This is a genomic window from Streptomyces sp. NPDC028314, assembly GCF_055565795.1.
Window position 1 is genome coordinate 1 of record NZ_JBVHTP010000018.1, and the last position, 55316, is coordinate 55316.

The 55316-nt window shown below is 73.4% G+C and carries 51 protein-coding genes and 1 pseudogene (1 of these 52 running past the window's edge); 22 read left to right on the forward strand and 30 right to left on the reverse strand.

Features of this window, described 5'->3' with window-relative positions; all coding sequences use genetic code 11:
• Window positions 1-293: 293 nt before the first annotated feature.
• Window positions 294-1349, reverse strand: a complete 1056-nt coding sequence (locus ACZ4TG_RS32605) for an NUDIX hydrolase (protein WP_468169965.1) — start codon at window positions 1347-1349, stop codon at window positions 294-296.
• A gap of 210 nt (window positions 1350-1559) precedes the next feature.
• Here ACZ4TG_RS32605 and ACZ4TG_RS32610 point away from each other — a divergent pair, with 210 nt between their 5' ends.
• On the forward strand, window positions 1560-2546 hold the full coding sequence (locus tag ACZ4TG_RS32610) for a LacI family DNA-binding transcriptional regulator (protein WP_468169968.1): 987 nt from the start codon (window positions 1560-1562) through the stop codon (window positions 2544-2546).
• A 134-nt stretch (window positions 2547-2680) separates the two neighbouring features.
• Here the strand turns inward: ACZ4TG_RS32610 and ACZ4TG_RS32615 are convergent, their stop codons facing one another.
• The 5 genes from ACZ4TG_RS32615 to ACZ4TG_RS32635 form a co-directional block, all read right to left on the reverse strand.
• Complete coding sequence (locus ACZ4TG_RS32615) at window positions 2681-3979, reverse strand: DUF6986 family protein (protein WP_468169971.1); 1299 nt, start codon at window positions 3977-3979, stop codon at window positions 2681-2683.
• Window positions 3980-4149: 170 nt separating this feature from the next.
• A complete protein-coding gene (locus ACZ4TG_RS32620) occupies window positions 4150-5112 on the reverse strand; it encodes an electron transfer flavoprotein subunit alpha/FixB family protein (RefSeq protein ID WP_468169974.1) in 963 nt (320 codons plus the stop codon).
• Between the two features lie 66 nt (window positions 5113-5178).
• Window positions 5179-5964: an electron transfer flavoprotein subunit beta/FixA family protein gene (locus ACZ4TG_RS32625; protein WP_468169977.1), complete on the reverse strand. Its 786-nt coding sequence runs from the start codon at window positions 5962-5964 to the stop codon at window positions 5179-5181.
• Window positions 5965-6166: 202 nt separating this feature from the next.
• Complete coding sequence (locus tag ACZ4TG_RS32630) at window positions 6167-6703, reverse strand: flavin reductase family protein (RefSeq protein ID WP_468169980.1); 537 nt, start codon at window positions 6701-6703, stop codon at window positions 6167-6169.
• Window positions 6704-7004: 301 nt separating this feature from the next.
• Entirely contained in the window at window positions 7005-7343 is a 339-nt protein-coding gene (locus tag ACZ4TG_RS32635) for a thioredoxin family protein (protein ID WP_468170351.1), read from the reverse strand.
• A 210-nt stretch (window positions 7344-7553) separates the two neighbouring features.
• On the opposite strand from ACZ4TG_RS32635, the gene ACZ4TG_RS32640 reads away from it, so the two are divergent.
• Window positions 7554-8276 (forward strand): lysophospholipid acyltransferase family protein, encoded by a 723-nt coding sequence (locus ACZ4TG_RS32640; RefSeq protein WP_468169983.1) that lies wholly within the window; start codon window positions 7554-7556, stop codon window positions 8274-8276.
• A 232-nt stretch (window positions 8277-8508) separates the two neighbouring features.
• Here the strand turns inward: ACZ4TG_RS32640 and ACZ4TG_RS32645 are convergent, their stop codons facing one another.
• Window positions 8509-9060: a CGNR zinc finger domain-containing protein gene (locus ACZ4TG_RS32645; protein WP_468169986.1), complete on the reverse strand. Its 552-nt coding sequence runs from the start codon at window positions 9058-9060 to the stop codon at window positions 8509-8511.
• 81 nt (window positions 9061-9141) lie between these two features.
• Here ACZ4TG_RS32645 and ACZ4TG_RS32650 point away from each other — a divergent pair, with 81 nt between their 5' ends.
• Entirely contained in the window at window positions 9142-10395 is a 1254-nt protein-coding gene (locus tag ACZ4TG_RS32650) for an MFS transporter (RefSeq protein WP_468169989.1), read from the forward strand.
• Here ACZ4TG_RS32650 and ACZ4TG_RS32655 read toward each other — a convergent pair.
• The 5 genes from ACZ4TG_RS32655 to ACZ4TG_RS32675 all read right to left on the reverse strand — a co-directional run bounded on the left by ACZ4TG_RS32655 (window position 10331) and on the right by ACZ4TG_RS32675 (window position 15653).
• Window positions 10331-10933 carry a transglutaminase-like domain-containing protein gene (locus tag ACZ4TG_RS32655; protein ID WP_468169992.1) on the reverse strand — a complete coding sequence of 201 codons (603 nt, stop codon included), beginning with the start codon at window positions 10931-10933 and terminating at the stop codon, window positions 10331-10333. The two genes, ACZ4TG_RS32650 and ACZ4TG_RS32655, sit on opposite strands and share 65 nt — an antisense overlap.
• 60 nt (window positions 10934-10993) lie before the next feature.
• Window positions 10994-12088: a threonine aldolase family protein gene (locus ACZ4TG_RS32660; protein WP_468169995.1), complete on the reverse strand. Its 1095-nt coding sequence runs from the start codon at window positions 12086-12088 to the stop codon at window positions 10994-10996.
• Window positions 12067-12831, reverse strand: a complete 765-nt coding sequence (locus ACZ4TG_RS32665; protein WP_468169998.1) for an SDR family NAD(P)-dependent oxidoreductase — start codon at window positions 12829-12831, stop codon at window positions 12067-12069. The genes ACZ4TG_RS32660 and ACZ4TG_RS32665 overlap by 22 nt, the downstream gene beginning before the upstream one ends.
• 26 nt (window positions 12832-12857) lie before the next feature.
• On the reverse strand, window positions 12858-14264 hold the full coding sequence (locus ACZ4TG_RS32670; RefSeq protein ID WP_468170001.1) for a DUF6421 family protein: 1407 nt from the start codon (window positions 14262-14264) through the stop codon (window positions 12858-12860).
• Between the two features lie 267 nt (window positions 14265-14531).
• Complete coding sequence (locus ACZ4TG_RS32675) at window positions 14532-15653, reverse strand: LLM class flavin-dependent oxidoreductase (RefSeq protein WP_468170004.1); 1122 nt, start codon at window positions 15651-15653, stop codon at window positions 14532-14534.
• A 49-nt stretch (window positions 15654-15702) separates the two neighbouring features.
• Between ACZ4TG_RS32675 and ACZ4TG_RS32680 the strand changes: the two genes are divergently transcribed.
• Window positions 15703-16353 (forward strand): helix-turn-helix transcriptional regulator, encoded by a 651-nt coding sequence (locus tag ACZ4TG_RS32680; RefSeq protein WP_468170007.1) that lies wholly within the window; start codon window positions 15703-15705, stop codon window positions 16351-16353.
• A gap of 178 nt (window positions 16354-16531) precedes the next feature.
• Entirely contained in the window at window positions 16532-17224 is a 693-nt protein-coding gene (locus ACZ4TG_RS32685; protein WP_468170010.1) for a glycerophosphodiester phosphodiesterase, read from the forward strand.
• A gap of 85 nt (window positions 17225-17309) precedes the next feature.
• Here ACZ4TG_RS32685 and ACZ4TG_RS32690 read toward each other — a convergent pair whose 3' ends face one another.
• Window positions 17310-17849 (reverse strand): GNAT family N-acetyltransferase, encoded by a 540-nt coding sequence (locus tag ACZ4TG_RS32690; protein WP_468170013.1) that lies wholly within the window; start codon window positions 17847-17849, stop codon window positions 17310-17312.
• A gap of 147 nt (window positions 17850-17996) precedes the next feature.
• On the opposite strand from ACZ4TG_RS32690, the gene ACZ4TG_RS32695 reads away from it, so the two are divergent.
• From ACZ4TG_RS32695 to ACZ4TG_RS32725, 7 genes are all read left to right on the forward strand, one after another.
• Entirely contained in the window at window positions 17997-18611 is a 615-nt protein-coding gene (locus ACZ4TG_RS32695) for a DUF5134 domain-containing protein (RefSeq protein WP_468170016.1), read from the forward strand.
• Window positions 18612-18703: 92 nt separating this feature from the next.
• Complete coding sequence (locus tag ACZ4TG_RS32700; RefSeq protein WP_468170019.1) at window positions 18704-19645, forward strand: M56 family metallopeptidase; 942 nt, start codon at window positions 18704-18706, stop codon at window positions 19643-19645.
• A gap of 210 nt (window positions 19646-19855) precedes the next feature.
• Window positions 19856-21064, forward strand: coding sequence for an enoyl-[acyl-carrier-protein] reductase FabV (gene fabV, locus ACZ4TG_RS32705; RefSeq protein ID WP_468170022.1), 1209 nt, complete (start codon window positions 19856-19858; stop codon window positions 21062-21064).
• Between the two features lie 64 nt (window positions 21065-21128).
• Entirely contained in the window at window positions 21129-21914 is a 786-nt protein-coding gene (locus tag ACZ4TG_RS32710) for a phosphatase PAP2 family protein (RefSeq protein ID WP_468170023.1), read from the forward strand.
• A gap of 70 nt (window positions 21915-21984) precedes the next feature.
• Complete coding sequence (locus ACZ4TG_RS32715) at window positions 21985-22401, forward strand: hypothetical protein (protein ID WP_468170026.1); 417 nt, start codon at window positions 21985-21987, stop codon at window positions 22399-22401.
• 130 nt (window positions 22402-22531) lie between these two features.
• Window positions 22532-23350 (forward strand): hypothetical protein, encoded by an 819-nt coding sequence (locus ACZ4TG_RS32720; protein ID WP_468170029.1) that lies wholly within the window; start codon window positions 22532-22534, stop codon window positions 23348-23350.
• A 136-nt stretch (window positions 23351-23486) separates the two neighbouring features.
• Window positions 23487-24128 (forward strand): TetR/AcrR family transcriptional regulator, encoded by a 642-nt coding sequence (locus tag ACZ4TG_RS32725; RefSeq protein ID WP_468170032.1) that lies wholly within the window; start codon window positions 23487-23489, stop codon window positions 24126-24128.
• Here ACZ4TG_RS32725 and ACZ4TG_RS32730 read toward each other — a convergent pair.
• Window positions 24125-25609 carry an LVIVD repeat-containing protein gene (locus tag ACZ4TG_RS32730; protein ID WP_468170035.1) on the reverse strand — a complete coding sequence of 495 codons (1485 nt, stop codon included), beginning with the start codon at window positions 25607-25609 and terminating at the stop codon, window positions 24125-24127. The two genes, ACZ4TG_RS32725 and ACZ4TG_RS32730, sit on opposite strands and share 4 nt — an antisense overlap.
• A gap of 76 nt (window positions 25610-25685) precedes the next feature.
• Here ACZ4TG_RS32730 and ACZ4TG_RS32735 point away from each other — a divergent pair, with 76 nt between their 5' ends.
• Window positions 25686-26348: a DUF305 domain-containing protein gene (locus ACZ4TG_RS32735; protein WP_468170038.1), complete on the forward strand. Its 663-nt coding sequence runs from the start codon at window positions 25686-25688 to the stop codon at window positions 26346-26348.
• A gap of 52 nt (window positions 26349-26400) precedes the next feature.
• Window positions 26401-27786 carry an FAD-dependent oxidoreductase gene (locus ACZ4TG_RS32740; protein ID WP_468170041.1) on the forward strand — a complete coding sequence of 462 codons (1386 nt, stop codon included), beginning with the start codon at window positions 26401-26403 and terminating at the stop codon, window positions 27784-27786.
• 124 nt (window positions 27787-27910) lie between these two features.
• Here the strand turns inward: ACZ4TG_RS32740 and ACZ4TG_RS32745 are convergent, their stop codons facing one another.
• Both ACZ4TG_RS32745 and ACZ4TG_RS32750 read right to left on the reverse strand, forming a co-directional pair.
• Complete coding sequence (locus tag ACZ4TG_RS32745; protein WP_468170043.1) at window positions 27911-28312, reverse strand: ArsR/SmtB family transcription factor; 402 nt, start codon at window positions 28310-28312, stop codon at window positions 27911-27913.
• Between the two features lie 132 nt (window positions 28313-28444).
• Window positions 28445-29545: an NADH:flavin oxidoreductase/NADH oxidase gene (locus ACZ4TG_RS32750; RefSeq protein ID WP_468170046.1), complete on the reverse strand. Its 1101-nt coding sequence runs from the start codon at window positions 29543-29545 to the stop codon at window positions 28445-28447.
• Window positions 29546-29802: 257 nt separating this feature from the next.
• On the opposite strand from ACZ4TG_RS32750, the gene ACZ4TG_RS32755 reads away from it, so the two are divergent.
• From ACZ4TG_RS32755 to ACZ4TG_RS32765, 3 genes are all read left to right on the forward strand, one after another.
• Window positions 29803-30891 carry a WD40/YVTN/BNR-like repeat-containing protein gene (locus tag ACZ4TG_RS32755; RefSeq protein WP_468170049.1) on the forward strand — a complete coding sequence of 363 codons (1089 nt, stop codon included), beginning with the start codon at window positions 29803-29805 and terminating at the stop codon, window positions 30889-30891.
• A gap of 27 nt (window positions 30892-30918) precedes the next feature.
• Window positions 30919-31605, forward strand: coding sequence for a uracil-DNA glycosylase (locus ACZ4TG_RS32760; protein ID WP_468170052.1), 687 nt, complete (start codon window positions 30919-30921; stop codon window positions 31603-31605).
• 123 nt (window positions 31606-31728) lie between these two features.
• Window positions 31729-32646, forward strand: a complete 918-nt coding sequence (locus ACZ4TG_RS32765; protein WP_468170055.1) for a sirohydrochlorin chelatase — start codon at window positions 31729-31731, stop codon at window positions 32644-32646.
• 122 nt (window positions 32647-32768) lie between these two features.
• Here ACZ4TG_RS32765 and ACZ4TG_RS32770 read toward each other — a convergent pair whose 3' ends face one another.
• The 3 genes from ACZ4TG_RS32770 to ACZ4TG_RS32780 form a co-directional block, all read right to left on the reverse strand.
• Window positions 32769-33836: a lactonase family protein gene (locus ACZ4TG_RS32770; protein WP_468170058.1), complete on the reverse strand. Its 1068-nt coding sequence runs from the start codon at window positions 33834-33836 to the stop codon at window positions 32769-32771.
• Window positions 33837-33891: 55 nt separating this feature from the next.
• Complete coding sequence (locus tag ACZ4TG_RS32775) at window positions 33892-35031, reverse strand: nitric oxide synthase oxygenase (protein WP_468170061.1); 1140 nt, start codon at window positions 35029-35031, stop codon at window positions 33892-33894.
• 229 nt (window positions 35032-35260) lie between these two features.
• Window positions 35261-35392 (reverse strand): hypothetical protein, encoded by a 132-nt coding sequence (locus ACZ4TG_RS32780; protein WP_468170378.1) that lies wholly within the window; start codon window positions 35390-35392, stop codon window positions 35261-35263.
• 70 nt (window positions 35393-35462) lie between these two features.
• Here ACZ4TG_RS32780 and ACZ4TG_RS32785 point away from each other — a divergent pair.
• Window positions 35463-35768 (forward strand): annotated as a pseudogene (locus tag ACZ4TG_RS32785) (cation:proton antiporter); the annotation flags it as partial.
• A gap of 17 nt (window positions 35769-35785) precedes the next feature.
• Here the strand turns inward: ACZ4TG_RS32785 and ACZ4TG_RS32790 are convergent.
• Together ACZ4TG_RS32790 and ACZ4TG_RS32795 are read right to left on the reverse strand one after the other, a co-directional pair.
• Complete coding sequence (locus ACZ4TG_RS32790; RefSeq protein WP_468170064.1) at window positions 35786-37288, reverse strand: FUSC family protein; 1503 nt, start codon at window positions 37286-37288, stop codon at window positions 35786-35788.
• Between the two features lie 297 nt (window positions 37289-37585).
• A complete protein-coding gene (locus tag ACZ4TG_RS32795) occupies window positions 37586-38056 on the reverse strand; it encodes an Lrp/AsnC family transcriptional regulator (protein WP_468170067.1) in 471 nt (156 codons plus the stop codon).
• Between the two features lie 129 nt (window positions 38057-38185).
• Here ACZ4TG_RS32795 and ACZ4TG_RS32800 point away from each other — a divergent pair, with 129 nt between their 5' ends.
• Window positions 38186-39184: a DMT family transporter gene (locus tag ACZ4TG_RS32800; protein WP_468170070.1), complete on the forward strand. Its 999-nt coding sequence runs from the start codon at window positions 38186-38188 to the stop codon at window positions 39182-39184.
• Window positions 39177-40385 (forward strand): amino acid aminotransferase, encoded by a 1209-nt coding sequence (locus ACZ4TG_RS32805; protein WP_468170073.1) that lies wholly within the window; start codon window positions 39177-39179, stop codon window positions 40383-40385. The genes ACZ4TG_RS32800 and ACZ4TG_RS32805 overlap by 8 nt, the downstream gene beginning before the upstream one ends.
• A gap of 92 nt (window positions 40386-40477) precedes the next feature.
• On the opposite strand, the gene ACZ4TG_RS32810 is transcribed toward ACZ4TG_RS32805, so the two are convergent.
• Entirely contained in the window at window positions 40478-41596 is a 1119-nt protein-coding gene (locus ACZ4TG_RS32810) for a PP2C family protein-serine/threonine phosphatase (RefSeq protein WP_468170076.1), read from the reverse strand.
• 130 nt (window positions 41597-41726) lie between these two features.
• On the reverse strand, window positions 41727-45218 hold the full coding sequence (locus ACZ4TG_RS32815) for a M28 family peptidase (protein ID WP_468170354.1): 3492 nt from the start codon (window positions 45216-45218) through the stop codon (window positions 41727-41729).
• 160 nt (window positions 45219-45378) lie between these two features.
• Here ACZ4TG_RS32815 and ACZ4TG_RS32820 point away from each other — a divergent pair, with 160 nt between their 5' ends.
• Window positions 45379-46338: a LysR family transcriptional regulator gene (locus tag ACZ4TG_RS32820; protein ID WP_468170079.1), complete on the forward strand. Its 960-nt coding sequence runs from the start codon at window positions 45379-45381 to the stop codon at window positions 46336-46338.
• Between the two features lie 23 nt (window positions 46339-46361).
• Here ACZ4TG_RS32820 and ACZ4TG_RS32825 read toward each other — a convergent pair whose 3' ends face one another.
• The 3 genes from ACZ4TG_RS32825 to ACZ4TG_RS32835 are packed head-to-tail and all read right to left on the reverse strand — an operon-like array spanning window position 46362 to window position 49966.
• Window positions 46362-48443 (reverse strand): FUSC family protein, encoded by a 2082-nt coding sequence (locus tag ACZ4TG_RS32825; RefSeq protein WP_468170082.1) that lies wholly within the window; start codon window positions 48441-48443, stop codon window positions 46362-46364.
• Window positions 48444-48503: 60 nt separating this feature from the next.
• Window positions 48504-49427: a 2-dehydropantoate 2-reductase gene (locus tag ACZ4TG_RS32830; protein WP_468170085.1), complete on the reverse strand. Its 924-nt coding sequence runs from the start codon at window positions 49425-49427 to the stop codon at window positions 48504-48506.
• A complete protein-coding gene (locus ACZ4TG_RS32835) occupies window positions 49424-49966 on the reverse strand; it encodes a winged helix-turn-helix transcriptional regulator (RefSeq protein WP_468170088.1) in 543 nt (180 codons plus the stop codon). The genes ACZ4TG_RS32830 and ACZ4TG_RS32835 overlap by 4 nt, the downstream gene beginning before the upstream one ends.
• A 146-nt stretch (window positions 49967-50112) precedes the next feature.
• Between ACZ4TG_RS32835 and ACZ4TG_RS32840 the strand changes: the two genes are divergently transcribed.
• Window positions 50113-50724 carry a pyridoxamine 5'-phosphate oxidase family protein gene (locus ACZ4TG_RS32840; RefSeq protein ID WP_468170091.1) on the forward strand — a complete coding sequence of 204 codons (612 nt, stop codon included), beginning with the start codon at window positions 50113-50115 and terminating at the stop codon, window positions 50722-50724.
• A 17-nt stretch (window positions 50725-50741) separates the two neighbouring features.
• Here ACZ4TG_RS32840 and ACZ4TG_RS32845 read toward each other — a convergent pair whose 3' ends face one another.
• From ACZ4TG_RS32845 to ACZ4TG_RS32860, 4 genes are all read right to left on the reverse strand, one after another.
• Window positions 50742-51170, reverse strand: coding sequence for a universal stress protein (locus ACZ4TG_RS32845; protein WP_468170094.1), 429 nt, complete (start codon window positions 51168-51170; stop codon window positions 50742-50744).
• Window positions 51171-51179: 9 nt separating this feature from the next.
• Window positions 51180-52703 (reverse strand): APC family permease, encoded by a 1524-nt coding sequence (locus ACZ4TG_RS32850; protein WP_468170097.1) that lies wholly within the window; start codon window positions 52701-52703, stop codon window positions 51180-51182.
• 81 nt (window positions 52704-52784) lie between these two features.
• On the reverse strand, window positions 52785-54314 hold the full coding sequence (locus ACZ4TG_RS32855; protein WP_468170100.1) for an FAD-binding oxidoreductase: 1530 nt from the start codon (window positions 54312-54314) through the stop codon (window positions 52785-52787).
• Window positions 54315-54360: 46 nt separating this feature from the next.
• Window positions 54361-55316: the 3' portion of an NAD(P)/FAD-dependent oxidoreductase gene (locus tag ACZ4TG_RS32860; protein ID WP_468170103.1), read on the reverse strand. Its footprint extends 262 nt past the window's final position; the window shows 956 of its 1218 coding nt (coding positions 263-1218); its start codon lies beyond the right edge, outside the window; it ends in the stop codon at window positions 54361-54363.

The window sequence follows — 55316 nt, forward strand, 5'->3', positions numbered from 1 at the left end:
AACGGGCGCCATAAATCATGCCCGCCCCGGACGACACCCCACCCCGGACCCGGCACCGACCCACCACCCCAGCCCCGCCGGCGCTTGAGGCGACCACACTGCCGAACAGCAGATCAGCCCCGGCCCCGCAGGGGCACCCCGAACCCCAACCGATGCCCGGCCAGGGCAACGGCAGCCGAGCTGCCAAACAGGCCCGGCCCGGCGCGGGGCAGCCCGAACCCCGTCACCGGCCCGGCCAGGGCAACGGCCGAGCTGCACACCAACCCGGGGTACCGGGGACACCCCGAACCCCGTCAAACGCCCGGCCAGGGCAACGGGCAACCCCCCTCCAGGTACACCGGCCTGCCCCACTCCCGCCCCCGCAGCGCCCACCGCAGCCGCTCGTACCGTTGCGGCGGCAGCAACGCCGCCGCCTCCTCCTCCGTCACGAACCGCCACGCCCTCAGCTCCGGCCCCGGCAGCCGCAGCGCCGCGGTCTCCGCCTCCGTCAGCCGGCCCCCGTCGAACAGCAGCCGCAGGCCCCCGTACGCCGGGGGGACCGGCCGCTCCCAGTCCATCACCAGCAGCCCCGCCAGCCGCCCCGGCTCCAGGTCCAGGCCCAGTTCCTCCGCGACCTCCCGCACCCCCGCGCACGCCGGCGCCTCGCCCGCCTCGACGACGCCCCCCGGGAACTCCCAACCCGCCTTGTACGTCGGGTCGACGAGCAGCACCCGGTCCCGGTCGTCGAAGAGCAGCACCCCCGACGCCAGCGTCTCCCGCGTCGGTTCCGGGGTCTGCACGATGTCGCAGATCTCCGCCGCGTCCGTCCGTACGGCCTCCGCGATGCGCTCGGCCGTCTCCCGGGGCGTCAGCCGCCCGTTGTCGATGACGTGCGCGTCGGCCGTCAGCCAGCCCAGCGCCTGCCGGTACGCCGGGATGTGGTCGTACGCCCACTGCCTGACCCGTACGTCCACCACCTCCGGCGCCCCCGGTTCCTCCCGGGTCGCTATCCGCTCCCGCAGGATCGTTTCCTCAGGGGCGAGCAGCACGTGCCTCACCGGAATCCGCCGCGCGGCGAGCCCGCCGAAGATCTCGTCCCGGTACTCCTGGCGCAACAGCGTCATCGGTACGACCAGCACCCCGCCCAGTTCGGCCAGCATGGCCGCCGCCGTGTCCACGACGAGCCGCCGCCAGCTCGGCAGGTCCTGGTAGTCGGAGACCTCCGCGAGCCGTTTGCGCGGCAGCAGCACGCGCAACGCGTCACCGATGAACTCCGGGTCGAACAAAGCACTATCCGGCAGGAGTCCGGCAAGTTCGCGGGCCGTGCTGGTCTTCCCGGCCCCGAATGTGCCGTTGATCCAGACAATCACGTCTACCCCTCTCCCGATGGCTCGCCTCGAAGCCCCCAGTGGCTTGCCCGCACCACCCTGCCACGGAAACCCGCTCCTGCGCCGAGTGCTTATCCTCAAGGTCAGAGCCCTGTCCGAGCCCGTGCCCGATCTGCCCTTTCCACTTCCGCCGGAGGTCCCGTGCCGCACTCCCGCCGTCCGTCAGAGCCGCGTTACGGCAACCGGCCGACCATGAAAGACGTGGCGGCCCAGGCCGGGGTGGGCCTGAAGACGGTCTCGCGGGTGGTCAACGGCGAGCCGGGGGTCACCCCGGACACCGAGAGGCGGGTCCAGGAGGCCATCGACGCGCTCGGTTTCCGCCGCAACGACAGTGCGCGCGTGCTCCGCAAGGGCCGTACCGCCACCGTGGGACTGGTTCTCGAGGATCTCGCGGACCCCTTCTACGGGCCGCTGAACCGCGCGGTCGAGGAGGTGGCGCGGGCCCACGGGGCCCTGCTCATCAACGGTTCCAGCGCCGAGGACCCGGAGCGGGAGCGGGAGTTGGCGCTGGCGCTGTGCGCCCGCCGGGTGGACGGGCTGATCGTGATCCCGGCCGGTGACGACCACCGCTACCTGGAGCCGGAGATCCGGGCCGGCGTGGCCACGGTGTTCGTGGACCGCCCGGCCGGCCGGATCGACGCGGACGTGGTCCTGTCGGACAGCTTCGGCGGCTCCCGGGACGGGGTGGCGCACCTGATCGCGGGCGGGCACCGCCGGATCGGCTTCATCGGCGACCACCCGCACATCCACACCGCGACGGAGCGACTGCGGGGCTACCGCGCGGCCATGGCGGCCGCGGGCCTCCCGGTGTCCGAGTCCTGGGTCTCCCTCGGTTCCACGGCTCCGGACCGAGTCCGCGCCGCGGCGCACCGGATGCTCGCGGACGCGGAGCCCGTCACCGCCCTCTTCGCGGGCAACAACCGTGTGACGGTCACGCTGGTGCGGATCCTGGCCGCGGGCGGCGCCCCGGTGGCCCTGGTCGGCTTCGACGACTTCGAGCTGGCCGACCTGCTGCGCCCCGGCGTGACGGTGGTCGCCCAGGACGCGGCGGCCCTGGGCCGGGTGGCCACGGACCGCCTGTTCCAGCGCCTGTCGGGCGCCGGCCTTCCCCCGGCCCGCATCGAGCTCCCGACCCGGCTGATCCCCCGCGGCTCGGGCGAGGTCCCGCCCGCGGCCTGAGGGTCGGCAGACCGGCCGGGGCGTCGTCGCCCGGTCCCGGGCACCCCGGGTCCCGGCGGCCGCCGGACGCGTGAGGCCCGGCCGGGGACGCCCCGGCCGGGCCTCACGCGTGGAGCAGGGTGAGCTGCTGGGGATCAGCCGGTCGCCGTCAGCGTCGCCGAGCGGCGCGGGATCGCGAAGGCGTCCAGCTCCGCGCGGGTCAGACCGGTCAGGGCGGTGACCTCCTCGGCGCCGACCGCGCCGCAGTCCAGGCCGCGGACCAGGTAGCCGGCCAGGGCCTTGGCGGTGGCGGGCTCGTCCATCACGTCGCCCTCGATCTTCGCGACGTACGCCTTCAGGCGGGCCGCCGCGGTTTCGAGGCCCTCGCGGTAGAAGGTGAACACCGCCGCGTAGCGGGTCGGGAGGTGCGCGGGGTGCATGTCCCAGCCCTGGTAGTACGCGCGGGCCAGGGCGCGGCGGGTGAGGCCGTAGTGCAGCTTCCAGGCCTCGTGGACGTGCTCGGTGGTGCCGATCGGCAGGACGTTGGTCGAGCCGTCGGAGACGCGTACGCCGGTGCCGGCGGCCGCGACCTGCATGATCGCCTTGGCGTGGTCGGCGGCGGGGTGGTCGCTCGACTGGTACGCGGCGGAGACCCCGACGCAGGCGCTGTAGTCGAAGGTGCCGTAGTGCAGGCCGGTGGCGCGTCCCTTGGAGGCCTCGATCATCCGGGCCACCGTGGCGGTGCCGTCGGAGGCGACGATGGACTGGCTGGTCTCGATCTGGATCTCGAAGCCGATCCGGCCCGGGCGCAGGCCGCGGGTGGTCTCGAAGGCCTCCAGCAGCTTGACGAAGGCGCTGACCTGCTCGGCGTAGGTGACCTTGGGGAGGGTCAGGACGAGGCCCTCGGGGAGGCCGCCGTGCTCCAGCAGGCCGGACAGGAAGATGTCCGTGGTGCGGATGCCGCGGTCGCGGACGTTGGACTCCATGCACTTCATGCGGATGCCCATGTACGGGGCGTTGGTGCCGTTGGCGAAGGCCTCCGAGACGAGGCGGGCGGCACGGGCCGCGGCCTGGTCCTCCTCCTCGTCGGAGCGGACGCCGAAGCCGTCCTCGAAGTCGACGCGCAGGTCCTCGATCGGTTCGCGCCGGAGCTTGGCGCGTACGCGGTCGTAGACGGGTACGGCCAGTTCGTCGGAGATGCCGAGTACCTTGGCGAAGGTGGCGGCGTCCGGGGCGTGCTCGTCGAGGGCCGCGAGGGCCTGGTCGCCCCAGGACCGGATGGTGTCCGCGGCGAAGACGTCACCGGGTACGTAGACGGTGTGGATGGGCTGGCGGGTGCCGGGGTCGCCCGGGTAGTGCCGCGCGAGTTCCGCGTCCACCGGCGCGAGGGAGGCGCTGATGCCCTCGCTGACCGCGCCTGCGAGGCTCGTCGCCACCTTCTCCTGCTGACCCATCGTGCACTCTCCTCTTTTCCGCTTCACGGAAGCTTAGATCCGCATAGCAGAATTTAGTCACGGGGTTCCGCTCAGTCAATGGTCCCTCGGCCGTGGTGGGCAAACGACTCGGGGCCGCGTGGTGACAAACACCACACGGCCCCGGGGCGCAGAGATACGCAGGTCAGGGACTAGCCCTTGCGCGCCTTGATCTCGCCGGTGAGCTGCGGGACGACCTCGAAGAGGTCGCCGACCACGCCGTAGTCGACCAGGTCGAAGATCGGGGCCTCGGCGTCCTTGTTGATGGCCACGATGGTCTTCGAGGTCTGCATGCCGGCCCGGTGCTGGATCGCGCCCGAGATGCCGGAGGCGATGTACAGCTGCGGGGAGACCGACTTGCCGGTCTGGCCGACCTGGTTGGAGTGCGGGTACCAGCCGGCGTCGACGGCGGCACGGGAGGCGCCGACCGCCGCACCGAGGGAGTCCGCGAGGTCCTCGATGATGTGGAAGTTCTCGGCACCGTTGACGCCGCGGCCGCCGGAGACCACGATCGCGGCCTCGGTCAGCTCGGGGCGGCCGGTCGACTCGCGCGGGGTGCGGGAGGTGACCTTGGTGCCGGTGGCCAGGGCGCCGAAGGTGACGGCGAGCGCCTCGACGGCGCCGGCGGCCGGGGCGGCCTCGACCGGGGCCGAGTTCGGCTTCACGGTGATGACCGGGGTGCCCTTGGAGACGCGGGACTTGGTGGTGAACGACGCGGCGAAGGCGGCCTGCGTCGCGACCGGGCCCTCGTCGCCGGCCTCCAGGTCGATGGCGTCGGTGATGATGCCGGAACCGATGCGGACCGCCAGGCGGGCGGCGATCTCCTTGCCCTCGGCGGAGGACGGGACGAGCACGGCGGCCGGGGAGACCGCCTCGTACGCGGCCTGGAGGGCGTCCACCTTCGGTACGACGAGGTACTCGGTGAACTCGGGGGCGTCGGCGGTGAGGACCTTGACGGCGCCGTGCTCGGCGAGCACGGCGGCGGTGGCCTCGGCGCCGGCGCCCAGGGCGACGGCGACGGGCTCGCCGATGCGGCGCGCGAGGGTCAGCAGTTCAAGGGTGGGCTTGCGGACGGCGCCGTCCACGTGGTCGACGTAGACGAGAACTTCAGCCATGGGGATGCTCCTGCGAATGCGAAGTAAGTCAGGGGGGCTGTGGGCTGCCGAGGGTGGCCGGAGCTCTTAGATGAACTTCTGGCCGGCCAGGAACTCGGCCAGCTGCTTGCCGCCCTCGCCCTCGTCCTTGACGATCGTGCCGGCGGTGCGGGCCGGGCGCTGCGCCGCGGAGTCGACCGCGGTCCAGGCACCCTCGAGGCCGACCTCTTCGGCCTCCAGGTCCAGGTCGGACAGGTCCCAGGCCTCGACCGGCTTCTTCTTGGCGGCCATGATGCCCTTGAAGGACGGGTAGCGGGCCTCGCCCGACTGGTCCGTGACCGAGACGAGCGCGGGGAGGGAGGCCTCCAGCTGCTCGCTGGCGGAGTCGCCGTCGCGGCGGCCCGTCACGGTGCCGTCCTCGACCTTGACCTCGGAGAGCAGGGTGACCTGCGGAACGCCCAGGCGCTCGGCCAGGATCGCCGGGAGGACACCCATGGTGCCGTCGGTCGACGCCATGCCGGTGATGACCAGGTCGTAGCCGGCCTTCTCGATCGCCTTGGCGAGCACCAGCGAGGTGCCCATGACGTCGCTGCCGTGCAGGTCGTCGTCCTCGACGTGGATGGCCTTGTCGGCGCCCATCGAGAGCGCCTTGCGCAGCGCGTCCTTGGCGTCCTCGGGACCCACGGTCAGGACGGTGATCTCCGCGTCGTCCGCTTCGTCGGCGATCTGCAGCGCCTGCTCGACGGCGTACTCGTCGAGCTCCGACAGCAGACCGTCGACGTCCTCGCGGTCCACGGTCAGGTCATCGGCGAAGTGCCGGTCGCCGGTGGCGTCGGGTACGTACTTCACACAGACAACGATCCTCAGGCTCACGCCGGCTCTCCTACCGCATCGTCTTTTTCTGATACCGCCTTGTGCAGGCAGCATAGGCGCCTTGTCGGGCGGATCCCGATCGGGGCGGCCCGCGCCCCGACAGGAATGTTACTCGTCAGTACACATCGGGTGTTCCCCGGTGGCAAGGCCGGTGAACTGTGATCTGTCCAACGCCGCCCGGAGCCGCCCCAACAGGGACGATTCAGTCCCTCAACGCGTTGAAGCGCCCCTGGTGGTACAGCAGCGGCCGGCCTTCCCCGTCCCGGCCCGCGAGCGGGTCCCCGGCCACCGCCTCGGCAATGATCACCCGGTGCGCGCCGGCGGGCACCCGTGCCACCACCCGGCACACCAGCCACGCCAGCACCCCGGAGAGCAGCGGCACGCCGTGCGGGCCCTCGGCCCAGTCCGTGCCCGGTCCGAAGCGGTCGGCTCCGCTGCGCGCGAACAGCCCCGCCAGATCCCGCTGGTGCTCGCCGAGTATGTGGACGCCCAGGTGCCCGGAGTCCCGTACGGCCGGCCAGCTGGAGGAGCCGGTGCCGATGGTGAAGGACAGCAGCGGCGGCTCGGCGGAGACCGAGTTGAGCGAGGTCGCGGTGAAGCCGGCCGGGCGGCCCGACTCGTCGGCGGCGGTGATCACGGCGACCCCGGCCGCGTGCTGCCGGAAGACGGAGCGCAGCAGGTCGGGTGAGCCGGGCAGACCGGGGGTGAACCGGGCGGACGCAGCCGTCGGGGCCGTCATGGGTGGCCTTCCTTCCGCCGCGGGAGTCGCGGGCACGGTCGGGGATCGGGGGACGGGGGCATTCAGCGATCCCAGCAGTGCGCGCTCGCGTTGCGGACGAGGTCCGCTCGGACCTGTCCGTAAAGCAGGAGTTCATACCGCATGTCGCCAGCCTGGCGATCTCCCGTGTACACAGTCAAGCGGGATCGGCGAGATGTCAGGCGCGTCACTGTGCGTGCGGGCGCGCGTACCGGCGCGCTCCCCCCGGGTCCCGCCGGGCGCCCGGCCGTACGGGTGATCGCGCGTCCGCTCGTACGGGCGGTCATACGGCGGCCCCCAGGGCGGCGATCACGTCCGCCTTGCGCGGCATCCCGGCCGCCCGCCGGACGATCCGCCCGGCCCCGTCCAGCACCAGCACGGTCGGGGTCTTCTCGATGCCCAGGGCGCGCACGAGGCCGAGGTTGCGCTCGGCGTCGATCTCGATGTGCGCCACCCCGTCCACCATGGCCGCGACCTCGGCGAGGATCCGCCGGGTGGCCCGGCAGGGCTGGCAGAAGGCACTGGAGAACTGGACCAGGCTCGCCCGCTCCCCCGGCTCCGCGCCCAGCTCGGCGGCGCTCAGCCCCGCCGCGTCCCCGCGCCCGCGCACCTCGGCACCCATCGACACCCCTGCTCTCCGTACGTTCGTACGCTGATCCGAGCGCCCCGCGGATGCGCCGCATTCCCGGCGTGACGAGAATCTCCCCGGGCACGGGCGTCTGGGCTGGCCAGCAGCCCTCGTTTGGGGCACGATCCCCATGGTCGCGTACCTACGCTTCCGTAACTTCCAGCCGGGAGCACCTCCCCAGGCAGAAAGCGGGGTCTCTCCGTCATGGCTGAGCTCGTCTACCCTCCCGTGATCGGCGCCGCGCACACACTGTTCCGCGCGCTGGACATCCGTATCGACCTCAAGGGCACCGAGAACATCCCGCGCACGGGCGGGGCGGTCCTGGTGTCCAACCACATCGGCTACCTCGACTTCATCTTCGCCGGCCTGACGGCGCGCCCGCAGAAGCGGCTGGTGCGCTTCATGGCCAAGGAGTCGGTGTTCCGGCACAAGGTGTCCGGTCCGCTGATGCGCGCGATGAAGCACATCCCCGTGGACCGCGCGCAGGGTGAGGCCGCCTACCAGCACGCGCTCGACTCGCTGCGCGCGGGCGAGATCATCGGGGTCTTCCCCGAGGCGACGATCTCCCAGTCCTTCACCCTCAAGACGTTCAAGTCGGGTGCGGCCCGGATGGCGCAGGAGGCCGGGGTCCCGCTGATCCCGGTGGCGCTGTGGGGCACCCAGCGGCTGTGGACCAAGGGCCGCCCCAAGGACCTCAAGCGCAGCCACATCCCGGTGACGATGCGCGTCGGCGAGCCGATGGAGGCGCCGAAGGACCAGTACGCCGGGGCGATCACGCGCCGGCTGCGCGAGCGGGTGCAGGAGCTGCTGGAGGCGGCGCAGCGGGCCTACCCGGCCAAGCCGAAGGGTCCCGAGGACTCCTGGTGGCTGCCGGCCCACCTGGGCGGTACCGCGCCGACGCCGGCGCAGGTCAAGGAAGCCGGCTGAGCCTTGCGCCCGCGCGGGTGCGGCCCGCCGGGGAGGCGGGGCCGCACCGGGCGGTCCGGGGTGGCCGGTCGGGGTGGACGGAGATGCCGACGGCCGCGTCCATCATGATCAGTCCCCAGTTCCCAGTTGCCGTTCCCAGTTCCCAGTTCCCAGTTGCCGTTGCTGTTGGGCCTGCCGTTGATCACCTCGGGCAGGTGGACCTCGCGCGGCATCCTGCCTACGCAGCGCCCCGCTAGCGCGCCTGTTTGCGGCGCCGGTGCGCGGCGACCCGGGAGCGCGTGGCGCAGGCGGTGGAGCAGTAGCGGCGGGCGCTGCCCGGGCCGGTGCCGAGGAAGAGCCGGCCGCAGCCCTTGGCGGGGCAGGCGCCCCAGGCGAGGCGCCCGTACTCGGTGAGCAGCTGCGCCAGCGCCAGGGCTCCGGAGGCGAGGAACCAGCCGCCCCAGCCCGCCCCGTCCGCCTCGTCCACGTGCAGGTGCCAGGAGTGGCCGTCGTGGCGGGTCAGCCGGGGCCGGGTGGCGTACTGCGCGAACAGCGCGTCGATGGCCGCGGCCGCCTGGTCCTCGTCGGTCTCGGCCAGCACCCGCGCCATCCGCCGGGCGGCGGCGCGCAGTTCGGCCGCGTCGGGCTCGCCGAAGGCCTCCTCCGCGAGGTCGCGGGGATGCTCCCCGTGCCGGGCGAGCAGCGCCGCCAGCGCCGCGCGCGGCAGCTCCGGATCGGCCCGGACGGCCTCCGCGACGTCGATCAGCCGCCGGGCCGCCGAGAAGCCCGTACCCGATTCGGCCATCGCCCTGTCCTTTCGCCCTACACCCGAATGACGTAACGTCTTGCTTCGCTATCACGTTACACACCCGGAGGGGGTTCGCGGATGCGCGGGTTCGGGCGGTACCTGGCTGCTGCGCTCGCCGCGCGGTTCGCCTCCGAGGGCATGGGCATGGCGGTGGTCCTGCTGGCCCTGGAGCGCACGGGGAGCGCGGCGCACGGAGCGTTCGTCCTGACGGCCTGGCTGGCGCCGCACGTGCTCGCCGCTCCGCTCGCCGGGGCCGCCGCCGCCCGGGCGCGCCGGCCGCGGCTCTTCCACGCGGGCGCGCTGGCCGGGTTCACGGCGGCCGTGGCGGCGCTGGCGCTGCTGCTGGGCCGGGCACCGGCGCCGGTGGTGCTCGCGGTGGCGGTGCTGGGCGGCACCTGCGGGCCGATGGTGACGGGCGGGCTGTCGAGTCTGGTCGCGGGGCTGGTGCCGGCCGGCCCGGGGCGGGACCGGGCGTACGGCTGGGACGCGTCGACCTACAACGCGGCCGCGGTCACCGCCCCGGCGGCGGTCAGCCTGGTCGCGGCGCTGGGCTCGGCGGCCCCCGCGATGGCGGTGCTGGCGGCGGCCGGCGCCCTGGCGGCGGCGTTGGCCGCGAGCCTCCCGTACGAGGCGCGGCCCGCGAGGGGCGGGGAGCCGGATCCCCTGCGCGGCGGGCCGCGGGCCGGGCTGGGCGGGGGCCTGGCCGCCCTGTGGCGGGTCCGGGAGCTGCGCGCCGTCACCTCGGCGACGACCCTGGCCTTCGTCGGCATCGGCTCGCTGACCACCACCTCGGTGCTGCTGGCCGCCGGCCTCGGCAGTCCTGGCGCGGGCGGGGTGCTGATGACGGCCTTCGCACTGGGGGCGCTGGGCGGCTCCCTGACGCTGGGCCGGATCACGTCGGTGGCGCCGGGCCGGCTGGCCCGCTGGGCGATGGCGGGGACGGGGGTGGCGCTGACGGCGGCCGCGTTCACCCCGTCCGTGCCCCTGACGGCGGTGGCGTTCGCGGTGGCGGGGGTGTGTGACGGGCCGCTGCTGACGGCGACCCTGCGGATCCGCTCGGCGTACGCCCCGGACGCGGTGCGGACCCAGGTGTTCACCCTGGGGGCGGGGCTCAAGCTGACGGCCGCGTCGGCGGGCGCCGCCCTCGTGGGGTTCGCGGCCGCCGCGCCGGCGTGGACGCTGGTGCTCGGGATCGCCGGGCTCCAGCTGGCCGCGGCGCTGCTGCACGTGCTGGTGGTGGCGGGTGGGCCGGGGGCGCCGGCGCCCGCTACAGGGCCGTCGGCAGCTTCCGCCACAGCTCCGGCCGGTCGGCGGAGTCCTGGAGGGCCTTGAGCGCGGCGGGGTGCGGGGCGGCGTACAGCTCGGGGTAGTCGACCTCGCCGAGCTCCGGGCGGACCGGGAAGGCCAGTCGCTCCCGGTCCAGGTCGAACCGGGCGTCCACGCCGGGCTTGTTGCCGCGCGGGTCCACGCGGGCCCAGTGCGCGGCTCCGGGGAGCCGGAGGGCGACGAGGCCGTGGACGGTCGGGTTGGAGCCGTCGTCGTCGGTGAGGCGCTGGTAGCACAGTGCGGCGGGGATGGACCGGGCGCGCAGCAGGGCGGCGAGGGCGTGGGACTTGGCGTAGCAGATGCCGTTGCGCGTGCTCAGCACGTCGGAGGCGCGCCAGGACACCCGCGGGTCCCCGGAGTCGGCGGAGTGCGGGATGGTGTCGCGGACGAACGTGAAGGCGGCCTCGGCGTACGCGTACGCGTCGCCGTCGGTGGCGGTCCGGAGCGCGTCGGCGGTCTCGCGGACCAGGGGGTGGCCGTGATCGATGACGTCGTCGGCGGCCAGATAGGCGGCAAGGTCAGGTTGCTCCTGGATCATTTCCATGATCCAGGAGCATACCTATGCATTACTATGCATGCCTATCGAGTTATGCGGGGAGCCGGCTCAGCGGGCCAGCTCCTCCTTCAGCGCCTGAAGGAAGGCGTCGACGTCCTCCTCCTGGGTGTCGAAGCTGCACATCCAGCGGACGTCGCCGGCGATCTCGTCCCAGAAGTAGAAGCGGAACCGCTCCTGCAGACGGCGCGAGACCTCGTGCGGCAGCCGTGCGAACACCGCGTTCGCCTGCACCGGGTAGAGGATCTCCACCCCGTCGGTCTCCCGCACGCCCGCCGCCAGCCGCTGCGCCATCGCGTTGGCGTGCCGGGCGTTGCGCAGCCACAGGTCCTTGGCCAGCAGGGCTTCCAGCTGCACCGACACGAAGCGCATCTTGGACGCCAGCTGCATCGACATCTTGCGGATGTGCTTCATCTGCCGCACGGCGTCCGGGTTCAGCACGACCACGGCCTCGCCGAACATCATGCCGTTCTTGGTGCCGCCGTACGACAGCACGTCCACGCCGGCCGTGTTGGTGAAGGCGCGCATCGGCACGTCGAGCGAGGCGGCGGCGTTGGCTATCCGGGCACCGTCGAGGTGCACCTTCATGCCCTTGCTGTGCGCGTGGTCGCAGATGGCCCGGACCTCGTCGACCGTGTAGACCGTGCCGAGCTCGGTGTTCTGGGTGATCGAGACGACCTGCGGCATCGCGCGGTGCTCGTCCTCCCAGCCCCAGGCCTGCCGGTCGATGAGCTCGGGGGTGAGCTTGCCGTCCGGCGTGGGAACGGTGAGCAGCTTGAGGCCCGCCATCCGCTCGGGGGCGCCGCCCTCGTCGACGTTGATGTGGGCCGTCTCGGCGCAGATCACCGCGCCCCAGCGGTCGGTCAGGGCCTGGAGGGCCGTGACGTTCGCGCCGGTGCCGTTGAAGACCGGGTACGCCTGGGCGTACGGGCCGAAGTGGCTGCGGAAGATCTTCTGCAGGTGTTCGGTGTACTCGTCGTCGCCGTAGGAGACCTGGTGGCCGCCGTTGGCCAGCGCGACGGCCTCCAGGATCTCCGGATGCACCCCCGCGTAGTTGTCGCTGGCGAATCCGCGCACCGCCGGGTCGTGGTGGCGGTACGCATCGGTCTTCCCGCTCGCGGTTCTCACGGTTGCGGAGTGAGCCACAGACGCTGTCCGTTCACATCGGGTGCGGACCGCTCCCAGACGCCGGCGATGGCCTCGGCCAGCTCCTTGACGTCGGTGAAGCCCGCGAACTTCGCAGTGGGACGCTCGGCGCGCATCGCGTCGTGCACCAGTGCCTTGATGACCAGGATCGCAGCCGCGGCGCTCGGGCCCTCCTCGCCCCCCGCCTTGCGGAAGGAGTCCGCCATGGCGAGCGTCCACGCTTCGGCGGCCGCCTTGCCCGCGTTGTACGCGGCGTTGTTGGCGACCGGCTTGTGCGCGCCGGACTGGCTGACCAGGACGTAGCGGCCGCGGTCGCTGCGGAGCAGGCCGTCGTGGAAGGCGAGCGAGGTGTGCTGGACGGTGCGGATCAGGAGCTTCTCCAGGAAGTCCCAGTCCGCCAGGTCGGTGTCGGTGAAAGTCTTGCTGCCGCGCCAGCCGCCGACGAGGTGGACGAGCCCGTCCACGCGGCCGAACTCCTTCTCGGTCCGCTCGGCCCAGGCCTTGGTGGCCTCCAGGTCGAGCAGGTCCACGGTGTCGCCGGTGACGCTGGCGCCGCCGTGGGCGTAGCGCGCCGCGTCCACGGCTTCGGCGAGCCGCGCCGGGTCGGCGTCGGACGCGATGACCACCGCGCCCGCCTCGGCGAGGCGGAGCAGGGTGGCACGGCCGGCGGGGCCGCCGGCCCCGGCCACCGCCACCACCGCGCCGTGCAGCTTTCCGTTGCCGGTGTTCCCGGAGCCGTTCATCTGTGCAGCCTCCTGTGGGCGAGAGCTCACGCGGCGGCCCGCTCGGCCGTCTCGGCGTTCAGGGCGGTGATGCCCTTCGTGGAGGCGATCACTGCCTTGAGCTTCTTGGCGAGGGCCTCATAGAACATGCTCAGCGGAAACTCGTCCGCAAGCACGTCGTCGACGAGCTTGCGCGGCGGCTGCGTCAGGTCGAGGGCGTCGGGGCCCTTGGCCCACTTGGAGCCCGGGTGGGGGGCGAGGTAGGTGGAGACGAGCTCGTAGGCCTTGAACCAGTGGACCAGCTTCGGGCGGTCGATGCCGGCCCGGTAGAGGTCCTCGATCTCGGCGCAGAGCTGGTTGGTGACCTGCGGGGCGCGCATCCAGTCGATCTTCAGCTTGTTGTCCGTCCAGCGCACGACGTCGTGCTTGTGGAGGTACGCGAAGAGCAGCTGGCCGCCGAGACCGTCGTAGTTGCGGTTGCGGTCACCGGAGACCGGGAAGCGGAACATCCGGTCGAAGAGGACGGCGTACTGCACGTCACGGCCGTGCTCGTTGCCCTCGGACTCCAGCTTCACGGCCTCCTTGAAGGCGGTGAGGTCGCAGCGCAGCTCCTCCAGGCCGTACATCCAGAACGGCTGGCGCTGCTTGATCATGAAGGGGTCGAACGGCAGGTCGCCGTGGCTGTGGGTGCGGTCGTGGACCATGTCCCACAGGACGAAGGCCTTCTCGCAGCGGTGCTGGTCCTCGACCATCGCGGCGATGTCCTCGGGCAGCTCGATGCCGAGGATGTCGACGGCCGCCTCGGTGACCTTGCGGTAGCGCGCGGCCTCGCGGTCGCAGAAGATGCCGCCCCAGGTGAAGCGCTCGGGTGCCTCGCGCACGGCGATGGTCTCCGGGAAGAGCACCGCGGAGTGGGTGTCGTAGCCCGGGGTGAAGTCCTCGAGGGTGATGCCGAGGAAGAGCGGGTTGTCGTACCGGGTGCGCTCCAGCTCGGCGAGCCACTCGGGCCACACCATCTTCAGCACGACGGCTTCGAGGTTGCGGTCCGGGTTGCCGTTCTGGGTGTACATCGGGAAGACGACGAGGTGCTGGAGCCCGTCGGCGCGCTCGGCGGCGGGCTGGAAGGCCAGCAGGGAGTCGAGGAAGTCCGGTACGCGGAAGTCGTCGGCGGCCCACTTGCGCAGGTCGGCGACGAGCGCCTTGTGGTACTCGGTGGCGTGCGGGAGCAGCGGGGACAGCGTCTCGACGGCGGCGATCACGCGGTCCACCGCGGCGAGGACGGTGGCACGGGCGTGCGCGCCCTCCGCCTCGAAGTCGATGGAGCCGTCGGCGGCCTGCCAGGGGCGGATCTCCTCCACGGCGGCCTTGAGCTCGGGCCACGCCGGGTGGTCGACCACCCGCGCCTCAGCGGTTATCACGGCACCGCCGGCGCCCGGCACAAGAGTTTCCGTCATGTCACTTCCTCCACAGGAGAACCTCACGTCAGGGCAGCGTATGCGTGCGAGGCTCTCCCGCTCAAGAGGGAACTCGGTAAATTATCCTGCGTCACCCCCCGCCTCGCCGGAAGTCTTCCCGTTATTCATGACGGAGCCCACCGCTCCGCTCAGACCCTCCAGGGCCTGGGGGCCCTTGCGGGGCCTTGACGGGCCGCCTCGAACCACGGGGCGGAGCGGGGCCCCGGGCGGGATGCCGGACGGTGCGCGGGGCCCTCTGCCGCCCCCTCAGGCGTGCCGGAAGTGCGGGATGACCTTCTCGCCCCACTGCCGCAGCGTCTCCAGACAGGCCTCCTGCGGCACGGTGCCCATCTGGATCAGGCACATCACCTCGTCCGCTCCGGCCGCCGCGAGCCGTTCCACGTAGGCGATGGCCTCGTCCGCGCCTCCGTAGGCGTGGTCGGCGTGGAAGGTGGCCGTCGACGTGGGCCGGACCGGGATCTCCAGCTCGTGCAGCCGGGCGACCACCTGCTCGGCGGCCCGGCGCAGCTCCGCGGCCTCGTCGGCGCCCGCCACCACGGCCTCGTCCGGGATGCCCGCGCCGCCGTACCAGTGGCCGATCGACTGGGCGAAGAACCGCTGCCCCCGGATCCCGATCCGGCGGGCCTCCTCGGGGTCGTCGAGCACGATGGTCGGGCAGAGCACCGAGAAGTGGTCGTTGACCACGGTGGACACGAAGCGCCCCCCGTCCCGCCCGGCGATCGCCGCGTCGTACACGGACCGCATCCGGGCGATCGACTCCGGCCCCGCGAAGCCCATCACCAGCGCGCCGATCCCCAGCTCGGCGGCCTGCACCAGGGTCTCCTCCCGGCTGCACGCCAGGAACAGCGGCGGGTGCGGACTCTGGACCGGGCGGGGCAGTATCGGGTGCGGGCCGATGTCGAGCAGCTCGCCGTGGTACTCCAGCTCCTCCTCCTGCCAGGCCTTCCCGATGATCCGCAGCGCCTCCTCCACCTCGGCCGCGGTGCGGTCCCTGTCCACTCCGCACAGCGAGGTCTCCTGCACGGTGCCGCCGCGTCCGGCTCCGAGATCGAGCCGGCCGCCGGAGAGCAGGTCGAGCATCGCGGCCCGTTCGGCGACCCGGACCGGGTGGTTGAAGTTGAAGGGCATGCACACGACGCCGTGCCCGATGCGTATGGTGTCGGTCCGGGCCGCGACCCAGGTCAGGAAGATCTCCGGGGCGGACATGTGCGCGTACCACTTCAGCGAGTGGTGCTCGACGGCCCAGATCCGGTCGAATCCCATGCGTTCGGCGAGGACGGCCTGCTCGACGCAGTCGCGGATGACCTGGTGCTCCCGTTCCGCGGTCGGGTCGGCCAGCTGAGCTTCGAAGATCACGGAGAATTTCACGATGCCTCCAGAGTTGCGTCCGGTGCCCGGTCTTACTTCTATTCGTAATATGACTAGTAGTCAGAAGGCGAAGAAGCAAGACTTCCCGCAGGCCCTTCCGCCGACCGCGTGGGCGGTCCTCGGCCTGCTCTCCTTCCCGGGCGAGCGCACCGGGTACGAGCTGAAGAAGTGGGCGGACTCCTCCCTGCGCTTCTTCTACTGGTCGCCCGCCATCAGCCAGATCTACGCGGAACTGCGCCGCCTGGAGGAGCTCGGGTACGCGGCCTCCGCGCGCTCAGGGCCGGAGGAGGCCCGGGCCAAGCGCCGCTACGCCATCACCGACGCCGGGCGCGCGGCACTGGCCGGCTGGGCCTCGGACACCGGGGAGGCCGGACCCCCCGTCCTCAAGCACGGACTGCTGCTGCGGATCTGGCTCGGGCACCTGGCCGAGCCGGAGCGGCTGCGCGCGATGGTGACGGACCACCTGGAACGGACCCGGGGCGAGCTGGCCGCCGTACGGGAGGCCATGCAGCATGCGGGGGACGTCCCGGAGTGGGCCTTCCCCGCCCTCGCGCTGCGCTGGAGCGAGCGGCAGCACCTGGCCGAACTGGAGCTTTCCGAAGCCCTGTTGGCCGACCTGGCCGAGGTGGAGACGCACCCGGCGCGGGAAGCCGCGGCCGAGGACCGTCAAGCCGGCGGGGACGCGCCCACGCCCGGGTGACGCGGCAACCCGGCCGCGGGGCGCACAGCCCTGGCGGGAAGCGGCCGGGCGGGTCTCGCGGGCCGCTGCACGGCCGGTCTCATCGCAGCCCCGGCGCACTAGCATGCGTCCTCACCGCGCGCGGCCGGTCGGGACACCGCGACCGCGCGGAGCCGCCGTCGACGGAAGCGAGAGAACCTTGACTTTCCTCACCATCGGTCACCGCGGGGTCATGGGTGTCGAACCGGAGAACACACTGCGGTCGTTCGCCCGAGCGGAACGATCCGGCATGGACGTCATCGCACTGGACGTGCGCCTGAGCAAGGACGGCGCCCTCGTCGTCCTGCACGACGCCGAGGTGGACCGCACCACCGACGGCGCGGGGGCCGTCGCCGACCTGACCCTGGCCGAACTGCGCGAGCTGGACGCCGGCCAGGGCGAGCGCGTGCCGGTCCTCGACGAGGTGCTGGAGGCCGTGCGGATCCCCCTCCAGGTGTCGGTGCAGGACCCGGCGGCCGCCTCCGTGCTCGTGGAGCTGCTGCTGCGCCGCGATCTGACCGGGCGGGTGGAGGTGGCCTCCTTCACCGACGAGGTGCTCGCCGAAGTGGCCCGCCGGGCACCGGCCGTACGGACCAGCCTCCACGCGGACCGGCCCGAGGCGGGCAGGCGGCCACTGGTGGACCGCGCGCTGGCCATCGGCGCCGAAACGGTGGCCCTGAACATCCGGCACCTCTGCCTGGAAGCGGTGGAGGCGGCCCACGCGGCCGGGCTGCGGGTGACCGGCTGGACGGTCAACTCCCTGGAGCAGCTGCGGCTGGCCCGCGCCCTCGAACTGGACGGCGCGGCGACCGACTTCCCCGAGATCCGCAGCACGGGCCGCTTCACCGCCTGAGGCGGAGGCGGCGCGGCAGCTTCGGCTGCCGCGAGGCGGCTTCGGCGGTGTGGCTGCCGCGGGGCGGCTGCGGCCGCCGCCGCGGCTAGAGGGGCTTGACCAGCAGCTCGAAGGCCAGGTCCTCGCGGAGCGGGACGCCGAAGCGCTCGTCGCCGTACGGGAAGGGGCTCAGCTCGCCCGTGCGCCGGTAGCCGCGGCGCTCGTAGTAGGCGATGAGCTCCTCCCGCACGTTGACCACCGTCATCCGCATCTCCTCGACGCCCCACTGCTCGCGGGCGCGCCGCTCGGCCTCGGCCAGGATCTCCTTGCCGAGCCCCGCGCCCTGGAGGCCGGGGCGGACGGCGAACATCCCGAAGTAGGCGTGGTCCCCGCGGTGTTCGAGCTGGCAGCAGGCGACGAGCTCGCCCGCGCGCTCGACGACGAGCAGCACGCTGTCCGGGCTGCCGATGATCTGGCGGACGCCTTCCACGTCGGTGCGCTGCCCGTCGAGGTAGTCCGCCTCGGTGGTCCAGCCGGCACGGCTGGCGTCCCCGCGGTAGGCCGACTCGACGAGCACCACCAGCTCCGGCACATCTGCCTCGACGGCGCTGCGGAAGCTCAGGGCGGTGGGGTTGGCGGTCGACATCGACGGCTCCGTTTCTTCCTCTTGGCATATGTCATGCCCGGCACGGCACAGAGAGCCTAACCCGGGACGGCGTGCGGGCCCGCGGACCCGGGCATCTCTTCCGGTGAAGCCGACGAACCGGGAGGTTCCGCCGTGCACGGTTCCGCGATGCCCTCTGCCGCCTCCGCCGTCTCCGCCTGGCTGCTCGTGCTGCTGTGCGCGATGAGCGGTACGTACTGTCTGCTGCGGGCGCGCAGAGCCGGCCGGGACAAGCGCGGCGCCGCGGTGGGCGAGGCCGTGATGGGGTTCGGAATGGCCGTGATGGCCGCGCCGCCGGGGACCGGGCCCTGGGGGCCGCGGATCCTGCTGGCCGTGTTCTGCGCGGCGGCGGTGCACGCGCTGTGGCTGCTGCGCGGGGGCGCGCACCACGCCCACCACCTGGTGGGCTCGCTGGCGATGGCGTACATGGCGTGGCCCGCCCTGGCGGCGGCCGCCGGGCACGGCCACGGCCAGGGCCCGGCGGCCGCCCGGGGGCTGCCGCTGGTGACCGGGGCGCTGCTCGTCTACTTCGCGGGGTACGTCCTGCTCGGCGGGGCCCGGCTGGTGGCGGCCGGCGGGGGCGCACGGCCGGTCGCCTCGATGGCGGGCGGCCCGGACCGGACCCTGGCCCGGGACCCGGACCGGGGCCTGAGCGGGGGCCCGGCCGGCGGGCGGGGGGAACTGATCCGGGCCTGCCGACTGGCCATGGGGATGGGGATGTTGGCGATGCTGCTGAGCATGTGACCGGGTGGGGCGGCCGGGGCGAAACGTGTCCTGCGTCACCAATGGCGCGAGCCCGTACCCGGAGGTAGGCCCGCGCTCATAGGCTGGCGGCCATGATGGTCCCCGCCGCACTTCTGCTGCTCGGCGCACTGACCGCTGTGCTCGCTCCCCGTCTGCTGGCCCGGGCCGAGTGGCCCGACCGTGAACCGGTCGTCGCGCTGTGGGTGTGGCAGTGCGTGGTGGGTGCGGTGCTCCTGTGCCTGGCCCTGTCGATGCTGCTGAGCGCGGCCGCCGCCTGGCAGGCGGTCCGGGGACGGCTCTTCGCCTCCGCCCCGCACGGGGTGGCCGACGCCTACGCGCTGGGCGCGGCGGGCGGCCCCTGGGCCGTGGCCACCGCGCTGGCACTGGCGGGCGGCGGGCTGTGGACCGGCGCGATGCTGACCCGGGAGGTGCTGCGGGCGCGGGCCGGGCGCCGCGCCCGGGGGGCCGAACTCCGGGAACGGGCACCGCTGCTGCCGGGCGAGGACCCGGCCGCCGCACGGCTCGTCGTACTGGAGGGCCCCCGGCCCGAGGCCTGGTGGCAGCCCGGGGCGGCCCCGCAGCTGGTGCTCACCACGGCGGCGCTGGGCCGGCTCAAGGGCAGTCAGCTGGACGCCGTCCTGGCGCACGAGCAGGGTCATGTGGCGGCGCGGCACGACTGGTTGCTGCACTGCTCGCGGGCGCTGTCCCAGGGCTTCCCGCAGATCCCGGTGTTCGCGGCGTTCGAGGCCGAGATGCACCGGCTGGTGGAGCTGGCCGCCGACGACGTGGCCTCGCGGCGGTTCGGGCGGCTCACCATCGCGCTGGCCCTGGTCGGGCTCAACGAGGACCGCGGCGTCTTCGGCCCCTGCCCGACCCCGCAGGCCCATGTCCCGCAGCGGGTGCGTCGGCTGCTGTCCGCCGAGCCCCGCCTGTCGCCGGCGCGCCGGCTGCGGCTGACGGCGCTGGCGACGCTGGTGCCGGCGGTGCCGCTGGTGGTGGCCTTCGTACCGGGGCTCAGCGCTCTGACCCAGTGAGCTCGGGGCGGATGCCGCCGACTGCCCCCGCCGAACCAGTGGGAACCCTCCAAGCCCGGCCGGCCATCGTTGTGCCGGTCAAGATCACCGTGCTCCTCCGGACGGCCGCAGACTTGCGGGACGGGACGGGACGGGTCGGGCCCGGCGGCCGCCGCGTCCTTGTCCGTGACCACACCTGACCACGCCTGACCACACCTGGGGGACCACACCATGAGCGAACGCGTCATCGCACCCAAGAGCCGGGGCTTCCTCTTCCTCGACTCCCATCCCGGCGGCTGCCGACAGCTGGTGGACGAGATGTGGCAGGCCGTCCCCGCCCCGGTCACGGCCGGGGGCGAAGGGCCGGTGGCTCTGGTCATCGGCTCGTCCGCCGGGTACGGCCTGGCCGCCACGATCGCGGGCCTGGCCCGTGTCGGCATCCGTGGTATCGGTGTGTGCTTCGAGAAGGCGCCCGCGCGGCGCACCGGCACGGCCGGCTGGTATCGCACCGCCGCCACCGCCCGGCTCGCCCGGGAGCACGGGCGGGACATGGTCTTCCTCAACGGCGATGCGTTCAGCGACACGGTGAAGGAGCAGGTTGCCGACCTCCTGGCCGAGCGGTTCGGGGGACGGCTCGACTTCCTGATCTACTCGGTGGCCGCGCCCCGCCGCACCGACCCGGACACCGGCGACGTGTATACCTCGGTCCTCAAGCCGATCGGCTCGCCCCACACCACCAAGACCCTCGTCTTCGACGAGTCCGGCGCGCCGGAGGTGAAGGAGGTGACCACCGCCCCGGCCGAGGGCGACGACATCGAGCAGACCGTGGAGGTGATGGGCGGCGCCGACTGGGAACGGTGGATCACCTTCCTCGCCGACCGGTCCTTGCTCGCCGACGGCTTCGCCACCGCCGCCCTGTCCTACATCGGCTCGCCGCTCACCGCGGCGATCTACCGGCAGGGCACCATCGGCGCCGCGAAGTCCCATCTGGAAGCCACCGCACGCGCGTTGAACGAGCGCCTCGGCAAGACCGTGGGCGGCCGGGCCGTGACCTCGGTCAACGCCGCTGCCGTGACGCAGTCCTCCACCGCCATCCCCGGCATCGCCCTGTACGTCGGGCTGCTGCGCGGCGTCCTCGGCGACGCCATGGTGGCGCCGATCGGTCAACTGGTGGAGCTGTGGGACCAGCTGACCGGCGCCCGCCCCCTCGACCTCGACGACGAGGGCCGGGTCCGCCTCGACACCTGGGAACTCGACCCCGCCGTGCAGCACGCCGTCGCCGGACGCTGGAGCACCGCCACCAGCGCCACCATCGGCGAACTCGCCGATCTCGACTGGTTCAGCGACGAGGTCCGCCGCCTCTACGGCTTCTCCGTCCCCGGTATCGACTACACCGCCCCCGTCGAAACCGACGTCCCCTGGCCCGCTCCCACCGTCTGACCGAGGACGACGCGCCCATGGCCCGGGTCGCCGGAGTGCCGCGGACGGTGCGAGGATCGCCGGCATGCGGATCAGCCTCGTACGGATCGCCGGGATCGGCTGCGCGCTGCTCGCCGCCGCGCTGACGGCGCTGGTGGTGGCCGGGTGGCAGCCGCTGATTTCGTACGACGGCCTGCTCGCCCGGCACCTGCACGCGCACGCCGTCTCCCACCCCGGGGTCACTCACCTGACGCGGGTGCTTTCCGACTGGGTCTGGGATCCCTGGACCATGCGCGGCCTCGCCGCCGCGGCCTGCCTCGTGCTGTGGTGGCGGGGCGACCGGGCCCGCGCGCTGCGGGTGGCGGCCACGACTCTGACGGCCTCGGCGGTACAGCAGGGGCTCAAGGCGCTGGTGGGCCGGGAGCGCCCGCAGTGGCCGGATCCGGTGGACTCGGCGCAGTACGCGGCCTATCCGTCCGGGCACGCGATGACGGCCACGGTGGTGTGCGGGCTGCTGCTCTGGCTGCTCCCCGGGGAGGGTCGTCGAGGTGGCGCCCCCTGCCCGAAGGGCCCGCCGGACCGGACTTCGCCGACCCGGACCAGGGCGACCGGCGGCCCGAACGCCCTGCTCGGGGCCGCCTGGGCGGTGGCCGCCGTCTCGGTGCTCGGGGTCGGCCTGACCCGGCTCCACCTCGGCGTGCACTGGTTCTCGGACGTCCTCGCGGGCTGGCTGCTGGGCGTGGCCCTGGTCGTGCTCGCGACCTCCCGGTGGCCCGGCGCGGCCCGGCCGCCGCACCGGCCGGACGGCGCGGCGCGGCCGGATCCCGCGTCCCGGCGCCCGCACCGCTCCTCGGCCGCCGGCCCGAGGTGACGGCCGGGACGGTGACGGCCGGAACCGTGCCGACCGGCCTGCCCAATCCCGCCTCTGGCAGGCTGTGATCATGGACGCACCCACCAGAGGCGCCTGGCTGCGCGCCGGAATCAGCCGCGACGGCGGCCCGCTGCACGAGACCGGGCACGTCGTCTGGCTCCAGACCGGCCGCTTCTTCGCCGACAGCCGTGGCTTCGCCGGCACCACCTCCTACGACGGCTCGCAGGTCACCTTCCACCACGAGACCGGCGCTCCCGGGCACGACGTCGGAACCCTGCGCCGCGAGGGCGACGGCATGGTCGAGACCGGCACGAATTCCGACGGCAGCACCTTCCTGGAGGTCTGGACCCCGCTGGGCGGCAGTGAGGGGCCGGCCGGCTCGTGGTGCGCGGGCGGCACCCGAACGGTCCGCGTGGGCAGCCATGTCGTGCACGTGGAGGGCGACGGCACGGGCACGCACCTCGTCCTGCCCGGCCACCACCGCTGACCCCGCCCCTGACCCTGCCCCCACCCCTGTCCTTGCGCCCGCCCCGGACCCGTCCCGCGCGTCGAATGCCCCGGGGCGGCGTACGTTGGAACGAAAGGCAGGGGTGCGGGCGGCAGGAAGGCCGGGGCCCATGGAGAGAACAACCGATTCCTCCGTCGCCGGAAAGATCTCCGGTTTCCTGGAGAGTCCCTTCGTCGGAATCTCCCCCTGGATCGCGTTCTCGCTGCTGGTGGGACCGGGCCGCTTCGAGTGGGCGGTCGGGGTGGCCCTCGCGATCTCCCTCGCGCTCGTGGTGGGTGGGCGGCTGGCCCACCGCGGCTCGTCGTGGAAGATCCTGGAAGTATCCGACCTGGTGTTCTTCGCGATCATGGCGGTGGTGGGGATCTTCGCGAGTCCGGGAACCCTCCGGTGGCTGGAAACGTACGCCGGCGAGGTCTCCAACATCGCCCTGGTCGTCATCGCGTTCGGCTCCATGGCCGTGCGGATGCCGTTCACCCTCCAGTACGCCCGCGAGCAGGTGGATCCGGCCCTGTGGAAGACCCCGGCGTTCATCCGGACGAATTACGTGATCACGGGGGTCTGGGGCCTCGCGTTCCTGGTCGCGGCCATCGCCGGAGCCTACGGCGACCTGGTGCTGCACAACCCCGACAACATCTGGACGGGCTGGATCATCCAGATCCTGGCCATCGTCGCGGCCCTGCGCTTCACCCAGTGGTACCCGGACCTCGTGCGCTCCCGGGCCCGCGAGGACCACCCGCCGCCGCCGCTGTCCGCGCTGCTGCTCCCGCTGGCGGGGCTGCTGGTTCCGGTGGGCATCGCCGTGCTCGTCTTCGACGGGCACCTGTGGTGGCTGGGCGTGGCCCTGATCGTCGTGGGCGGCTGGCTCACGCGGCGGTTCAGCCACAAGGAGGCGCCGGCGGGCGTGCGCGGACGGCACCTGGCCGACTGAACCGACCGGCCTGCCGACGAACGCGCCGGAACACCGGCGAAATGTGCCTGCCCTGGGCGATCCCCCGCGTCGCCCAGAGCAGACGATCCCGTGCGCTGAGTATATTGGCTCAGAGCCAGTCAACGCAGGAGTAAGCATGTCCCCGCGCAGCGCATCGGTCAATGAAGAATTGCGCAGACGTTCCCGGGAGCGCCTGCTGCAGGCGACGGTCGAGCTCGTCGCCGAGCGCGGCTACGAGGCCACCACCCTCGGCGACATCGCCGACCGGGCGGGGGCGGCCCGCGGCCTGGTCTCGTACTACTTCCCCGGCAAGCGGCAGCTGCTGCAGTCCGCCGTGCACCGGCTGATGCACCTGACCCTGGAAGCGGCCCTGGAGCGGGAGCCCCGTACGGACGACGGCCGCGAGCGGCTGGCCCGCGCCATCGACGCGATCCTGGGGCTGGCGCGGGACCGGCCACGGCTGATGCGGACGCACATGGCGGGCATCCTCCAGGCGGACGGGTTCGTACAGTGCGCGGAGCAGCAGCGGCTCGCCGAGCTGCTGCGGGACACCGTCACCCGGTACGGGGCGGCGGACGTGGACACGGACTACCCGCTGCTGCGGGCGCTGCTGATGGGTGCGGTGGTGGCGGTGCTGCTGCCGGGGGCCCCGATGCCGGCGTCCCGGCTGCGGGCCGAGCTCTTCCAGCGGTACGGGCTGGACTGGGAGCTGGGTGTCCCGCCGGACGGCGGACCGCCCGGCGGAACGTTTCCCTCGTCGGACCGTCCGGCCGTCTAGTGGTACTCGGGCTGGGTCTGGACGTTGAGCCGGTCCATCCACACCCACTTGGCGCTCTCGGTGCGCCAGTCGTCGAGCCTCAGTACGTCGAGGCCCTTGACGATGTCGTTCGAGTAGATGTGCCCGTTGTAGTAGTACGCGGACCAGGAGCCGCCGAGTCCGAGCTTGTCGGTGGTCAGCGGGCCGCGTTCGAAGTAGGCGATCTCCTTGGGGCGGGTGGAGTCGGTGAAGTCCCACACCGAGATGCCGCCCTGGTACCAGGCCTGGACCATGACGTCGCGGCCCCCGCCGACCGGGATCAGCGAGCCGTTGTGGGCCACGCAGTTCTCGGTGTCGGCCTGGACGCGCGGGATCTTGAAGTAGCTCTTGAAGACCAGCTTGCGCTGGTCGCCGCGGCCGGTGATCTCGTAGATGCCGTCGGCGCCCCGGTTGGGGCCGGTGGCCTCGTTGCAGGTGGCGCCGCCTCCGCCGCCGAGCTCGTCGGTGAAGACCACCTTGTCCGCGCGCTCGTTGAAGGTGGCCGAGTGCCAGAACGCGAAGTTCACGTTGTCCTGCACCCGGTCGATGACCCGCGGCTGCTCGGGCTTGCTGATGTCGAAGAGGATGCCGTCACCCATGCAGGCGCCGGCGGCCAGGCCCTTCGAGGGGAGCACGGTGATGTCGTGGCAGCCGGTGGTCTTGGACACGCCCGGGTTGGCCGGACCGCCGGGGTTGCCGCCGTCCGGGAAGAGGACCGGGAAGGCGACGACCGAGGCCTGCGTCGGGGCCTTCTTCGGGACCTTGACCACGGAGATGCCGTCGTGCGGCGGCATGCAGTCCGGGAAGGCCTCGTTCGGCGAGTACGAGGAGACGTACAGGTAGAGGTCGCGGCTGCCCGGCACCAGCGTGTGGGTGTGCGAACCGCAGGCGGTCTCGACGGACTTGATGTACTTGGGGTTCTTCTTGTCCTTGATGTCGAAGATCTTGATGCCCTCCCACGAGGACTTCTCCGTCGCGGGCTGCGAGACGCTGTTGCAGGAGTCGTCGCTGCGCGAGGAGTCGGTGGAGAGGAACAGCAGGTCTCCGGAGACGGAGATGTCGTTCTGCCCGCCGGGGCACAGGACCGTCGCGACGGTCTTGGGCGCCTTGGGGTTGCCGATGTCGTAGATGGTGAAGCCGTCGTAGCTGCCCGCGTAGGCGTACTTGCCCTGGAAGGCCAGGTCGGAGTTGATGCCGGCCGGGTAGCTGCTCGGGATGTTCGCGAGGGGTTTGATGTTCCGGCTGTGCACGATCTCGTCCTGGCCCGGGATCTCGCCTGGGGCGAGCTCCCGGTCCCGGGTGAGGTCGGCGCTCTGCCGGTCACCGGCGCCGGGTGCCAAGTCTCCCGGGTCGGGGCTGGCGGCCGCCGGTCCGGCGGTGGCCAGGAGCGTGGCGAGGAGTCCGGCGGCCGCGAGGGCCGTACCGAGGCTCCTGTGCCGCGCTCTGACGGTGCGTGAGGTCACTGTGCCTCCCGTGGGGGCCCGTACGTTCCGCTCTTCCTGGGAACGGAACCTGGACCCCGGCAGTATCTTCCTTTCCATGGACATGGCAAACGCATTAGTCGGCCGATTCCTGGGAGCGGCTCTGGCCGCCGGTCTCCTGTTCACCCTCACCGCCTGCCGGGGCGACGGCGGACCGGAAGGGGCCGACGACGGCAAGCCGGTGGTCGTGGCCCCCGGCAGACCCGGCGAGAAGGCCCGGACGATCTCGCCCGAGCAGGCCGCGAAGGAGCGGCCCGACGACAGCCCCAACGCGGCCGACCAGGCGTACGTGCGGAACATGGTCGAGCACCACCGGCAGGCTCTGCGGATGAGCGCGCTCGCGCCGGAGCGGGCATCGGCCGACGGGGTCAAGCGGGTCGCGGAGCGGATCTCCGCCGCCCAGCAGCCCGAGATCGGGGCGATGGAGAAATGGCTGGCGCGCTACCCCCAGCCGTCCGCCCCGTCCGCCGGATCCGGGGCCCACGACCACGCCGCGATGCCGGGCATGGCCACCGAACAGCAGCTCCAGGAGCTCAGCGGGGCCAGGGGCGCGGACTTCGACCGGCTCTTCCTCAAGCTGATGACCGCCCATCACGAGGGCGCCGTCAAGATGGCCGGCGAGGCGCTGGCCCAGGGCAACAACACCGCCGTCGAGGAGATGGCGACCGAGGTGGTGGCCACCCAGAGCGCCGAGATCCACCGGATGCGCGCGATGGGCTGACGGGCGCCGGGCCCGGTGTCATGCTGGGAGCACCTGCGGGAGGAGCTCCGCCGTGCTTCGTGTCGCCGTCGTCGGTTCGGGCCCCAGCGGGGTCTACGCCGCGCAGACGCTGGTCCAGCAGCGTGAGGTCCCCGGCGTACGGGTCGACGTACTGGACCGGCTGCCGGCGCCGTACGGGCTCGTGCGCTACGGGGTGGCCCCCGACCACGAGAAGATCAAGTCGCTGACCGGAAGTCTGCGCACGGTGCTGGAGGACGAGCGGATCCGCTTCCTCGGCAACGTGGAGGTGGGCGGCCCCGCCCTGCCCACGGCCCGGCTGCTGGAGCTCTACCACGCGGTCGTGTACTGCGTGGGCGCCGCCCGGGACCGGCTGCTGGGGATCCCCGGCGAGGAACTGGCCGGGGTGCACTCCGCGACGGCCTTCGTGTCCTGGTACAGCGGCCATCCGGACGCCGCCGCCTTCGACCTGGGCGGGGTGCGCTCGGCGGTCGTGGTGGGGGCCGGCAACGTCGCGGTGGACGTGACCCGCATCCTCGCCCGCGGCGCGCCCGAGCTGACGCCGACCGACATGCCGCAGCAGGCGCTGGGCGTGCTGGCGGCCAGCGGGGTGCGGGAGGTTTCGATGGTGGCCCGACGCGGGCCCTCCCAGGGCAAGTTCACCACCAAGGAGCTGCGGGAGCTGGGCACCCTGCCGGGGGTGGCCGCGAGGGTGGACCCCGCCGAACTCGCGCTGGACCCGGTGTACGCGGACCCGGGCGCGGCGGCGGCACTGCCCGCGGCGAACCGGCGGAACCTGGAGGTGCTGCGGGCCTGGGCGGAGCCGGCCGACGGGGACGGCCCGGCTCCCGCACCGACGGCGGCGCCGCAACGGAGCATCACGCTGCGGTTCTACCTGCGGCCGGTGGAGGTGCTGGGCGGCCCTGACGGACGGGTCACCGGCATGCGGTTCGAGCGGACCGCCCCGGACGGCGCCGGCGGGGTGACCGGGACGGGCGTGTACGAGGACATCGCCGCCGGGCTGGTGCTGCGCTCGGTGGGGTACCAGGGCGTACCGCTGCCCGGCCTGCCCTTCGACGCCGCGCGGGGCACGGTCCCGCACGCGGCGGGCCGGGTGCTGCGCGCGGGCCGGGCCTCGGTCGGCGAGTACGTGGCGGGCTGGATCAAGCGCGGCCCGACCGGGGTGATCGGCACCAACCGGCCGTGCGCGAAGGAGACGGCGTCCTCGCTGCTCCAGGACGCGGGAGTGCTGGCCCGGCGCGAGCTCCCGGGCGACCCGCTGGACGCCCTGCGGGCGGCGGGTCTGCACCCCGTGGAGTGGCCGGGCTGGCTGGCCATCGAGGTCGCCGAGGCCGACCTGGGGCGCTCGCTGGGCCGCCGCTCGGTCAAGATCCCGGACTGGCAGGGACTCCTGGGCGCGGCGGGCAGCCCGGGGGCATAGCTGGCGGGGCTCCGGCCCCACGGGCCTCAAACCCCGGCTGCTGCGGCTCCCGCGGGCCTCAGACCCCGGCCTGCTCCGGCTCCCGCGGGCCTCAGACCCCGGCCTGCTCCGGCCCCTGCGGGCCTCAGACCCCGGCCTGCTCCGACAGCGCGGGCCGCACCGCGAGCCCGGCCCGGACCGCGCTCTTCAGCCGCGATTCCTCGGCGGCGGCGGCCGTGAGGACGCTGTCCAGGAGACCGGGGAAGAGGACCGCCAGATCGCTGCGGCGCAGGCCGTTCAGCTTGGTGGTGCCCACGTACGTCTGGCGGACCACGCCGCTCTCGCGCAGGACCCGGAAGTGGTGCGTGGTCGTGGACTTGGTGACCGGCAGCACGAAGTGGGAGCAGGCCAGTTCGGTGTCCGAGGAGGCCAGGTCCCGGACGATGGACAGCCGCAGCGGGTCGGAGAGCGCGTGCAGCACGCCCTCCAGCCGGATCTCGGCGAGCTCGGGGTGGGCGAGCGCGCGGGTGGTGTCACGTTCCGCCATGTCCCTGCTCCGCTCACTGGATGGGCGCTCACGCCGTCGGCCGCGACGGCGTCGGCCGTCACGCCATGGTACGAGAGATGTCGTAGGACCGGAGTCGGTCGGCCCGGGCCGTTGCGGCCCGGGCCGGCCGCTTCACCAGGCCCGGTGGTACGGGGAGGGCGTGCGGGGCTCCCCGCCCAGCTCGGACGCCGCGCGGCGGGCCCAGTACGGGTCGCGGAGCAGTTCGCGGCCGAGCAGGACCGCGTCGGCCTCCCCGTTGGCGAGGATCTTCTCGGCCTGGGCCGGCTCGGTGATGAGGCCGACGGCGGCCACCGGCAGGCTGGTCCCCGCCTTGACCCGGGCCGCGAAGGGCACCTGGTAGCCGGGGCCGACCGGGATCTTCGCGTGCGGGGCGAGGCCGCCGGAGGAGACGTCGAGCAGGTCCACGCCGTGCTCCTGGAGCAGCCCGGCCAGCCGGACCGTGTCGTCCGCGGTCCAGCCGGCCTCGTCCAGCCAGTCGGAGGCGGAGATCCGGAAGAGCAGCGGGAGCTCCTCGGGCCACACCGCCCGTACGGCGTCGACGACTTCGAGGGCGAGGCGGGTGCGGTTCTCGAAGGAGCCGCCGTACTCGTCGGTGCGCTTGTTGCTGTACGGGGAGAGGAACTGGCCGATGAGGTAGCCGTGCGCGCCGTGGATCTCCACGACCTCGTAGCCGGCGGCGAGGGCGCGCCGGGCCGCGTCCGCGAACTGCCCCGTGATCTCGTGGATCTCGTCGGCCGTCAGCTCGTGCGGCACCGGATCGCCTTCGTGGAACGGCAGCGGACTCGGTGCGCTCGGCAGCCAGCCGTGCTCCTCGGGCCCGACGGCCCGGCCGCCCCTCCAGGGGCGCTCGGTGGAGGCCTTGCGGCCGGCGTGGCCGATCTGGATTCCGGGGACGGCGCCCTGGGCCTTGAGGAAGGCGGTGATCGGGCGCAGGGCCTCGACCTGGGTGTCGTTCCAGATGCCGAGGTCGTAGGGGGAGATCCGGCCCTCCGGGGAGACGGCGGTGGCCTCCTGGATGATCAGGCCGGTGCCGCCGACCGCGCGGGCCGCGTAGTGCGCGAAGTGCCACTCGTGGGCCACTCCGGCGTTCGGACCGAACGCCTCGGCGCTGTACTGGCACATCGGGGCCATCCACACACGGTTCGGGATGGTCACCGACCGCAGCGTGTAGGGCTGGAAAAGGGCGGCAAACGCAGCGGGGGCAGCACTCATCAGGCTCTCCAGATGTCACCGGACGCTCGCCGAGGTCCGCTCGGCGGCTAAGTACGAGAGTTACCGTACTACGAATTTCCTCGTACTACGAGAGTTCTCGTACAACCGGGGCGTGACGGCGGAACCGCTCGTGTGGGAACAGGGGTCTGCCCGGTCCGGGCGGAGGCCGGGGCTGTCGTTGCGTGCCGTTGTCGGTGGCCGGGTGCAGACTGACCGAAAGCTGCCGTGAAGGACAAAGACGTCCGGAGGTGTCGGCCATGTCCGACGTGCTACTGCTCGCGGGTACCCGCAAGGGGCTCTTCATCGGCCGGCGCAAGGGCGCCGGCCCCTGGGAGTTCGACGGGCCGCACTTCAACGCCCAGGCGGTGTCGGCGGTCGCGATCGACACGCGGGGGGCCGCGCCCCGGCTGCTGGTGGGCGGGGACAGCTCGCACTGGGGGCCCTCCGTCTTCAGCTCCGACGACCTGGGGGCGAGCTGGCACGAGCCCGCCGCGGCCGCCGTGAAGTTCCCGCGGGACACCGGCGCCTCGCTGGAGCGGGTGTGGCAGCTGCATCCGGCCGGACCCGAGGCCCCGGACGTGGTCTACGCGGGCACCGAGCCGGCCGCGCTGTTCCGCTCGGCCGACCGCGGCGAGTCCTTCGAGCTGGTCCGGCCGCTGTGGGAGCACCCGAGCCGCAAGAGCTGGGTGCCGGGCGGCGGCGGTGAGGGCCTGCACACGGTGATCACCGACCCCGCCGACCCGGACGCCGTGACGGTGGCGGTCTCGACCGCCGGGGTGTTCCGGACCAAGGACGGCGGGGCGAGCTGGAGCCCGTCCAACCACGGGGTCTCCGCGGTGTTCCTGCCGGACCCGAACCCGGAGTTCGGCCAGTGCGTGCACAAGATCGCCCAGGACGCCGGGAACACCGACCGGCTGTACCTGCAGAACCACTGGGGGGTCTACCGCAGCGACGACGCGGGCGCCGAGTGGACGGACATCGGCGCCGGGCTGCCGTCCGACTTCGGCTTCGCGGTGGCCGCCCACCCGCACCGGCCGGACACGGCCTACGTCTTCCCGCTGAACGCCGACTCCGACCGGGTCCCGGCCGAGCACCGCTGCCGGGTCTTCCGCACCCGCGACGCGGGGGCCCGCTGGGAGCCCCTGACGCGCGGGCTGCCGGCCGAGGAGCACTACGGGACCGTGCTGCGGGACGCGCTCTGCACGGACGACGCCGACCCGGCGGGCGTCTACTTCGGCAACCGCAACGGCGAGCTGTACGCCAGCCGTGACGACGGGGACAGCTGGCAACTGCTGGCCGGGCACCTGCCGGACGTGCTGTGCGTACGGGCAGCGGTCCTGCGGTGACGGATTGAGCCAGTAGAGTGATCGACCGTGGCAGCACGACCGTTGAACGAGATCGTCGAGCCGGGCTGGGCCCGGGCTCTGGAGCCGGTGGCGGCGCAGATCGCCGCGATGGGCGACTTCCTGCGCGCCGAGATCGCGGCGGGCAGGACGTACGTCCCCGCCGGGGCGAACGTCCTGCGCGCCTTCCAGCAGCCCTTCGACGAGGTGAAGGTGCTGATCGTCGGGCAGGACCCGTACCCCACCCCGGGGCACGCGATGGGCCTGTCCTTCTCGGTGGCGCCCGAGGTGAGCCCGTGGCCGCCCAGCCTGGACAACATCTTCCGCGAGATGCACGCGGACCTCGGGACGGGCCGGCCGCTGAACGGCGACCTGACCCCGTGGACCCGTCAGGGCGTACTGCTGCTGAACCGCTCGCTCACCACCGCCCCCCGCAAGACGGGCGGCCATCGCGGCAAGGGCTGGGAGGCGGTCACCGAGCAGGCCATCCGGGCTCTGGCGGCGCGCGGCAAGCCCCTGGTGTCGGTGCTGTGGGGCCGGGACGCCCGCAACCTGCGGCCGCTGCTGGGCGACCTGCCGGCCGTGGAGTCGGTGCACCCCTCCCCCATGTCCGCGGCCAACGGATTCTTCGGCTCCAGGCCGTTCAGCAGGACGAATGACCTGCTGGTCCAGCAGGGTGCGCAGCCGGTTGACTGGCGTCTGCCGGCCGCCAGTTGATCGGCACAGCCGATCAGTACAGTTGAACCGTATACGACATTCATCGGATAAATACGGACAGAAGCCGCCGGAACCGGCCCTGACCGAACACCCCGTTCCGATAAGCCAGTAGCATGCGGCGCCATGAGCTCCCCCACTGGGCCCGACAATGGCCTGCCCGTACGAAAGCCGCACCGCCCTGCCGGACGGCACCGCCGACCCGAGCCCGCGGTGGCCCCCGAGGGCGCGCCCGCGCTGGTGCTCGCCGTGCCCGGTGCCCCCTCGGCCGCCTCGCGTGGGCTCGCGGAAGAGATCATCAGCATCGGCCGCTCCGAGCTGCCGGGCCTGGACGCCCGAATCGGCTACCTCGAAGGTGACGACACCGAAGGTTCCGAGTTCCCCTCGCTCTCCGGCGTACTGACCGCCGTCGCGCACGAACGCGCCGCCCGTGCGGAGTTCGCCCGCGCCATCGGCCAGGAGGTGCCCGCGCCCACCGGTCCGGACGCCGTGGTCGTGCCCCTGCTGGCCGGCCCCGACGGCGACCTGCTGCGCCGGACCCGCCAGGCGCTGATGGAGTCCTCGGCCGCCGCCGAGCTGGCCGACGTACTCGGTCCGCACCCGCTGCTCGCCGAGGGCCTGCACGTCCGGCTGTCGGAGGCCGGGCTGGCCCGCGCCGACCGGGCCCGGCTGTTCACGGTGACCACGGCCGCCGACGGCATCATCCTGGCCACCACCGGCGGCGAGGAGGCCGTCCAGGCCGCCGGGATCTCCGGCATGCTGCTCGCCGCCCGCCTCGCGGTGCCGGTGAAGGCCGCGGCGCTGGACCAGGAGGGCTCGGTGGCGGCGATCGCCGAGCAGCTGCGCGCCGAGGGCTCGACGCAGCTCGCGCTGGCCCCGTACCTGATCGGCCCGGAGGCGGCCGAGGGACTGCTGGACACGGCCTGCAAGGAGGCCGACTGCGCCACCGCCGACGTGCTCGGGGCCTACCCGGCGCTCGGCAAGCTGGCCGTCACCCAGTACAGCGCGGCGCTGGGGATCAGCCTGGCCGCCGGCGCGCACTGACCGACCGCACGCGCACGGGAGGGCCCGCACACCGGAGTTCCGGGGCGCGGGCCCTCCCGTATGCGCGGCCGGTACGCCGGTACGTCGGTACGCCGGTCGCCGGCCGGCGACCGGCGGCCGGCTCAGCCGAAGACCACGCAGGTGGCGGCGGGCACCGCGACCGAGCCGGCCCGGTGCGGCTCCCCGGTCAGCGGGTCCACGTCGAACCAGGTGACGTCCCCGGAGCGCTCGTTGGCCGCGTACAGCCTGCGTCCCGCGGGATCGGCGGCCAGGTCGCGCGGCCAGTTCCCGCCGCACGGGACGGTGCCGGTGAGCTGCGGCTTCTCGGCTCCCGCGGCGAGCGAGAAGGTGACCAGGGTGTCCGTGCCGCGCACCGCCGCCCAGAGGAAACGCCCGTCGGGCGAGGCGACCACGGCCGAGGGATAGGCCCGCACGGCGCCTGAAGGGCCCCCGGAGCCGACCGGAACCTCGGCGACCGGTTCCAGTTGCCCGGATGCCGCGTTCCACCGGCAGACGGTCAGCTGCGGCTCCAGCTCGTGCAGTACGTAGACCACCGCCCCCTCCGGGTGGAAGGCGAGGTGGCGCGGACCCGTCCCGGCGCGCAGCGCGGCCTCGGCGTGCGGCCGCAGCTCCCCGGTGGCCGGGTCGAGCACGCAGACCCGTACGGAATCGGTGCCCAGGTCCACGCTGAGCACCCAGCGGCCGGTGGGGTCGGGCAGCACCTGGTGCGCGTGCGGGGCCTCCTGCCGGTCGGGGTCGGGCCCCGATCCACGGTGGGCGAGGACGGTGGCGGGCCCGCCGACTCGGCCGTCGGCGGTGAGCGGCAGGCTGCTGACCCCGCCCGAGGTGTAGTTGGCGGTCAGCAGCCGCCGGCCGACGACGCTGAGGTGGGTGGGGCCGGAGCCGCCGACGCCGACGGCCGGGCCCAGCGGGGCGAGCCCGTCCGCGGTGGCACCGAAGGCGCCGACCGCGCCCCGGCCGGTCTCGCTGACGGCGTAGAGCACCCCGGTCTCCCCCGCGAGGGCGAGGTACGAGGGGTCCGCGACGGCGGCGGTGGCCGAGAGCGGGGTCAGCGCCCCGGTGAGCGGATCCACGGCCGCGGTGGTGACACCGCGGCCGCCCCCCGAGGTGAACGAGCCGATGTAGGCCCGGTGTCCGCCGCTTTGGTCCGTGCTGAGCGCGCCGTCCACCGGTGCCTCTTTTCCGCCGTTCCGGATCCGTCCGGATCCGACGGTAACAGAAGGTCTAGACCAAGTCCCGTCCCTGGGCGCGTTCCTGGGCACCGGAATGGTGCACGTACGCCGTCGCGCTCGGCCGGTCCTCGTACGTCCGGTGGAACACCGGGGTGGCGCAGCCGGAGATCGGGGGCACGATCCAGGACCAGTCGGCCCCCACCTGACGGCCCTTGCGTTCCTCCCGGTCCAGGTGCGACAGGAAGCGCCGGGACTCGGTGTGGTGGTCGGCGATGGTCACCCCGGCCCGGTCGAAGGAGTCCAGCACCGCCCGGTTGAGCTCGACGAGCGCGCGGTCCTTCCAGAGCGAGCGGTCGGTGGAGGTGTCCAGCCCGAGTCTGCGGGCGACGGCGGGGAGCAGGTTGTAGCGGTCGGTGTCGGCGAGGTTGCGGGCGCCGATCTCGGTGCCCATGTACCAGCCGTTGAACGGGGCGGCGGGGTAGTGGATGCCGCCGACCTCCAGGCACATGTTGGAGATGGCGGGAACGGCGTGCCAGCGCAGACCCCAGTCCGCCCAGTCGTCGGCGTCGTCGGGGTGCCTGATCGGGACCTCCAGCACGGCGTCGGCCGGGGTGTCGAACCAGCGCGGCTTGTCGTCCACGCCCTGGACCACGAGCGGCAGGAGGTCGAAGGGGGTGCCCGGGCCGCCGGACCAGCCGAGGCCCAGCAGCGCGCCGGTGAGGGCGGCGTTGCGGGCGTCGCCGACGGTTATGGAGGGGTGGTCGCCATAGCCGGCGTACCGGACCAGCTGCTCGCTCCAGATCAGCGGGCCGGGGCGGCCCGGGGCGTCCGGGGCGAACACGGTGATGGTGGGCCGGACGCGCCCGCCGTTGGTGGCCTCGCGCAGGTGCGCGAAGCACTCCCCGGCGATGTCCTCGGCCTCGGTCAGCTCGCGGCGGTCGCGGACGCGCAGCGAGTTCCAGTAGAGCCTGCCTATGCAGCGGTTGCTGTTGCGCCAGGCCACGCGGGCCCCGTGGACCAGTTCCTGCCGGGTGTGCCGGTAGGTGCCGGTCCCGGCGAGCTCGGCCCGTACGGCGGCGAGCCGGGCACGCGGATCACCGGCTTCCGGATTCTCCCGGTGGAAGAGTCGGATGAACTCCTCGGCCGCTTCCCACACCTGTGCGGTGCTCGAGCGCTGTTGAAGAATTTCCATTACGGGCGGTTACCCCCTGTCCGACCAGATCCACCCTGTACATGCCGGATGAATGTGCAATGAACAATCACCCGTTGTACATGTCGCTGGTCAGCGGCGCGTCTCAGCCGCATCCGGAACACCCCTCCGAGTGATCTTCGACGGTTGCCCTGCGGACGGGACCCGAGTCGGCGTAATATCCGGCCGTCGCCCAGGAGTTCGGAAATTTCCGGCCACCCGGGGTTCGGGGTCACGGCTCGATGAGGCCGTCGGCGCTCCGCGCCAGGGCTACGGCCTCGGCTCCATCGGCGGCCTCGGCGACGACCGTGAGGTCCGGTCCGGCGTCGGACCGCCCGCACTGCTGCGGGTCGCAGATTCCCACCGACGGGACGCACGGGCCGCAACCCGGCCGGGCTGCTCGGCTTCGCCCTGAACGCGGTACCCAGCGCCGCCGCGGCCGTGCTCATGGGCTGGGGGCCGGTCGATCCATCGTGATCGCCGGGCCGGCCGTCACCGCGGGCATCGAGCCGGCGCTCGGCCCGCCGGCGACCGCGTACGTCCTCGGACCGCTCACCGCCCGCTGCACCGAGCCCTTGGCCGCCTGCGTCACCTGGTGGCTCGGGAGGCCGGGGCCGCGGCGCTTGGCCGCCGGCGTCGCCGGGTGGCGCGGGAGGCCGGGGCGGCGGCCGGCCGTGATTCCCGCCCCGGCGGGGGCCCTGGGGCCCGGACCGGAGCGGGATCCGGCCGGGCGTACCTGAGGGGCGCCCGGCGCGGCTCAGGCGCCGACCAGGGGGGTCCGGGCGGGGGTGCGCAGGGGGGCGTCGAGCTGGGTCAGGAGCCGCTCCAGGCCGTGCAGGTGCGCGAGCGCGGGCTCGGCGGCGTGCGCTTCGGGGGCCGGGGCGGTGGAAGGCCTGCCGCCGGTCCCGGGCGCCGCCTCGGGCGAGGTCAGCGCCTCCACCGCCGCCTCGACGCGCCAGCAGGCCGCCGCGAGCCGGGCGTCGTGGCTGGCGTCCGGGTCGGCGGCCACGGCCACCAGGCCGCGCACCTCCCCCGCGCACTCGTCGAGCAGGGCCAGTACGCGGCGCGCGCGGGCCTTGCGGGCCCGGTAGGGGCTGAGCGGATGCACCAGCGGGGCCAGGGAGAGCCGTACCCGTGCCAACAGCAGCTCCAGTTCGGCGGCGTGCGGGGCGGGGTCCGCGACGGGAGAGCCGGCGAGCCGGGCGGCGGCCTCGGCGGTGCACGTGCGGACGCAGAGCAGGGCGCGCTGGATCCAGGCGTCGTTCGTCGCGTGGGTGGTGACGGGCAGGACGAGGATCACGGCCAGTGCGGCGCACGTCGCGCCGACGGCCGTCTCCTGGAAGCGCAGCACGAGCAGGGCGGGGTCCAGGACCCCGAGGAGGCCGTAGAGCAGTCCCGCCATCACCGTCACGGCGAACATCATCCAGCTGTACGAGACGGGCGCGGTGTAGAAGATCCCGAAGACGCACACGGCGACCAGTACGGCGGTCGGCGCGGGCGCGCCGTCCAGCGGAATGGCGATCAGCAGGCCGGCGCCGATCCCGATGACGGTGCCGAGGACCCGGCGGAAGCCGCGGACCAGGGTCTCCCCGCGCGAGGCGGTGTTGACGAAGATCCACCAGACCGTGCCGACGGCCCAGTACCAGCGGTCCTCGGAGAGCACCTGGCCCACTCCGAGCGCGACGGCGCAGGCGGCGGTGGCCTGGAGGGCCTGCCGGGTGGTGGTCCGCGCCAGGCCGGTGCCCGGCAGACCGGGCGGCGTGGCGGCGGGGGGCGTACGGCGTTCGATCGGCCAGAGCACGAACCGCACCGTGCCGGCCGCGAGCAGCGCCAGCCCGACGGCGGCGAACAGCTCGGGCAGCTGGGCGGGGACGGCGTGCAGGAACTGCGTGGTGAAGAAGCTCATGAAGGCGAAGACGCCGAGCGCGTGGCCGCGCGGGCCCCAGCGGCGTGCGTAGACGCCGACGAGGACGACGGCGAGGAAGGCGGTGTCCCGGGCGAGGGGCGTTCCGTGCAGGGTGGTGGCCAGGGCCAGGACGGGGAAGCCGGCGAGGGGCAGCAGGGCGGTGGTCACCCGCTGGGCGCGCACGGTGGCGTCGAGGACGGTGAAGAGGGCCAGCAGGGCCGCCAGTCCCCCCGTGATGGAGGCGGTGAGGGAGAGCCCGGCCACTTCGGCCGAGGCGACGGCGAGCGCGATGCCGAGCACCGCGCGCAGCGAGTTCCTGAGTCTGGTACGCCCCGGATCCGGAGCTACGAACATCCTCTTCACGGCGGTGTGCCGCCCCCCTTGCGATGGCGCACGCCGGGCCGGCGGCCGCCCGGGGGTGGTGGGCGGTGTGCAGGCACGGCGAAGGCGCCACGGTCCGGACCGGCCTCGTTGCCGTCCGGCGCTGCGTGGCGCCGTAAGTACATGGATAGGGCACAGATAACCATCTGCGGGCCCACTGGCTCAACACACGAGCGGATGACTGGGCCATTGGCACACACAAATGCCGCGATCTTCGGCCGGATGCGGGCCAACAGGCCACTGTCCGGTGCGGGCCAGGCCGTCTCACGGCTAGGTGTTGCGACCCGTGGGGCTCGGATACGTGCGGGACTGCTTCACGCTGCCGTACGCGAAGCTCGACTCGATCGAGGCGATGCCGGGAATGGCGTGGATGCGGTCGCGCACCAGCGCCTCGTACGCCTGGAGGCTCTCGATGACGACCCGGAGCAGGTAGTCGCTGCTGCCCGCCATCAGGTAGCAGTCCTGGATGTGCTCGATCCCCGCGACGTGTTCCTCGAAGACCCTGACGGCCTCGCCGGTGTGGCGTTCCAGCCGTATCCGGACGAAGACGGTGATGGGGAGTCCGAAGCGGACCTGGTCGACCATGGCCGTGTAGCCCCGGATGAGGCCGGCCTCCTCCAGCCGCCGGACCCGGCGCAGGCAGGGCGAGGGGGACAGCCGGACCCGGTCGGCGAGGTCCTGGTTGGACAGCCGTCCGTCGGCCTGCAACTCGCGGATGATCTGCAGATCGACTGCGTCCATCGGTGCTCCTTGGCAGATTCTGCCCCCAAGCTATGCCGGAGAGGCAGAACTGGCAATCGTCTGCCCCGGGGAAAGCCCTAGCGTTGCCTCATGGCCGGATCCGGCCCCTGAGGCTGGAGGAAACCCCCCTTGGTCACGCAGAGCACCCCGCCCGCGACGGCGCCCCCGCACGGGCCGGCCGCGGGCCGCCGCCGGCTCTCGCCGCAGGCGGAAGGCATGCTGGCGCTGGTGGTCACGGTGCTGATCTGGGCGGCCTTCGCGCTCAGCGCCCGGGCCCTGAGCGCCTCCTCCCTGCTGCCCGCCGACGCGGCGCTGCTGCGGTTCGGCGTCCCGGTCGTCGTCCTGGCTCCCGCGCTGTGGCGGCGTCGCCGGCGGATCGCGGCGGTGCGCCCGGCAGCCGCCGCGAAGATCATCTGCGGGGCGGGGGTGCCGTTCTTCCTGGCGGCGATGCAGGGCGGCTCGCTCACCTCGGCCGCGTTCGTCGGCTCGATCGTGCCCGGGATGGTCCCGCTGTTCGTCTCCGGCCTCATGGTCGCGGGCGGGCGCGGCGCGCCCCGGGGGACGCAGGCGGCCGGCCTCGCGCTGATCGCGTCCGGTGTCCTCGCCCTGGTCTGGCGGCACGTCGTCCCGCTGCACACGGACGTGCTGGGCGGCGCCGGGCTGCTGCTGGTCGCCAGCGGGCTGTGGGCCCTGTACACGGTGGGGCTCAAGGAGGTGGACCTCGATCCCGTCGGGTCGATCGGGCTGCTGTGCCTGCCGTCGGTCACGGTGATGGCGCTCCTGGTCCTCACCGGGGTGCTGCCCACCGGCTTCGCGTCCGCGGCCGGCAGCGACGTCCTGCTGTTCCTGGTGGTGCAGGGCCTCGGGGTCGGACTGTGCGCCGGCCTGCTGTACGCGTTCGCCATCCGCCGGCTCGGCGCGGAGCGCAGCTCCGTCGTCGGGAGCCTGAGCCCGGTCGCCGTCGTCCTGCTCGCCATACCCCTGCTCGGTGAGTCGCCGACCCTCGCCGTGCTCGTCGGCGTACCCCTCATCACCGCCGGCGTCGTGCTCGCCAACCGCCGTCCCCGCCCCCGCCCCAGCCCCAGCCCCCACCCCCGATCCCTGCCCGAGGTCCCCGCAGATGCTTGAGCTCCTCCTGCCGCCCCCCGTCGACCCGCTCTGGGACCTGACCGAGGCGTTCGGCGCCGACGCACGGCCCGAGCGGCTGAACCTCGTCCTCGGCGTGTACCGCGACCAGACGGGCGGCACGCCGGTGATGGCGGCCGTGCGCGAGGCGGAGATACGCCTGGCGGAACGTTCCGCCTCGAAGGAGTACCGCGGGCTGTCCGGGAACGCCGCCTTCAACCGCGCGATGCTGTCGCTGGTGCTGGGGTCCGGGTCCGGGTCCGGGGCCGGACCGGCCGAGCGGGCCGTGGCGGTCCAGACCGTGGCGGGCAGCGGCGCCCTGCGGCTGCTGGCCGACCTGATCTGCCGGACCCGCCCCGGCACCACGGTGTGGATCAGCGATCCGGCCTACGTCAACCACCGGCCCATCCTGGAGGCGGCCGGCCTGACCGTGCGGACGTACGCCTGGGCCGACGCCGAGGGCCGCCCCGACACGGCGGGCATGCTCCGGGACCTGGCCGGCGCGCGCCGCGACGACGTCGTCCTGATCCAGGGCTGCTGCCACAACCCCACCGGCGTCGACCCCTCCGCCGAGGCCTGGGAGGAACTGGCCGGGCTCGCGGTGCACGCCGGCTGGGTTCCGTTCGTCGATCTGGCGTACCACGGCCTCGGCGACGGGCTGGAGGCGGACCTGGCCCCGACGCGGATGCTCGCGGAGCGGGTGCCGGAGATGCTCATCGCCATCAGCTGCTCGAAGAACTTCGGCCTCTACAGCGACCGCACGGGCTGCGCGGTGGTCATCGGCGCCTCCCGCGAGTCGCTGCGGCACGCCGAGACGGCGCTGCAGAACGCCGCGCGCACCCTCTACTCGATGCCTCCGGAGCACGGGGCCGCCATCGTCACGGCCGTCCTGGAGGACGACGGACTGCGGGCCGCCTGGCAGGCCGAGCTGGATGCCATGCGGGTCCGGATCACGGACAACCGGCGCGACCTGGTCTCGGGCCTCGGCGCCCTGGGCTGGGGCCCGCAGGCGGATGTGCTCGCTCGGCAGAAGGGGATGTTCTCGATGCTGCCGCTCAGCCCGCGGCAGATGCTCCGGCTGCGCAGCCGGTTCGCCATCTACGGCACGACCTCGGGGCGGATCAACATCGCGGGCATCCCGGCGCACCGGGTGCCCTGCCTGGCGCAGGGCATCGCGGCGGTCCTGGCCGAGCCGGAGGCCTGAGGTCCGGAGCCGCCGGGCCCCAAGGGCTGTCCGTAGGTGTCAGGCCGGGCAGGCCGGGCAGGCCGGGCGGTCTGACCGGCCTGACACCCGGCCTAGGACCCGCCGACGTGCTCGATGGCCACCATCGCCGCGTCGTCCCCCAGGCTGCCGCCCGGGGCGTACCTGAGCAGGTCCGCGCACAGGTGGCGCAGCAGGGCGTCCGGGCCGTCGCCGGGCCAGTCGGCCGCCCGGTCCGCGAGCGGGTAGAAGGCGCCGGACGCGTCGCGCGCCTCGATGACCCCGTCCGTGTACAGCAGAAGCAGGTCACCGGGCTCGAAGGAGAAGGGCTGCGCGGTGGGGCCGGCGTCCGCGAACTCCGAGAGGCCCAGGGGCGGCGCCGGGTGGGCCACCTCCAGCGGGAGGACCCGGCCGCCGCGCAGCAGGAGGGGCGGCGGGTGCCCGCAGCTGATGAGCTCCAGGACCGTCCCCCGGTCGGGGATGTCGAGCACAGCAGCGGTGGTGAACCCCTCCGCCGGGGGCCGGTCGGGCGTTGCCGGGCCCTCCTCCGTGTCGGCGGCGACGGCCGCCTCCAGGTGGGCGACGAGCTCCGGCAGGCCGGCCTCCCGGTGGGCGGCGGCGCGGAAGGCGCCGAGGACGATGGCCGCCTCCCCCACGGCTTCCAGGCCCTTGCCGCGGACGTCCCCGATGATCAGCCGGGTGCCGTGCCGGGTCCGTGCGGCGGCGTACAGGTCGCCGCCGATCTGGGCCTCCGCCTCGGCCGCCAGGTAGACGGCGGCCACCCGCAGCGGGCCCATCCGCTCGCGCAGCGGCCGGAGCACCACCTGCTGCGCGGCTTCGGCCACCGACCGCAGCTGGCTGACCTGCGCCTCGTGCACCTCCCTCAGGTGGGCGAAGAAGGTCACGAACGCCGAGATCAGGACCAGCGCGATGATCTGGAAGGTGTGGTTGAGGTCGGTCAGGCTGGTCCGCGCGAGGGCGACGACCACCTGGGCGAGCACCGCGACCGCGCCGACGAAGCCCGTCATCCGGGGCCCTGCGAAGGAGGCGGTGAGCGCCGGGGCGGCGACCAGGAAGGGGCCCAGGTGGACATCGGGCGGCGCCAGTACGTCGACCACGGTGACGCTCGCGATCAGCGCGAAGGGGACCGCCAGCAGGGCGACGCGCGGTTCACCGGACCGGCGGGTGCGTGGGTGCGGCGGCCGATGGTCCATGTCTCCTGGATACACCGGGCCTCCTCTTCGCGCGCAGTGGCGCGCGGTGGCGCGCGCACGCGGACGGGCGGCGCCGGCCCCGGCCGTGTGGCCGGGGCCGACGCCGCCCGCAAGGAGGTTCAGGCGGGTGTCAGCCGACCTGGAGGCTGACGTCGTCGACCACGAAGGAGGTCTGGAGGGACTGGTCCTCGACCCCCTGGAACTGCAGGGTGACGGTCTGGCCGGCGAAGGCGGAGACGTCGTAGGTCTTCAGGACGTAGCCGGAGTTGGCGTTGACGTTGGACAGGGTCTCCAGCGTCTTGCCGCCGACCGAGATCTTGAAGGTGTCGTACACGACGTTCTCGTTCTCGTCGGTGTCGATGTGGAGGTAGAAGGAGAGCTGGTGGACGGTGCAGCCCGACGGGATGGCCAGCGACTGGGAGGCGCTGTCCGTGCGGGGGGAGCCCCAGCCGTTGAGCCAGGCCATGTACGAGCCGCTGTGCGCGACCTCGCCGGACTGGTTGGTGATGACGCCCGTGGTGGCGCTCCAGGGGCTGGTGCCGTTCTCGAAGCCGCCGTTCGCGACGACCTGGCGCGGGGTGCAGGTGCCGCCGCCTCCTGAGACGGTCAGGGTGTAGGTGGTGGTGTGGCTGACGGTGCCGGAGCCGGTGACCGTCAGGGTGTACGTGCCCTGCGCGGTGCCCGCGCCGACCTGTACGGAGAGGGTCGAGGACTGGCCGGACTGCACGGAGGCGGGGCTGAGCGTGGCGCTCACGCCGGAGGGCGCGCCGGAGACGCTCAGGGCTACGGTCTGGGCGGCTCCGCTGACGGTGCTGGTGTTGACGGTGGAGGTGACGCTGCCGCCCGGGTTGGCGCTGCCCGCGGCCGGGCTGGTGGCGAGGGAGAAGTCCTGCGCGGGGGTCTCGCCGCCGACGGCCTGCTTCCAGATGGCGTAGGCGACGCCGTCGGCGCTGCGGTCGAGGACCGTGGCGCTGATGTTGTTCGTGGTGTCGCAGGCGCTGTGGTAGCAGGAGTCGTACGCGGCGTTCGCGGTGCCGCCCCACTTGGCGGCCTGCGCGGAGGTCTTGCGGGCGCTGGCTCCGGCCGCGTAGCCGGAGGTGGGGATGCCGGCCTGCTGGAAGGAGTAGTCGTCGCTGCGGCCCTGGCCCTCGGTGTTCTCCTCGGGAGCGAGGTTCAGTGAGGTCCAGTACGCCTTGAGGGGGGCGGCGGTAGTGGAGTTGACGTTGTTGATGAAGTAGCCGCCGTTGGTGGAGCCGACCATGTCGAAGTTGTAGTAGCCCTTGATGGCCGACCGCTGGGCGCTGCTGAGCTGGTTGACGTAGAACTCCGAGCCGTTGAGGCCCTGTTCCTCGTCGGTCCACCAGGCGAAGCGCACGTGCTTGGTCAGGGTGGCGGGGTTCTTCTGCGCCAGGACCAGCGCGTTCTCCAGCAGGGTCGCGGAGCCGGAGCCGTTGTCGTTGATGCCCGGGCCGGCGGAGACGCCGTCGAGGTGGGCGCCGAACATGACCGTCTGGTCGGCGGGGCCGCCCGGCCAGTCGGCGATCAGGTTGTTCGACGGGTAGGTGCAGGAGGAGCAGTTCTGCTCGGTGACGGTGTAGCCGGCGGCCTGGAGCTTGCCCTTCACGTACGCGAGGGACTGGGTGTAGCCGGCGCTGCCGGCGCGGCGGTTGCCGCCGTTCTGCGAGGCGATGGTGTTGAACTGCGCCAGGTGGGCCTGGACGTTGGCCACGCTGATGTCCGGCGGGGTGGTGCCGGGCGGGGTGCCGCCCACGTTGAGCGTGTAGTCGACGGTGTGCGCCAGGCTCGGGCCCTGGCCCTTGACGACCACGGTGGAAGTCCCGGGCGCCGCGCTGGAGTTCGCGGAGAGGGTCAGCGTCGAGGACTGGCCGGACTGCACGGTGGCCGGGCTGAAGGTGGCGGTGACCCCGGCCGGCAGGCCGGTGGCGCTGAGGGTCACCTGCTGGGCCTGGCCGGTGGTGGTGCTGGTGGCCACGGAGGTGGTGACCGAGCCGCCCTGCTGGACGGTGCCCGAGGCCGGGTTGAGGGCGAGCGAGAAGTCGTCGTTCTGGCCGCTGGGGGTGCAGGTCGGGTCGCCGGACTGGGCGGGGACGCTGATGGCGTCCCAGGCGGCCTTGGTCTTGTTGAAGAGGTTGCAGGTGGTCGGGTCGAGCGACTTGGCGGAGCTGAGGGTCGCCGTACGGTACTTCTTGTAGGACATGCCGCTGGTCTTGAGCAGCATCCCGCCGTAGAAGATCTTGCCGGCGTTCTGCACGCCCACGCCGGTCAGCGTGCTGGAGTTGCAGGTGCTGCTGTTGGGCTTGCCGCCGCCGGGGTTGGTGCCCTCCGCGAGCAGGTAGAACCAGTGGTTGAGCGGGCCCGCGGCGGCGTGCACCTCGGTGCCGGGTATCGCGGAGCTGTAGCAGGCCGGGTCGTTGTTGACGGCCGGCGGGTTGTACATGTTCCGGATCGGCCCGCGGCCCTGGAGGTTGATCATCTCGCCGACGGTGTAGTCCGGGACGTCGTACGGGGCCGGTTCGTTGATGTAGGCCTCGGTGAGCGCGCCGAAGATGTCACCGGTGCCCTCGCCCAGTCCGGACTCCTGGCCGCTGGTGCCGCCGGGGGTGTTGGAGTCGATGGCGTGCCCGTACTCGTGGCCCACCACGTCCACGCCGGCGATCCACTCGTTGGCGCTGTTGTGCCCGATGGTGACCGAGCTGCCGTCCCAGTAGGCGTTGAGGTCGCCCAGGCCGACCTTGCCGGGGAAGCTGCGGCCGTTGCCGCTGATCCCGTTGCGGCCGAGCCATTGGCCGAGCATGTCCCACTGCTTCTGCGCGGCGAACATGAGGTCCGTACAGCCGGTCTCCTTGGAGGTGGCGTTGCTGCTGCCCCAGGAGTCGGTGGACTTCGAGAAGACGCTGCCGGTGCTGTAGTCGGCGCAGCTGAGACCGGGTCTGTTCGGGTCGCGCAGGGAGTAGGTGCCGCCCGAGGCGGTGGTGTCGATCGTGAGCGGAGCGGGGCCGTTCCACTTGCTGGTGCCGCTGCCGGCGACGACCTCGTCGTGGCGGTCGACGATCTTGCCGGTGCGGGCGTCCACGAACACGTGCAGTTTGCTCGGGGCGGTCCTGGTGCTGCCGGAGAGGACGGTCTCCCAGGCCAGGACCGGCTTGTCGTCCTTGAGGCGGATGACGAGCCGGCTGTCGAGGACCTTGTCCACCGTGGCCAGTTCGGCGCGGGAGGCGGCCTCGGCCGCCTTCGCGGTGACGGTGGGGGTGGTCGCGACGTCGATCACCGTCGCGGAGGCGGACTGCAGGGCGCGGATCTTCCCCTCGCCGTCGGCGAGGACCACGGCGTCGCCGCCGACGACCGGCAGGCCGCGGTAGCTGCGTTCGTAGGCGACGGAGTACAGGTCCTGCACCCAGGGGGTGACCAGGCGCCGGTCGTACTGCTGCTGGGGCGAGTTGACGAGGGTGTCGAGGCCGCTGCGGACGGCCGCGTCGGCGGCGGCGACCGCCCGCGCGGCGGATCTCGGTGGTTCGGCCTGCTTCTGCGGGGTGGCCGACGCGGTGCCGGCCAGCGCGCCGGCGAGGCTCGCGGTCAGCGCCATGGCGGCCGCGGACGCCATCCATCTGGTGGGCTGCAAGAGTCCACTCCGATCGTGTGTGGGGGGTCTGGCTGGCTGTTCGCCGCCGAGTATGGACGTGGACATGGCGAGATTGGGACATCCCTGCGGGCATAAGACCCGCGTTATGGTGCGGCCGCGTCACCCTGCGTAAGCTGCCCGGATGCAGCTGGAGTTGAGGCATCTGCAAGCCGTCTGCGAGATAGCGGAGGCCGGCAGCCTGGGGGGCGCGGCGCGGCGGCTGGGGATCTCACAGCCGGCGCTTTCGGCCCAGTTGCGCAGGATCGAACGGGTCACCGGCGGCGAGCTCTTCGTCCGCGGCCGGCAGGGGGTGGAGCCCACCCCGCTGGGCCAGTTCGTCCTGGCCAAGGCGCGGCGCGTGCTCAGCGAGATGGACGCGCTCGGCGCCGACACCCGCGCCATGTCCGCCGACGAGCCGCTGCGGCTCGGCTGCATCATGCTCGTCCTGCTCGACGGGCTGCTCGCGCGGACGGATCTCGCCCTGTCCGGGCGGGAGGTCAGCGTGGACCTGGAGGACTCGGCGACGGCTCTGGTACGGATGCTCGGCGCGGGCCGGTACGACGTGATCGTGTACGGCGAGGTGAACGACCACGTGGTCCCGCTGCCCGGCGGGGTCCTGGCGCGGACCCTGGTCCCCAAGGAGCCGTTCTGCATCCGGATGTCGGACCGGCACCCCCTGGCGCAGCGGGACGGCGTCGAACTGGCCGAACTGGCCGGTGAGCAGTGGATGACGCTGGTGGAGGATGACGACGGCGGCCCCGAGGCGCTGGTCGAGGCCTGCGCGAAGGCGGGCTTCGTCCCGTCACTGCGCTACCGGATCGTCGACCGCAAGATGCGGCACGACCTGATCGCCGCGGGCCGTGCGATCGCCCTCAGCCAGCCCACCGCACCCGCCGCCGAGGGCACGGTGATGCGGCCCCTGACCGGCGCCCCGATCACGGGCCGCATCCGCATCGCCTGGAACCGCTCCGCGGTCTCCGCGCTCCAGGCGGACGTCCTCTACCGCGCGGCGGCGGGGGCCTATCTGGCCAACGTGGACAACCACCCCTTCCACCGGGCCTGGTGGGACGCCCACCCGGAGCTGCACCCGTCCCTCGACTGACCCGCCGGGTCCCCGCGGCGCGGTCAGGCCCGGTCGTGGGCCGGGGCGTACGGCGCCTGGGGCAGGGCCAGCTGGGCGAGGTCGGCGGCCAGGTAGTCCAGCCAGGCCATCGCCGCGAAGAACACCGGTTCCGCGGTGGACGGTTCGCTGCGCAGCGGGGCGGGCCCCGGTTCGGGGGCGCCGGCGGGTTCGGCCGCGTGGCGCAGCCCGGCCGCCACCCAGGCCCCGTACTCCCGGATCCCGGCGGCCTCGGCCGGGCCCGGCGGCGGTCCGTCCGGGCTGTGCAGCAGCCGCCGGGCGCCCCAGAGGACGTGGTGGCCGGTCATGATGGCCGCCTGCCAGTCCCGGCCGGGCGCGGCCGGGCGCTGGCGTTCGCTCTGGTACTGGGCGTAGGCCGACTCGGCCATGGTCAGCGCGCGCTGCACCCGCGGGTCGTCGGGCCCGGGGGCCGGGGGCTCGGCGAGGTCGGCGGTGGTCGCCTCGACGTCGTCAGCGGCGGCGCGCAGCAGTGCGGCGACGGCGCGCTCCAGTTCGTCGTGGGCCCCGCGCGGCCAGGCCAGCAGTCCGCACACCATGCCGATCAGACTGCCGATCAGCACGTCCAGGAAGCGGACCTCGGCCAGCTGCCAGGTCACGGGCGACAGCTGGGCGAAGACCATGGACACGACCAGCGTGAACAGCGCCTGCGTCCAGCCCACGCCCTTCACCGGCCCCAGGCAGAAGGTGACCAGCATCAGCGGGGGCAGCACGATCGCGTAGACGGTGCTCGCCCCTCCGGCCAGTCCCAGGACCACGCCCGCGGCCAGCGCTCCGAGGCAGGTGCCGGTGAGCGCGACGCGGACGGTGGCGCGGGTCTGCACGGCGGTGGTGCGGGTCAGGCTGAGGACGGCGAGCATCGCCCAGAAGCCGTGCGGCAGGGAGTCGAGGCCGGCCACGGTGCGGGCGACGGCGAGGGCCAGGGCGAGCCGGACGGCGTTCTGGAAGTGCACCGACCGCGGGCCGGTGTGCGCGGCGAGGCGGTGCCACCACAGCCGGGGAGCGCTCTGCCCGGCGTACCAGAACCGGTCCGGCGGATCCGCGACCCCCGCCGCGCGGCCCTCCACGGCGAGCTCGGCCGCCCTGCGGAGCACCAGCGCGGCGTCGGCCACCTCCAGCAGCGCGGCGTGCCGGGGCCCGGAGCCCCCTTCCGGTACCGGTGTACGGGCGACCGCGGCGCGCAGGCTCCGCAGCGGCTCGGAGCCGGTCGCGGGCGGGCGCCCCTCGCGCAGCAGCGCCGAGGTTCCGTCGGCCGACTCCCGGACCGCCCGTACGAGGTCGGGCCGGGGCTGGTGGGAGGGCGGGCCGGGCGCCGGTCCGGGCAGGAAGCGGAGCCGGGCCAGCAGGGTGCGTGCGGCCAGGCCGGTGTGGGCCAGCGCCCGTTCGCGCAGGCCGGGTCCGGAGGGCCGTTCCGCCTCGGGGACGCGGGAGGGCCGCAGTGCCTCGGCCGCCGCCCGGGCCCGTTCGGCCTGCGCGGCGGTGAGGGTGTGGGGCGGCCGTTCCAGAGCGGCGGCGCAGCGGGCGGCTTCGGCCGCGGCGTCGGCGGCCCGGTCGCGGTACCTCGGGACGGGCGGGTCGGGCAGGAGGTACGCCTCGGCGAGGGCCAGCAGGACTATCCCCGTCAGGGTGCCGGCGAGCCGCTCGCCGAGCGTGTCCGGGGCGTACGGCGGGAAGCTGGGCAGGATGTACAGCAGCTGGAGCCCGGGCGCGGCGCCCGCCGGCCGGGGTCCGGCCGCCGGGCCGAAGGCGAGGCAGAAGCCGATGACCAGCATGCCGGCCACCGCGGTCCAGGTCCGTACGGCGAGGTAGCTGCCCGCCACCACCAGTACGCAGGCCAGGGGCAGGACGCGGGTCATGACGGCGGCCCGCTGCCGTCCCGTGCCGGGGATCCGGGACAGCCCGCCCAGGGAGACGGCTCCGAAGAGGGCGTAGGTGGCGGCCACGGGCCGGTCCAGCCCGTACAGGAACACGTAGAAGCCGATGCAGGAGGCGAGGGTGAGCCGGACGGCCCGGCGTGCGGCCGCCGGCACCGCGCCGGCGCCCGTACGGAGCTCCTGGAGGGCACTCACCCTTTCAGCGTCCCACGGGCGGCCCGGCACGGATATCCGGAGGCCGGTGCGGGAGGGCCCCTAGGCGGTCTCGACCCGGAGCTGGTGCACCCGCAGGTGGAGGGTGGCGAGATCGAGCAGCGGGGTGGGTACGGACAGGGCGCGGGCGCGCGCGGTGAGGTCTCCGAAGACGTGCTCCACCTCGGTGGCGCGGCCGGAGAGCAGGTCGCGGTACATCGAGGGGGTGAGCGGCGACCCGGCGGCGGTCACGGTGCGGGTGGTGAATTCGAGCTCGGTGTCGGGGACCGGGTGGCCCGCGGCGGCGGACACGGCGGCGGCTTCCGCGAGGACGGCCCGGGCCAGGCCGGGGCCGCCGGGAGCGGCGTTGACCTCGCCCACGGCTCCGCGCATCAGGCAGGTCACGGCGGCGAGCGTGGTGATGAAGACCCACTTGTGCCACATGGCGGCGACGATGTCGGGGACCTCGGGGCTGTCGATGCCCGCGCCGGTGAGCGCGGCGCGGACGGCGTCCAGGCGGGCGGAGGGCTTGCCGTCGCGTTCACCGGTGAGCAGGCTGGTGGGCGGAGCCATCCGGACGATGTCGCCGTTGCCGTCGAGGGTGGTGACCACCTTCGCGACGCCGCCGAGTACGGCGCGGTCCCCGAACCGGGCGGCGATGAGGTCGAGGTGGGCCAGGCCGTTGAGCATCGGGACGACGGAGGTGGCCGGGCCGACCGCCGGGGCCACGTCGCGCAGCGCCTGTTCGAGGGCGGTGGACTTCACCGAGAGCAGGACCAGGTCGTAGCTCCCCGCGAGGGTGTCGGCGGTCGTCAGCTGCGGGGTGAGGCGGAGCTCTTCGCCGGGTCCCGTGACCCGCAGGCCGCGGGCCCGCAGCTCGGCGGCGCGCCCGGGCCGGACGAGGAAGGTGACGTCCTGTCCGGCGTGGGCGAGGCGGGCACCGAAGTAGCCGCCGGCCGCGCCGGCTCCGACTGTCAGGATTCTCATGCGGGCAGGCCTTTCGTGAGGGGAAGGGGCTGGAGGAGGCGGTGCGGCCGGTGCAGGGCCGCGGTGACGGGGTCGTCGTCCGGGGCCGGCCCCGGCAGCCCCGGGCCGGGTACGACGAGCAGGTCGGCGACGTCCACGGCGGCTCCGCAGCCGGCGCAGCGCCCGTCGGGGGCGACCGGGCCGTCGTCGGCGGCGTGCCGGAACGCCCGGCGGGGTCCGCCGGGCGCCGGCTGGTGTTCCTCGCCCCAGTGGGACAGGGCCCGGACGGCGGGCCAGAGCCGGATGCCCTTGTCCGTGAGGACGTACACCTCGCGCCGGCCGCCCTCGGTCACCCGGGCGAGCACCCCGGCCCCGACGAGGAGGCCGAGCCGGTCCGTGAGGACCGCGCGCGGGATGCCGAGGTGGGCGGCGAAGTCCCCGAAGCGGCGCACCCCGAGGAAGGCGTCGCGTACGAGGAGCAGCGTCCAGCGTTCGCCCACGACCTCCATGGCGCGGGAGAGCGAGCAGGTCTGGCCGCGGTAGTCGCGAGGCAGCGTCATATGGGCACCGTAGCCCATCAGTTCGGTCACTGAACTGATTTTCTCCGGATTCCCATCCCCTCGGACGCGGCCGGCGGGACGGGCGTACGCTGGATGCGCCATGATCAACGACAACTGAGGGACGGCCAGTGGGGACAGCCAGTTCTGTGCGGATAGAGTCCGAAGCCGAACTGCGGGAGCTGCTCGGGGAACCAACCCCGCGGGCCGCGCAGAAGGACCGCCCGTCGCTGCACCAGTACGACAAGGAGTGGCTGGCGCAGTCGCCGTTCTGCCTCATCGGCACGGCGGCGGCCGACGGTTCCTGCGACGTGTCACCGAAGGGGGACCCGCCCGGGTTCACCCTGGTCCTCGACGACACGACCATCGCCGTGCCGGACCGCCCCGGCAACAGGCGCGCCGACGGCTTCCGCAACGTGCTGTCCAACCCTCAGGTCGGGCTGCTCTTCCTGATCCCCGGGCGCTCCGAGTCCCTGCGGATCAACGGCCGGGCGCACCTGGTCCGGGAGGCTCCCTACTTCGACGAGATGGTCGTCAGGGGCAACCGGCCGCAGGTGGCCCTCGTCGTCGAGATCGAGACGGTCTTCTTCCACTGCGGCAAGGCCCTGCTCCGCTCCAACCTGTGGAAGCCGGAGTCCTGGGACCCGCTGGCGGTCCCCTCGCGGGCCCGCATCGCCAAGAGCCTGGAGCGCACCGACCAGACGCTGGAGGAGCTGGAGCGCCACTACGGGCCCCAGTACGCGGAGCACATCTACGAGTAGCCGCGGCGGGCTCCCCCTCAGTGCCTCGTCCCGTGCTCGGTCGGGACGCACAGCACCGGAACCGGTGAGAGGTGCAGCAGCTTGTGCGGGGTGGAGCCGAGGAGGGCGCCGCGGATCGGGCTGTCGCCCCAGGTGCCGACGATGATGACGCGGGCCCCGTGCCGTTCGGCGGCGTCGAGCAGGGCCTGGGCCGGCTTCTCGTCGACCACCTCGACCGCCGAGGGCACCCCCGCCTCGTCCGCGGCCTCCACGGCCCGGGCGAGCGCGCTGCGTCCGGCCTGGAGGACCGCCTCGCGGTGCGCCCGGTACTCCTCCCCGCCGGCTCCGGGTGCGGCCGCGCCGTAGACGAGCACCAGGGGCTCGCCGAAGGCGGTGGCCACCTCCAGGGCCACGCGCAGGGCGCGTTCCGCGCCCGGCGATTCGTCGTACCCCAGCACCACTGCCATGGGACTCCTTCAGGACTTCTCGGCCGTGGGCTTCTTGGCGTGGACGAGCGCGGGGTCGGCCACCCCTCGCCGCTCCTGCCAGAACCGGCCGTCCCGGACCCGCCAGAAGCACATGACGAGCACGCCGACGAGGGCGATCCCGATCCCGATGACCAGCGGCGGGCCGAGGCCGAACCAGGAGGCGCCGCCGGCGGAGTTCGCCGGGTTCGACATGTCGCCGATCGACTCCACCAGGAGCCAGGCCAGCAGGCCCGCGCCGACCAGCGGGCCGAGGCCGATGAGCAGGAAGTTGTGCGCGCTCTCCGTCAGGTGGCGGCGGTAGTAGATCGCGCAGGCCAGGCCGGTGAGCGCGTAGTAAAAGGCGATGAGCAGCGAGAGCGCGGTCAGCGAGTCCAGGAGGGCGTTCTCGCTGATCTGGTTGACGATCAGGTACCAGCCGATGGCGATGGCGGCCACCCACCAGGTGCTGACGTCCGGGGTCCGGAAGCGCGGGTGGATGCGCGCGAGCCCGTGGGGTAGCGCGTGCCGGCGGGCCATGGACAGGGCGGTGCGGGAGGCGGGGATGATCGTGGTCTGGGTGGAGGCCAGCGCGGAGGTGCAGACGGCGAGGAGCACCATCCAGTCCCAGCCGCCCATCACCTCGTGGGCGAGTACGGCGAAGACGGCCTCCTCCTCGTCGGCGTTCTCGGCGAGGAACTCCGTACCGGCGTAGGCGACGACGGCGAAGCCGACCGACAGGTAGGTCACCAGCAGCACCACGGTCGACCAGATGCCCGCCTTGCCGGGCGCGGTGGCGGAGTCCTCCACCTCCTCGGTGAGGTTGACCGCCGACTCCCAGCCCCAGTAGATGAACACGCCGAGCAGCAGTCCGCCGGTGAGGGCCGCGCCGCCCGCGCCGAAGGGGTTGAGCCAGGTGATGGCGGGTTTGATGGAGTCGAGGGTGCTGGTGCCGGCGTAGACGCGGTAGATGGCGACGACCGCGAAGGCGAGCAGGAAGAAGACCTGGGCGAGGATCAGCACGTCCTGGAGCCGCGCCGACATCTCGGTGCCGATCACGCACACGGCCGTCATCGCGAGGATCACCACGACCGTGAGGCCCTGCCGGACCAGCTGGTTCGCGGCCCAGCTGTCGAGTCCGGCGGCGAGCAGGCCGAAGTGGACGGCGACGTCGGCCAGCGAGCCGATGACCAGGACGCCGGTCATGGTGATCGCCCAGCCGCCCAGCCAGCCCGCCCAGGGGCCCATGGCCCGGGTCACCCAGGAGAAGGTGGTCCCGCAGTCCTGGTCGACCTTGTTCAGGTAGTAGAAGGCGGAGGCGATCAGCAGCATCGGCACGAAGGACGCCAGCATCACGCCGGGGGCGTAGATCCCGGCCAGGGCCACGATCGGACCGAGGACGGCGGCCAGCGAGTAGGCGGGCGAGGTGGAGTTCAGCCCGATCACGAGCGCGTCGAGGAAGCCGATCGCATTGGCTTTGAGCGCGGCGTCCGGGATCGCTCCCTCCGGTCCGCCGACTGCGCCGTCCTGGGCCATGTACGCATCCTCACGCACCCGCCGCCGCCGCGCGAGGCGGCGCGGCGGCGGCGGGTGTGCCCGGCCGTCCGGGCCGGGGCGTCAGTCGACCGACTGGGCGAAGCGGAAGAAGCGGTGGGGGTCGTACGCGCGTTTGACGCTCTGCAGCCGCGCGTAGTTGCGGCCGTAGTACGCCTCCCGCCAGTTCGTCAGCGCCGGGTCCATGTAGTTCTGGTACGAGCGGCGGCTGGAGCGCGGGTACAGCGCGGCGTAGCCGCCGTCGACCCAGGCCTGGGCCCGCTCGCGCTGCTCCCGGGCAGGGTCGGCCACGGCGAGGCCCACCTGGAACCCGGCCTCGAAGAGCACGTCGCGGTGGACGAACGCGGTGGCGCCGGGGGCCACCTCGTTGATCCGCCCGCCGTACGAGAACAGCCCCAGGAAGCGGAACTGGCCGGGCTGCGGGTCGGAGCGCAGGACGGCGAGCGCGGCCTTCGCGGTCGCGCGGGTCCAGCGCTGGTCGAAGTACACGTTGCGGTACGTGGCGTAGTTCTCCCGGGCCAGCCGGGCCCGCGGGGAGTAGCCGATCCGGTGGCACTCCTCGACCGTGGCGTCCGCGCAGCCGTACACCTTCATCATGGCCTGCTGGTACGGGAGCTCGGCGGCCTCCCGGCTCGTGCTCGGCCGGCCCGCCGAGGCGATCAGCCGGTCCAGGTGGCGGTCGGCGGCGCCGAGGGCGCCCAGGTAGGCGCCGGAGACCACGACGGTGGGGGCCGTGCCCTCCGGCGAGTCCTCGGGGAGCAGGACGAACAGTTCCGAGGCCAGTTCGCGGGGCGCCCCGGATATCCAGTCCTGCCAGGCCAGGATCACGTCGACGGCCCCCGCTCCGTCGAAGGTGAGGCTGTAGACGGACATCGAGGGCACGCTGACGGGCCGCATCTCCAGGTCGGTGACCACGCCGAAGTTGCCGCCCCCGCCGCCGCGCAGCGCCCAGTACAGGTCCGGGTGGGTGTCCGCCGAGGCGTCGACCACCGAGCCGTCGGCCAGGACGACGCGTGCGGAGACGAGCCGGTCGCTGCCCATGCCGAAGGCGCGGGCCGTCAGCCCGAGCCCGCCGCCCTGCACCCAGCCGCCGACGGCGACGGTCGGGCAGGTGCCCGAGCCGAGCTGGAGCCCGAGGGGGGCCAGGGTGTTCAGGATGTCGACGCCCTGGCTGCCGGGGCCGACCCGGACCGTGGTCCCGGACGGGCGGATGCCGTTCAGCCGGGAGACGTCGATGACCAGGCCGGTGGTGGTCGAGTAGCCGGCCTGGCTGTGGCCGCCGCTGCGGATCGCCGTGGGCATGGCGTGGTCCTGGGCGAAGCGGATGCAGTGGGCCACGTCGGCGCTGTTCGCGCAGTACGCGACGGCCTGCGGCCGGATCACGTCGTAGCGGGCCATCTGGAGCTGTTTGGCCAGGTCGTACGTGGGGTCCTGGGGCAGTACCAGGTCGCCGGTCAGGCGCTCGCGGAGCCTGGCCAGCGGGGCGGGGCGCTCGCCGGCCAGGGCGGCGGGCACGAAGACCGTGCCGGAGGCCGCGAGGGTGGCGGCGCCGGTCGCGGCGCCGGCTCTGATGAGTGTGCGTCTGCTGATCACGTGGGTGGCTCCCCCGGTAGGAACGGTGAGGTGGGTCGCGGGCCGGTCAGGATGGTGCGGAGCGGCGGGTGCGGAAGGCGGGGTCCGCCTGTCGCAGCAGTTCCCGCGCGTCGTCGAGCGGTGGGCGGATCCACTGCTCGATGAGGGTGCGCTTGAGGGTCTTGGCCTGCGTACCGGTGAGGCGTACGGTGCGCTCCCAGCCGGTGGTGGAGACCGCCCCGGCCTCCCCGAGGTCCAGGGTGGTGACGTACGGGGCGGGGCGGAACGGGAGGGGCGCCCGGCCGGTCAGGCTCGCGGCGGCGTTGTGCCCGGCGTGCTTGCCGAGCGGGATGGCGTACTGGCAGCTCGGCAGCACCGGGTGGTCCGCGTCGGCCCGCGCGGCGGCGGTGTCCCCCGCCGCGTAGACCCCCGGTACCCCGGTGACCTGGAGGAACTCGTCCACCTCCAGGCGGCCGATCGGGTCCCGGCTTCCCGGGACCAGGGCGGTGAGGGGGCTGGCGGCGACCCCGCCGGTCCACACGACGGTGTGGGCGGGCAGCAGGGTCCCGTCCGAGAGGGCGGCCGCGTACGGTTCCACCCGCTCCAGCGAGGTGGCCGGCCGGGTTTCGACACCGAGCCGGGCGAGGGCCTCGGAGATCACCGGCCTGGGGCCTGGGCCGAGGCCGGGAGCCAGGACGTCGGCGCGTTCGACGAGGACCACCCGCACCTGCGCGGCGGCCCCGTGGGGTGCGGCGATCGCGCGGAGCCGGCCGACGAGTTCGGTCGCGGTCTCCAGGCCGGTGAAGCCGGAGCCGACCACGAGCACGGTGAACCGGCCCGGTCCGGCTGGTCCGTGGGGCAGCCCGCGCAGGTGGGTGTCCAGGGCGGTGGCGGAGTCCATGGCGTCCACGTCGAACATCAGGGCGGCGCCCGGGAGCGCGGGGCGGAGCAGGCGGCTGCCGCTGGCCAGGATCAGCCGGCCGTAGCCGAGGGCGAGTTCGCGGCCCGAGCGGTCGGCGGCGG

Coding starts and splice junctions, on each gene's coding strand:
- ACZ4TG_RS32610 (WP_468169968.1), top strand. CDS start 1,560: ATGAAAGACGTGGCGGCCCAGGCCGGGGTGGGCCTGAAGACGGTCTCG.
- ACZ4TG_RS32615 (WP_468169971.1), bottom strand. CDS start 3,979: ATGGGTCAGCAGGAGAAGGTGGCGACGAGCCTCGCAGGCGCGGTCAGC.
- ACZ4TG_RS32620 (WP_468169974.1), bottom strand. CDS start 5,112: ATGGCTGAAGTTCTCGTCTACGTCGACCACGTGGACGGCGCCGTCCGC.
- ACZ4TG_RS32630 (WP_468169980.1), bottom strand. CDS start 6,703: ATGACGGCCCCGACGGCTGCGTCCGCCCGGTTCACCCCCGGTCTGCCC.
- ACZ4TG_RS32635 (WP_468170351.1), bottom strand. CDS start 7,343: ATGGGTGCCGAGGTGCGCGGGCGCGGGGACGCGGCGGGGCTGAGCGCC.
- ACZ4TG_RS32640 (WP_468169983.1), top strand. CDS start 7,554: ATGGCTGAGCTCGTCTACCCTCCCGTGATCGGCGCCGCGCACACACTG.
- ACZ4TG_RS32645 (WP_468169986.1), bottom strand. CDS start 9,060: ATGGCCGAATCGGGTACGGGCTTCTCGGCGGCCCGGCGGCTGATCGAC.
- ACZ4TG_RS32650 (WP_468169989.1), top strand. CDS start 9,142: ATGCGCGGGTTCGGGCGGTACCTGGCTGCTGCGCTCGCCGCGCGGTTC.
- ACZ4TG_RS32655 (WP_468169992.1), bottom strand. CDS start 10,933: ATGGAAATGATCCAGGAGCAACCTGACCTTGCCGCCTATCTGGCCGCC.
- ACZ4TG_RS32665 (WP_468169998.1), bottom strand. CDS start 12,831: ATGAACGGCTCCGGGAACACCGGCAACGGAAAGCTGCACGGCGCGGTG.
- ACZ4TG_RS32670 (WP_468170001.1), bottom strand. CDS start 14,264: ATGACGGAAACTCTTGTGCCGGGCGCCGGCGGTGCCGTGATAACCGCT.
- ACZ4TG_RS32680 (WP_468170007.1), top strand. CDS start 15,703: ATGACTAGTAGTCAGAAGGCGAAGAAGCAAGACTTCCCGCAGGCCCTT.
- ACZ4TG_RS32690 (WP_468170013.1), bottom strand. CDS start 17,849: ATGTCGACCGCCAACCCCACCGCCCTGAGCTTCCGCAGCGCCGTCGAG.
- ACZ4TG_RS32695 (WP_468170016.1), top strand. CDS start 17,997: ATGCCCTCTGCCGCCTCCGCCGTCTCCGCCTGGCTGCTCGTGCTGCTG.
- ACZ4TG_RS32700 (WP_468170019.1), top strand. CDS start 18,704: ATGATGGTCCCCGCCGCACTTCTGCTGCTCGGCGCACTGACCGCTGTG.
- fabV (WP_468170022.1), top strand. CDS start 19,856: ATGAGCGAACGCGTCATCGCACCCAAGAGCCGGGGCTTCCTCTTCCTC.
- ACZ4TG_RS32710 (WP_468170023.1), top strand. CDS start 21,129: ATGCGGATCAGCCTCGTACGGATCGCCGGGATCGGCTGCGCGCTGCTC.
- ACZ4TG_RS32715 (WP_468170026.1), top strand. CDS start 21,985: ATGGACGCACCCACCAGAGGCGCCTGGCTGCGCGCCGGAATCAGCCGC.
- ACZ4TG_RS32720 (WP_468170029.1), top strand. CDS start 22,532: ATGGAGAGAACAACCGATTCCTCCGTCGCCGGAAAGATCTCCGGTTTC.
- ACZ4TG_RS32725 (WP_468170032.1), top strand. CDS start 23,487: ATGTCCCCGCGCAGCGCATCGGTCAATGAAGAATTGCGCAGACGTTCC.
- ACZ4TG_RS32735 (WP_468170038.1), top strand. CDS start 25,686: ATGGACATGGCAAACGCATTAGTCGGCCGATTCCTGGGAGCGGCTCTG.
- ACZ4TG_RS32745 (WP_468170043.1), bottom strand. CDS start 28,312: ATGGCGGAACGTGACACCACCCGCGCGCTCGCCCACCCCGAGCTCGCC.
- ACZ4TG_RS32750 (WP_468170046.1), bottom strand. CDS start 29,545: ATGAGTGCTGCCCCCGCTGCGTTTGCCGCCCTTTTCCAGCCCTACACG.
- ACZ4TG_RS32755 (WP_468170049.1), top strand. CDS start 29,803: ATGTCCGACGTGCTACTGCTCGCGGGTACCCGCAAGGGGCTCTTCATC.
- ACZ4TG_RS32765 (WP_468170055.1), top strand. CDS start 31,729: ATGAGCTCCCCCACTGGGCCCGACAATGGCCTGCCCGTACGAAAGCCG.
- ACZ4TG_RS32775 (WP_468170061.1), bottom strand. CDS start 35,031: ATGGAAATTCTTCAACAGCGCTCGAGCACCGCACAGGTGTGGGAAGCG.
- ACZ4TG_RS32790 (WP_468170064.1), bottom strand. CDS start 37,288: ATGTTCGTAGCTCCGGATCCGGGGCGTACCAGACTCAGGAACTCGCTG.
- ACZ4TG_RS32795 (WP_468170067.1), bottom strand. CDS start 38,056: ATGGACGCAGTCGATCTGCAGATCATCCGCGAGTTGCAGGCCGACGGA.
- ACZ4TG_RS32805 (WP_468170073.1), top strand. CDS start 39,177: ATGCTTGAGCTCCTCCTGCCGCCCCCCGTCGACCCGCTCTGGGACCTG.
- ACZ4TG_RS32810 (WP_468170076.1), bottom strand. CDS start 41,596: ATGGACCATCGGCCGCCGCACCCACGCACCCGCCGGTCCGGTGAACCG.
- ACZ4TG_RS32815 (WP_468170354.1), bottom strand. CDS start 45,218: ATGGCGTCCGCGGCCGCCATGGCGCTGACCGCGAGCCTCGCCGGCGCG.
- ACZ4TG_RS32820 (WP_468170079.1), top strand. CDS start 45,379: ATGCAGCTGGAGTTGAGGCATCTGCAAGCCGTCTGCGAGATAGCGGAG.
- ACZ4TG_RS32830 (WP_468170085.1), bottom strand. CDS start 49,427: ATGAGAATCCTGACAGTCGGAGCCGGCGCGGCCGGCGGCTACTTCGGT.
- ACZ4TG_RS32835 (WP_468170088.1), bottom strand. CDS start 49,966: ATGACGCTGCCTCGCGACTACCGCGGCCAGACCTGCTCGCTCTCCCGC.
- ACZ4TG_RS32845 (WP_468170094.1), bottom strand. CDS start 51,170: ATGGCAGTGGTGCTGGGGTACGACGAATCGCCGGGCGCGGAACGCGCC.
- ACZ4TG_RS32850 (WP_468170097.1), bottom strand. CDS start 52,703: ATGGCCCAGGACGGCGCAGTCGGCGGACCGGAGGGAGCGATCCCGGAC.